This window comes from Neobacillus drentensis NBRC 102427, from assembly GCF_001591445.1.
GTDB classification, from domain to species: domain Bacteria; phylum Bacillota; class Bacilli; order Bacillales; family Cytobacillaceae; genus Neobacillus; species Neobacillus drentensis.
In genome coordinates, this window is the sequence record NZ_BCUX01000022.1 from 1 (window position 1) to 57671 (window position 57671).

The window sequence follows — 57671 nt, forward strand, 5'->3', positions numbered from 1 at the left end:
TCTCTTATCTTTGAACAAAGGCTGATACCTCGAGTGTCAGCCTTTTTTCTTTGTTGTTGAATATTTTCAATTTTACAACATTATCTGTGAACTTATTATGTCATTCAGAGATTATTCAAGTGGTTCTATTCGAGAACATCGATTTCTATAAAAAATTACATATTTATACAGAATCATTTATGGGATCGACAAAAAAACGTTAAGATTATTACATTTTGTATGTAAGGGGTATTACAAAATGGAGCGCTTACATCACTTAGAATGAAGGTGTAGCAAGGATAGTTTGAAAAAAGGAGGAAGCAAGATGAGCAGTATAGTGGAAATGACTTCTCAGCGGGAAACGCAAACCAAATTAAAGCACCCGATCCATGTTACATCGGAAATCGGTACTTTACGGACGGTTATGCTTAAACGACCTGGCAAAGAAGTTGAAAATCTGATACCTGAGTATCTTCAACGACTTTTATTCGATGATATTCCTTATTTACCCATCATTCAAAGAGAGCATGACTACTTTGCCGAAACATTAAAAAACAGAGGCATAGAAGTCCTTTACCTCGAAAAATTAGTGGTTGAAACACTAAGTAATCCAGAAATAAAAAGACAATTTGTTGATGATATTTTACGAGAAAGCAAGGCGAATATCAACGGTGCCAGAGAGGTGTTAAAGGAATATTTACTATCCTTCTCCACGGCCGATATGATTGACAAAGTGATGAGCGGCATTCTCAAAAGGGAAATAGAAGAGAGTAAGAAAACACATCTATATGAATTAATGGAGGATCACTATCCCTTCTATTTAGACCCCATGCCTAACCTCTATTTTACTAGAGACCCGGCAGCAAGTATCGGAAATGGTTTATCGATTAACAGAATGCGCGAACCAGCGCGGCGCCGCGAATCGTTATTCATGGAATACATCTTGAAGCTTCATCCTCGGTTTGCCGGCCATAATGTTCCCGTCTGGCTGGACCGAAACTATGAATTCTCAATTGAAGGCGGAGATGAACTTGTTCTAAGTGATGAAGTAGTCGCGATTGGGGTCTCAGCCCGTACCTCCGCACGTGCAATTGAAAGATTAGCGCTTAACCTATTTAAGAAACAAGATTCTTTTAAAAAAGTGGTGGCTGTCGAGATTCCAAAATGCCGCGCCTTTATGCATTTGGATACGGTGTTTACCATGGTTGATTACGATAAATTCACGATTCACCCTGAAATTCAAAGTCCGCAAGGGAAGATGAATATTTATATATTAGAAAAAGGTTTGGATGATGAGCACGTCAATATCACCCACCGGACGAACCTGCAGGAAACGCTGAAAGAGGTTTTAGATTTGAATGAACTGGTCTTAATTCCTTGCGGCGGCGGTGATGAAATTGCTGCATCCCGCGAACAATGGAATGATGGTTCAAATACCTTAGCGATTTCCCCAGGAGTTGTCGTTACCTATGATCGAAACTATATTTCCAATGATTTATTGCGCCAGCACGGTATGGAGGTTATTGAAATTTTAAGTTCGGAATTATCCCGCGGCCGCGGGGGCCCGCGCTGCATGAGTATGCCAATCGTTCGGGAAGATTTATACAAATAATTTTATAAAAAGGAGAAAGATAACGATGTTACTAACTGCACCTAAATTATATGGAAAAAGCTTTCTATGTGAAAAGGATTTTTCAAAAGAAGAGTTCGTTTATTTAATTGATTTAGCGATGCAATTAAAGGATGAGAAAAAACACGGCATTCCACACCGCCATTTGGAAGGCAAAAACATTGCCCTCTTGTTTGAAAAACCATCTACTCGTACCCGCTGCGCTTTCACGGTTGCCTGTATTGATTTAGGGGCCCACCCGGAATATTTAGGGAAAGATGACATCCAGCTTGGAAAAAAAGAATCGATTGAGGATACGGCGAAAGTATTAGGCCGCATGTTTGACGGGATTGAGTTCCGCGGCTTTGAACATGAAAAGGTTGAAATATTAGCCGAGCACTCCGGTGTTCCGGTCTGGAATGGCTTGACGGAATTATGGCATCCAACACAAACACTTGCTGACTTCTTAACGGTAAAAGAAAACTTTGGACGCTTAGAAGGAATTAAATTCGTTTATGTTGGTGATGGTAGAAATAATGTAGCCAACAGCTTGCTCGTTGGTGGTGCCCTTGTTGGGATGGACGTCCGTATCTGTGCTCCTGAATCGTTATTCCCGGCCCCTGAGATTGTGGAATTGGCACAGGGCCTCGCAGAAAAGTCCGGCGGCCGTGTGACTGTGACGAGCAACGTCGATGAAGGTGTTGCCGGGGCAGACGTGATTTATACAGATGTTTGGGTGTCCATGGGTGAAGAAGATAAGTTCGCTGAAAGGATTGCCCTTCTTACTCCATATAAAGTCACAATGGACATGGTGAGAAAGACTGGCAACAACGAGATGATTTTCCTACATTGCCTGCCTGCTTTCCATGACCTAGAAACAACCTATGGCAAGGATATGTTTGCAAAACACGAAATCCCTGAGATGGAAGTAACCGATGAAGTTTTCCGGAGCGAACATTCAAAGGTATTTGATCAAGCAGAAAACAGAATGCACACCATTAAAGCAGTAATGGCGGCAACACTTGGACATTTAGAGTAAGTGTTATCAGAAGAGAGTTGGGGGAGCGCACGCGCTTGGTGTGTCTTCTCTCTCTACTTGAAATTTGGATTCGCTGATAGAATGGCGGAATTCGCCAATAGAACATCGAGATTCGCTGATAGAACCTAGAAATTCGCCAATAGAACAGCAGAATTCGCTGATAGACTTGCAGAATTCGCTGATAGAACCAGAGAATGCGCCGATAAAGTGATTTTCATCGCTGATAAAAATTCAAAAGGCGATCATTTTTTTCAGAAATCGTCTTAAAAAGCCCTAATGGAGGAATAGCATGAACAATATCTCCGAACTTTTACTACCAGAACTTCAAAAAATAGAAACAGATTTTCATCATTCATTAATGGAACTCATCGAAATTCCAAGTGTCATCAATGAACAAGATAGCGGATATCCATTTGGAAAACAAATTGATTTGGCACTTAAAAAGACCCTTTCGATATGTGAGAAGCTGGGTTTTAGGACGTTTTGTGATCCAAAGGGCTATTACGGTTATGCTGAAATTGGCGACGGCAAGGAAATGATTGGCGTCCTTGGCCATCTCGACGTCGTTCCCGCTGGAAAACTCGATGAATGGAAGACGCCTCCCTTCCAAGCCATCATCAAAGACGGAAAAATGTACGGCCGGGGAACACAGGATGACAAGGGGCCAACACTCGCTGCCCTCTTTGCTGTAAAAGCGTTAATGAATCTCGGGGTTCCGTTTGCCAAAAGAATTCGCATTATCTTCGGCACAGATGAAGAAACATTGTGGCGCTGTATGAATCGCTATTGTGAAATCGAAGAAATCCCAAGCATGGGCTTTAGCCCGGACTCCGTCTTCCCGCTCGTTTATGCCGAAAAGGGCCTTCTCCAGCTGCATTTGGAAGGCAAGAACGAAACAGGTTTACGGTTGAGGTCAGGTAATGCTTTCAACGCGGTGCCTGACACCGCACGTTATTCCGGTGAACAGCAAACTGAATTAATCGCTGCATTAAGTGCGTTGGATTTTGCTTATGAAACAGATGAAGACGGGATTGTCGTCCTCGGCAAAGCGGTCCATGCTCAGGTGGCGGAAAAAGGAATTAATGCCATTAATCGTTTATTAATTGCACTCAAACAAATCGGTTACACATCCAAAACGATCGAATTCGTCAATGATTTAATCCATGAAGATTCGTTTGCTGTGAAGATTTTCGGTGAGTGTGAAGATGAAGCATCCGGTAAATTGAAATTCAATATAGGAAAAATTGAATGTAACGAAGAGGTCGAAAGGTTATCAATCGATATTCGCATCCCTGTGACAGTCGATAAACAAACGATTGTGGACACCCTCTCGCAATTGGCAAAGGAATACGGATTGTCCTACAAAGAATTCGATTACTTAAAATCCATCTATATTCCAAAGGATCATTTTTTAATCAAAACATTAATGAATGTGTACCAAGAGATTACCAATGATTTGATTTCAGAACCGATTTCCTCGGGCGGTGCCACCTATGCACGAGCGATGGAGAATTTTGTTGCGTTCGGTGCTGTTTTTCCACATCAAACGAAAACCGAGCATCAGCCCAATGAACACATTGACTTAGCAGAAATGTTTAAAGCAATGCAGATCTATGCAAAAGCCATCTACGATTTAACCCGCTAGGTATACCCATTATGTAATGGAGGAATTGAAATGAAAAAGTTCAAGATGCCTACAGCGTATACGTTATTATTTTTAATTATTGTTGTTATCGCCGCACTAACCTGGGTGATTCCAGGTGGACATTACGATATGAAGCTTGATAAAGCAACGGAAAAAGAAATTCCTGTTTCAGGAACTTACCAGCAGCTGCCCGGGGATGAACAAACTCCACAAGGAATCTGGGAAGTGTTAAATGCTCCGATTAATGGATTCTTTGATGCAAAAGACATTGCCCTATTTGTGCTTGTTATCGGAGGTTTCCTTGGGGTTGTTATGAAAACAGGGGCGATTGATGCTGGAATTTCGAGGGTCATTCGAAAATTAAAAGGCAAGGAGCAATGGCTGATACCCATTCTTATGACCCTCTTTGCCATTGGCGGTTCAACTTACGGCATGGCGGAAGAAACCATCGCCTTCTATCCTATCCTCATCCCCGTTCTAATTGCAGCAGGCTATGACGCGTTAACGGCTGTTTCGATTATCGCACTTGGGGCTGGAATCGGCTGTTTAGGATCAACGGTTAACCCCTTTGCAACAGGGATTGCCTCTGGATTTGCCGGTATTTCGATTGGTGATGGGATGGGGCTTCGTCTCATCATTCTGGTAGTGACATTGATTGTAACGATTTTATTCGTCATGCGCTACGCAAAAAAAGTGAAAGAAAATCCATCTAAATCACTGATTGCAAATCTAAAAGTGGAAAATGAGAAGCATTTCTTATCACAAAAAACTGGGGAAGTAGAATTTACCGGCCGGCATAAAGCGGTACTTTGGGTGTTTGGCTTGACCTTTATTGTGATGATTTTAGGGGTAATTCCATGGGCTTATAAATTTAATATTACTATTTTTGAAGATTTAACAAAAGCGGTTGCAAAAATACCATTCATAGGTCCTTTATTAGGCGGCATCATGCCACTTGGGGACTGGTGGTTCGGTGAACTAACGATGTTATTCTTAACATCCTCGATCATTATTGCCATTATTTTTAAAATGGGAGAATCAGAGTATACTAGCACGTTTGTTAACGGTGCGAGAGATTTACTAGGCGTTGCTCTCATCATTGGTATTTCTCGCGGGATTACAGTGGTCATGGATGCTGGCGGGATGACCGCAACGGTTCTCCATTGGGGCGAAGGAATACTAGAAAATATGGGTTCAGTCTTGTTCACGAACCTATCCTTTCTATTCTATTTACCACTTTCTTTCCTAGTGCCGTCCACTTCCGGACTTGCGACGTTGTCGATGCCGATTATGGCTCCGTTGGCAGATTTTGCAGGGGTAGGCAGAGATATCATCATAACCGCTTACCAAAGTGCATCCGGGGTCGTGAACCTGCTTACACCAACAAGTGCAGTCATTATGGGGGCATTGGCCATTGCTCGGATTCCATATAGTACCTATCTTAAACATGTTTGGAAATTGGTCGTGTCACTCTCAGTCATTGTTATGGTCATTATGAGCATTGCGACATTAATGAATTAATATTCTGTTCGGCTGATTAGTCTAAATTGATAAGGGGATACCGATATGAAAAAACAAAAAGTAGTGATAGCCTTAGGGGGCAATGCAATTCAATCCGGTGATGCAACAGCAGAGGCACAGCAGCGTGCCTTAGAAAAAACAGCCCGCCAGCTGGTTGATTTTATCGAAAAAGGTATTGATATAATTATTTCGCACGGAAATGGCCCGCAAGTAGGAAACATTTTGCTGCAGCAGGCGGCCGCTGACTCCGTCAAAAATCCTGCCATGCCACTTGATACATGTGGTGCGATGAGCCAGGGCATGATCGGGTACTGGATGCAAAACGCGATGGATAAAGCTCTGAAGGAACGTGGCATCTTTAGAAATGTGGTGACGGTGGTTACTCGTGTCGTCGTCGATCGAAATGATCCTGCTTTCTTAAATCCCACCAAGCCGATTGGTCCTTTTTACAGTAAAGACGAGGCTCAGAAAATGAGCGAGGCTACCGGAACAGTCTTTAAGGAAGATGCAGGCCGCGGCTGGCGCCGGGTTGTTCCCTCGCCAAAGCCAGTCAACATTCAGGAGCATGCAGTGATTAATGCCCTTGTCGAACAAGGAAACATTATCATTTCTGTCGGCGGCGGCGGGATACCTGTCATTGAAACAGAGGAGGGCCTGGTCGGGATCGAAGCAGTTATTGATAAAGACTTCGCTTCTCAAAAGCTTGCCGAACTGGTTGATGCGGACGCTTTAATCATTCTCACAGCAGTCGACAATGTGTATATTGATTTTAATAAATCTACGCAAAAGAAATTAGAGGATGTCACGATTGAAGAATTGAAAGACTATATTAAGGGCGGACATTTTGCCGAAGGGAGCATGCTCCCGAAAGTCGAAGCAGCGATTCAATTCGCGGAGACCAATCCTGAACGGAAAACCATTATTACTTCTTTAGACCTAGCACTTAACGCGATTGAGGGAAAATCTGGCACAGTAGTTACTCTCAAGGGTGCTCCAGTACTTTCCTAATAATGAGTTATGATTTTCAACCCAACCCAATCAGGAAAAAAACCTTTTTGAATTCAGGTTCAAAGAGGTTTTTTTTCTATTTGGTTCTTGTGATGGGGATTTGTTTGGAATTGAAAGGATGGGATTCTGCCGAGTTTGGTATTTATTCCGCCGTTTGGAGCGGGGATTCCGCCAAGTGTCCCAGTTATTCCGCCAAACTGAAGACGGATTCCGCCAACTTCACTATTTATTCCGCCAACCATCAAAAACAGCTAAATTAAGACTGTTCACTTATGTAAAAACTACCTAAATTAAGCTCCCAACCGTAAACCCCTTTTTATATTTAGCAGCTGGCACAACCGGAGCAGCAACTGAAGAAGTACCTGATCGGTCTAAATGATCATGGTCGTGATCATGATGGGCATGCGGGTCTACATAGTTATTATCAAATCGTTGATTAATCTCCAACAACATTGCTTTTACCTGCTGATAATCTGAGTAAGAAACTTCTCGCAACTGATTCAACATCGTGCTTCGTTCCTCATCGGTAAAGCGGAACAGGGCTAAATCAAGATGTTCGACAAAATTATGTAATCCGAATTTTTCAAGATTCAATTCCTGCAATAGTCGATTAAACTCATTATTGGTCGGAGCGAAATCCTTCTCTTCTTTTTCACTTTCAAATTTACTAATCAGTGGAATCAGCTCTACCAACCGAGATAAACGCTGCTCCTCTTCTTCAAAAATATGATGATAATAAAGCCGTTCATGGTCATCAGTGGCATTTTAAATGACCGGATCTAGCATATTCATAAATTTCTCGATGGCATCTTTGGTCGTCGTAAAAATATGATAAAAAATCTTTAATTCCTCTTTCACATCAAGCACCCCCGGATTTCAACTACTTGTCATATTGACGTTTGGCGGCGTTTTTAAAACTGTTTATACAAATAAAAAAGACTAGCCTCAGCTAATCTAGTTCAGCATTATTAAATTTCGAATATAAGAAAAGACCAGCATCTCTGCTGGTCTTTTCTTCCACTATGTAGTGGAGACGGTGGGACGTGCTCTTCCATGCTTTCGTCATGGCACTGACTATATCTTGAACCTGTCTTCTACAGGTCCTCCGGCGTCTTATGCGAAACGGATATTTACCTCTTCAAGGTATGATTTCGCATCCTAGTACTACCACTTAAACATGGCAGCCTATAAGTCGATACACGGCTGTTGGATTACTCCACATACCGCTCGGCATTGCCCTATCACATTGAAGTGACTTAGGTTTCACCGATAAAGCCGAATTTTCACTTATGTGTTACCACATAAGGCGACTAATACTAATCGAACCCACGTCCAAAGATATCGCCACTTAAGCTTCTACGAGTGTAGTCGATATATTGGTGTTTCGCTGATTCATCTGCCTATCGACCGGCGTCCGGTCAGCTAGCCTGGTTGTTCTCTTCCTTCATCCTCAGGCGGTGGAATCCGGCGTAGCCCACTTAGAGTGAGTCCCTTACCCTACTACATGGGCAATAGAGGGAGGAACCGCTATGCAGTATTAAGCTGCGAAAGCGAGGTTGTTGTTAGTTTTGCCAGTTATGGCTTTGACGTTTTAACGAGGCCGATCCCCTCGACTCGCGACCTAAGCTCAAACTACCCCTGTCGAATCCGTAGCGTCCCCATAATAAAAGGAGCTGCAATCTAGTTAAAGATTAAAGCTGCAGACGTTAGGAAGCTCAACAATGTTCTTTGAGCAAATGTTACCGTCGCTCTCTTGGCGACAAACTTATTATAACACACTGTAAGGATTTTTCAATTGTAAGTATCTGTAAAATAATTTCCAATTCAGCAACCAACGAACTAAATTACATCTTCTGACGATCACGGAAGGCCCGTTCGATTTCACGTTTCGCTTCTTTTTGCTTTAAGGATTCACGCTTATCGTAATTCTTCTTACCTTTCGCAAGCCCGATTAGCACTTTACAAAAACCATTTTTCAGATAGAGCTTTAATGGAACAAGAGCGTAGCCAGCCTCTTTTGTTTCTCCGATTAGTTTATTAATTTCGCGCTTATGGAGTAATAGCTTTCGTGTTCGTAATGGGTCATGATTAAAAATGTTGCCTTGTTCATATGGACTGACATGCATCCCGAAAAGAATCGCTTCCCCATTTTGAATTCGTGCATATGCATCCTTAAGATTCACTTTTCCCCCACGAATCGATTTGATTTCCGTCCCCTGCAGAACGATTCCAGCTTCGTAGGTTTCTTCAATAAAATAATCATGGTAAGCCTTTTTGTTTTGTGCACAAACTTTTCCTTCACCTTTTGGCATCTTTTTCACCTCATCTTAAAATTTATTTTAGCAGAATATACAAGCTACTACAATTGAAAGAGAGCCCTAGATTATGGGCTCCCTTAAAGAAGTTATTTATTTTTTCGCTTTGTACTTTTGTATTTTGGCACATTATCATAAAATTTACGTTTCTTCTTCACTTTATTTCCTTGACCGCTGTTGCCTTCGGACTTGGCATCGGAACCTCCGCCTTGACTGCGGCCACTGCCGCCACCTTGACCTCGGCCACCATTGCCGCCTTGTCCTTGACCGCGACCACCGCCGCCGCCTTGCTGTTTATTCCTGCGCGGCTTCTTCGTGTCGCTGCCCGTACTGAAGACTCTTGGCGTCTCCGACCGTTCGCGACGAGGAGTACCCTTCATGCCGACAATTTCAAAATCAATCGCACGCTCTTCTTTATTAACTTTTACAACACGAATGGTAATTTCATCGCCAATTCGGAACACATTCCCTGTCCGCTCGCCAATCATCGCTAGTTGGCGCTCATCATAGCGATAATAATCATCGGTCATATAGCTGACATGGACAAGTCCTTCAATGGTATTTGGCAGTTCCACAAACATACCGAAATTCGTCACAGAGCTGATAATGCCGTCGTACTCAACGCCAATCTTATCTTCCATAAATTCAGCTTTCTTCAAATCATCGGTCTCCCGCTCAGCATCCACCGAACGGCGCTCCATTTTTGAAGAATGATCTGCAATCTCAGGTAAGCGTACATTCCATTTTTCCTGGGTGGTTGAATCAAGCTTTCCTTCGATTAAGTACGTCCGGATTAAGCGATGAACAATGGTATCCGGATAACGCCGAATCGGCGAGGTGAAATGGGTATAGAACTCGGTTGACAAACCAAAATGTCCGAGACTTTCTGGATCATATTTCGCCTGCTGCATTGAGCGAAGCATCACCTTCGAGACCACCATTTCCTCAGGTTTACCTTGCACTTCTTCAATAATTTCTTGAAGGGCTTTCGGATGGACATCATTTGCCGTCCCTTTTACGATGTAGCCAAAGTTGGTGATAAACTCGAAAAACCTCCGCAGTTTATCTTCCTTGGGATCCTCATGGATACGGTAAATAAACGGAACTTCCATCCAGTGAAAGTGCTCGGCTACCGTTTCATTAGCAGCGAGCATAAACTCTTCAATTAATTTCTCAGCTACCGAACGTTCGCGAAGGACAACATCGGTCGGCTTTCCTTCCTCATCGACCAGAATCTTTGATTCCTTAAAATCAAAGTCAATCGCGCCCCGCTTCATCCGTTTGTTTCGTAAGATGGCGGCTAACTCTTCCATCATTTCAAACATGGGCACGAGCGGTTCGTAACGTGTGCGCGTTGCTTCATCATGTTCAGCCAGAATCAGATTCACATCGGAATAGGTCATCCGCTCAGTTGTTTTAATCACAGATTGAAAAATCTCATGCGAAACAACTACGCCCTCCGAGTTAATTTCCATTTCGCAAGATAACACCAGACGGTCCACTTTCGGATTTAAGGAACAAATCCCATTCGATAAACGATGCGGAATCATCGGGATTACCCGGTCGACTAAATACACACTCGTCGCCCGTTCCTCTGCTTCAAGGTCAATCGGCGTGCCTTCTTTTACATAATAGCTCACGTCAGCGATATGGACGCCTAGCTTATAGTTGCCGTTCGCAAGCTTGGTCACGGTTACCGCATCATCCAAGTCTTTCGCATCGGCACCGTCAATCGTGACTATCGTTTCATTCCGAAGGTCACGGCGATTGGTTAATTCACTTTCGTCAATGGTGTCAGGCACCTCGTTCGCCTGTTTTAACACCTCGTCAGGAAAGGCCATTGGTAGGCCGTGCTTATGTATGACAGACAGAATGTCCACGCCTGGGTCGTTTTTGTGGCCGAGAATGGTAATGACTTCGCCCTCTGCACTTTTGCGCCCCTCCGGATAGGTAACTAGTTTAACAACCACCTTATGTCCTTCGACTGCTCCTTTGGAAGCTGCCTTCGGAATAAAAATATCACTCGCAAATTTTTTATCATCAGGAATGACAAAGCCAAAGCTTTTGCTTTCCACATACGTTCCAACAATTTGCTGGACACCGCGTTCAATGATGCGGATAATACTGCCTTCGCGGCGCTGCCCCGTGCTTTCAGAGGAAACACGCGCTAAAACGATATCCCCATGCATGGCCGTATTGGTTTCATTGGGCGGGATAAAGATATCATCCATCCCTGGCTCATCCGGTGCAACAAAGGCAAATCCTTTCGCATGACCGATGAGCTTTCCGCGGATTAAGTTCATTTTTTCCGGAAGTCCGTAACGGTTGCTGCGCGTTCTGACAACTAACCCTTTCTCCTCCATTTGGACAAGTGCTTTCACAAACTCTTTAAAATCGCTTGAATCTTGGATGCCAAAGGCTGTCTCAAGTTCCTGTACGGTTAATGGCTTGTAGGCCTCATCCTTCATATATTGTAGTACCCTATCAATATGTTTTTGTATATTATCTTCCAAACTAATCCTCCTTTATAGGTGCCTTTGTTAATCGTGCCAGTCAAGTTTTTCTAAAAAGGCATAGACATCCTCATGTAATTGTTCCCGTTCTTTATCGAGCGTGATGACATGACCAGACTCCTCATACCATTTTATTTCCTTCACAACTGATTCGATTTCGTTGTAAATAATGTTCGCACTTTCTGTGTTAATCATTTTGTCGTGACGTGCTTGAACGACAAATGTAGGCGCATAGATCATATCCACATTTTCTCGCACATCAGCAATTAACGCCTGTAATTCTCTTAATGTATTCATCGGTGTTTTCTTAAACTCATTCATTTCTATTTCGATTTGCTCGTTTGTTTTTCCTTCACGTTTTTTAAATTCACGAGCATAGTCGAGAATTCCTTCATACATGACCTCTTCACTTTTTATATGCATCGGTGCGCACATCGGTACAATCGCTTTTATAGGTACAGTGTATCCCAATTTTAAAGAAAATACGCCGCCAAGCGACAATCCCGCCACTGCAATTTCTACGTGGCCTTTATTTTTTAAAAAATCATAGCCCTTTAAGACATCCTGCCACCAATCCTCAGGACCTGTGTGAACAAGCTCTTCCGGTGGAACACCATGCCCTTTGTAATGCGGGGCATGACAGGTGTAGCCTTTTTTTTCTAAAAACCGCCCTAACATACGAACATCTGCTGAATTTCCAGTAAAGCCATGTAAGAGGAGAACCGCTCGTTTTCCTCCTTTAAAGGTAAATGGCTTAGGTGTAGCAACTTTCATGATAAAAACTCCCTTAATTCATTTCATTAGTTTAGTTTTAGCAAAGCAAGCATGAACATTCCAGAAAAACGCTTATGTAATCAGGAATTATTTTACCTAAAGCGCCTGAAGCGGAAATCTACAGACTATTTTTATATCAAAACTTTAAAAAACAAAAAACCTGACGCTAAGGCCAGGTTGAGTGTACATATTAGATTTTAAAGTAAGTTACTGCAATAGAAAGCAGAATAAATAATATCGCTAATACAACCGTAATACGATGTAGAATCAAATCAAGTCCTCGAGCTTTTTGCTTACCAAATAGTGATTCAGCACCACCTGAAATGGCACCGGATAATCCAGCGCTTTTACCTGATTGAAGTATAACAACACCAATAAGTCCGATACTTACGATTACTAATAAGATTACAACTAATGTATGCATAAAGGCCACCTCCTGTTAGTCGTACAATTCACAGTATATTAAATTTAGCACATTTTGTCCCTCAAAACAATACGGTTCACAGAAATGTTTAAAAGGCACACATCCAAAAATGTGTGCCTCTATATTCACATGAAAAATTATTTGCTTAGGTTATAGAATGTTTTCTTTCCTAAGTATTGAGCAGTTTCACCTAATTGATCTTCAATACGAAGCAATTGGTTGTATTTTGCCACACGGTCAGTACGAGACGGAGCACCAGTCTTGATTTGACCAGCGTTTGTTGCAACAGCGATGTCAGCAATCGTGTTGTCTTCTGTTTCACCAGAACGGTGAGAGATTACAGCAGTGTAGCCGGCACGTTTCGCCATTTCAATCGCATCAAATGTTTCAGTAAGAGTACCGATTTGGTTAACCTTGATTAGGATGGAGTTACCGATTCCTTTTTCAATACCTTCAGCAAGCTTGCGAGTATTGGTAACGAATAAATCATCACCCACTAATTGAACTTTTTTGCCAAGGCGTTCAGTTAGAAGTTTGTGACCTTCCCAGTCATTTTCATCTAAACCGTCTTCGATCGAAACGATTGGGTATTTAGAAGAAAGTTCTTCGTACCAGTCAACCATTTCTGCAGAAGTCTTGACAACACCTTCACCAGCAAGATGGTATTTTCCGTCTTCCTTGTTGTAGAACTCAGAAGATGCAGCATCCATTGCAAGCATAACTTCTTCACCTGGCTTGTAACCAGCTTTTTCGATTGCTTCCACAATTGTTTTAAGAGCTTCTTCGTTAGATCCTAAGTTTGGAGCAAAACCGCCCTCATCACCAACAGCAGTATTAAGACCTTTGCCTTTAAGTACTGATTTTAATGTATGGAAAATTTCTGCACCCATACGAAGGGCTTCTTTAAAGTTTGGAGCACCAACAGGCATAATCATGAATTCTTGAATATCCACATTGTTATCCGCATGCTCCCCGCCGTTAACGATGTTCATCATTGGCACTGGAAGTTGCTTAGAGTTGAAACCGCCAAGGTATTGGTATAAAGGAATATCTAAGTAATTTGCTGCTGCATGAGCAACGGCCATTGAAACACCAAGAATTGCGTTAGCACCTAGTTTACCCTTGTTTTCTGTGCCATCAAGCTCGATTAAAGCTTGGTCAATTGATACTTGGTCTAGAACGCTGAATTCTTCGCCAACAAGATGTGGCGCGATAATTTCGTTTACATTGTCTACCGCTTTAGTAACACCTTTTCCAAGGTAACGTTCTTTGTCGCCGTCACGTAGTTCAACCGCTTCATATTCACCAGTAGAAGCACCACTTGGAACCATTGCGCGTCCAAATGCACCTGATTCTGTAAATACTTCAACCTCAACTGTAGGATTCCCGCGGGAATCTAGTACTTCACGAGCGTATACGTCTGCAATAAATGGCATGTAAAATCTCTCCTTAAAAATTAAGTTATTTTTGGTTTACTTTATCAATGATTTCCCAGTCATTTCGACTGGCTGTTGAAGACCTAATAAGTCTAACATAGTTGGCGCTAAATCCCCAAGAATCCCACCGTCTCGCAATTGAATTCCTTGTTTTACCACAATTACCGGCACAGGATTTGTTGTGTGTGCGGTCATTGGATCGCCTTCAAGCGTGATTACTTCATCCGCATTTCCGTGGTCAGCGGTAATAATCACTGATCCACCTTTTTCAAGGATTAAATCAACAATTTTTCCTAGACATTCATCGACGGTTTCAATCGCTTTAATCGTTGGCTCAAGCATACCTGAATGACCGACCATGTCTGGATTCGCAAAGTTTAGCAAAATGGCATCAAATTTGTCTGCTTGAATTTCTTTTAAGAGTGCATCCGTTACTTCGTAAGCACTCATTTCAGGCTGAAGATCATACGTTGCAACCTTAGGAGAGTTGATTAAAATCCGCTCTTCGCCGGGGAACTTTTCTTCACGACCGCCACTCATAAAGAACGTAACATGCGGGTACTTTTCTGTTTCAGCAATTCGTAATTGCTTCATGTTGTTTTGAGCTAACACTTCACCAAGTGTGTTATCTAAGTTTGATGGTTTGAAGGCAACATATCCATCAACCGATTCACTGAAGTGTGTTAAGCATACGAAGAATAAATCCTTCGGATGCTTCGGTCCGCGGTCAAAGGAACGGAAGTCATCATTTGTAAACGTATTGGAAATCTGAATCGCCCGGTCCGGACGGAAATTATAGAAAATTACAGCATCGTTATTCTGAATCGTTGCAACCGGTTGTCCATCTTCTTTAGTAATAACAGACGGGATCACGAATTCGTCAAAGATTCCATGAGAATAAGAATCTTCCACCACTTCTAAAGGATTTGTGTAAGTAGGGCCCTCGCCATAGACCATCGAACGGTATGATTTCTCGACACGCTCCCAGCGCTTATCACGGTCCATAGAGTAGTATCTCCCTGAAATTGTTGCAAATTCACCAACACCAATTTCCTTCATTTTATCCAAGGTTTGTTGGATAAATTTAGCAGCTGTTTTCTGACCGACATCACGGCCGTCAAGGAATGCATGTACATATACCTTTTCGACGCCTTCATCCTTTGCCAGCTTCAGTAGGGCAAACATATGTTGAATATGGCTGTGAACACCACCGTCAGACAACAATCCGAATAAATGAAGGGCAGTGCCATTTTTCTTGACGTGCTCCATTGCGCCTGTAAAGGTTTCATTCTTTTCAAATTCACCTTCACGAATCGCAATGTTCACTCGTGTTAAGCTTTGGTAAACAATCCGGCCGGCACCAATATTCAAATGTCCAACCTCTGAGTTACCCATTTGTCCTTCTGGAAGGCCGACTGCCTCACCAGATGCGGTTAAATGAGAATGTGGATACTCGCTCCAAAAACGGTCAAAGTTAGGTTTTTTTGATTGTGCGACCGCATTCCCTTTGGTTTCGCCCCTGCATCCAAAGCCATCAAGGATGATCAGAGCAACTGGAGATTTACTCATAGCTTCCTGCCTCCAGTAGTTGTAAAAAGGATTGTGCTTCAAGACTTGCTCCGCCTACTAAGGCACCATCAATATCTGATTGTGCCATGTATTCTTTAATATTTTCAGGCTTGACACTGCCGCCATACTGAATTCTGACCGCATCCGCAACATCTTGTGAGAATTGTTGTGCGACAACTTGACGAATATGTGCACATACTTCATTCGCATCTGCTGAAGTTGACGATTTACCAGTTCCAATTGCCCAAATTGGTTCGTAGGCGATGACTGTTTGCTTAACTTGTTCATCTGATAAGCCTTTAAGTGCTTTCACTACTTGATCCCCAACTAATTGGTTGGTTTCACCATTTTCACGCTGTTCTAGTGTTTCGCCACAGCAGACAATCGGTGTTAAATTGTATTTAAATGCTGCAAGAGTTTTCTTGTTTACTGATTCATCGGTTTCATTGAACATTTCACGACGTTCTGAGTGTCCGATAATGACATATTGAACAGTAAGGTCAGCCAATGCATTCGGGCTGATTTCACCAGTGAATGCTCCGCTTTCTTCAAAGTGCATATTTTGGGCACCAATTTTTACATTGGTTCCTTCTGTTACTTCGACAAGGCTTTGTAAAAATAAAGCTGGTGCACAGATTACAGAGTCCATCTTTTCTGGCGCTGGTACTAGACCTTTTACTTCCTCAGCGAAGCTTTTTGCTTCTGCAAGTGTCTTGTTCATTTTCCAGTTACCTGCAATGATTGGTTTACGCATACTACTACACGTCCTTCCATGATTAACTAAAACTATTATTTATCGTTCAATGCCATTACTCCAGGCAATGCTTTGCCTTCCATGAACTCAAGGGAAGCGCCGCCTCCTGTGGAGATGTGGCTCATTTTTTCTGCTAGATTGAACTTTTCTACTGCTGCTGCTGAGTCTCCGCCGCCAATGACTGAGTATGTACCTTCTGCTTCGGCAAGTGCTTCCGCAACTGCTTTTGTGCCGTTAGCAAATTTATCGATTTCAAATACGCCCATTGGTCCATTCCAAATCACTAGTTTTGATTTTTGAATGACATCACGATAGATTTCAGCTGTTTTCGGTCCGATATCAAGTGCTTCCCAATCCGCTGGGATTTCTTCAATCGCTACAACCTTAGAATTCGCATCTGCTGAGAAATCATCCGCAACAACTGCATCAACAGGCATGTAGAAATTAACACCTTTTGCTTTCGCTTTTTCAATAAACGATTTTGCTAAATCAATTTTATCAGCTTCAAGTAATGATTTTCCGACTTCATGGCCTTGTGCTTTCACAAAGGTATAAGCAAGTCCGCCGCCAATAATTAAGTTATCAACTAACTCTAACAGGTTTTCAATAACACCAATCTTGTCCTTTACCTTCGCTCCGCCGATAATCGCTGTAAACGGACGTTCTGGATTAGAAAGTGCTTTCCCAAGAACATCTAGTTCTTTCTCCATTAACAGTCCTGAAACCGCTGGCAGAATATGTGCTATTCCTTCAGTTGATGCATGGGCACGGTGTGCGGCACCAAAGGCATCATTTACATACACATCAGCTAGTTCAGCAAACGATTTTGCCAACTCTGGATCATTCTTTTCTTCACCAGGATAGAAGCGAACATTTTCAAGTAGAAGAACATCGCCTTCTGTCATTTCACCAATTAACGCTTTCACAGAATCACCATATGCTTCATCTGCTTTCTTCACGTCTTTTCCAAGCAGCTCAGATAGTCTCACACCGGCTGAAGTTAGGCGCATTTCTTCGACTACTTTTCCTTTTGGACGACCGAAGTGGCTGGCTAGAATGACCTTCGCACCTTGTTCCACTAAGTATTGAATCGTTGGCAATGCGGCACGAATCCGCGTGTCGTCGGTAATTTTTCCATCCTGCATTGGAACGTTAAAATCTACTCGACAAAACACGCGTTTACCTTTTACATCGACATCTTTGAGAGTTTTCTTATTCATAAAGGACCTCCATAAAGTGTTTGCTTTTTAGAAAAATCATCATCTAAAATCAGTAAAAAGGGGAGGGGGGCATATACTCCCCGCTCCCCTTTGGAAAACCTTTGTATTTATCAACTTCTTATGACTGGAAACCAATCATCGTCCGTTCCGCTATTTTAAAGTCCTTTTTCTGCAAGGTAACCAACAAGGTCAACAACGCGGTTAGAGTAACCAACTTCGTTATCGTACCAAGATAATACTTTTACCATGTTGCCTTCAAGAACCATTGTTGATAATGCATCAATAGTTGAAGAAACTTTCGCTCCGTTGTAATCAGTTGAAACTAGTGGAAGGTCGCTGTAAGCTAAAATTCCTTTTAATGGGCCTTCAGCAGCTGTTTTTAATGCTGCGTTAACATCTTCAGCTGTTACATCTTTTTCTAACTCCATTACTAAGTCAACGATTGAAACGTTTGGAGTTGGAACACGCATTGCCATACCGTTTAATTTACCTTTAAGTTCTGGTAAAACAAGAGCAACCGCTTTAGCTGCACCAGTTGAAGTTGGAATCATGTTTTCAGCTGCTGCACGTGCACGACGGTAGTCCTTGTGTGGTAAATCAAGGATTTGTTGGTCATTTGTGTAAGAGTGAATCGTTGTCATCATACCGCGTTTGATTCCAAAAGTATCATTTAATACTTTTGCAAACGGAGCAAGACAGTTAGTTGTACAAGATGCGTTTGAAATAACATGGTGGTTATTTGCATCGTATTTGTCTTCGTTTACACCCATTACGATAGTGATATCTTCGTTAGATGCTGGTGCAGAAATGATAACTTTTTTAGCGCCTGCTTCAAGATGTTTCGCAGCATCTTCACGTTTTGTGAAACGGCCAGTTGATTCAACTACGACGTCAACTCCAAGACCGCCCCAGCCTAATTGTGCAGGATCGCGCTCAGCAAGAACCTTCACTTTTTGTCCGCCAACTACTAGGTATTCACCATCAACTGTAACATCTTCTTGAAGTGTTCCGTGAACAGTGTCATATTTTAAAAGATGTGCAAGCATATTTGCATCGGTTAAGTCATTAATTGCTACGATTTCTACATTGCTATTTCCTAAAGCCGCACGGAATACGTTACGACCAATACGTCCAAATCCATTAATACCAACTTTTACTGACATGATAAATTTCCTCCTTTAAATTGGGTAAGGATGTTTTTTTATTTTAAAAAGGATTTACCCTTTTAATAAACTTCTTGCTGCACCTTCGTCTGTGATTAAAATCGTCGATGCTGGTGCTTGTTTTAAGTAGGCCTTAATAGCCTTTGCCTTGGAGCTTCCACCCGCAACGGCGATGACATTAGGAATGCCAACTAGATCTTCTAACTGCAGGCCAATCGTTAAAACCTTATGAACAATTTCGCCTTGTTCGTTAAAATAATAGCCAAAAGCTTCACCCACAGCCTTACTGCTTTCAAGCATTTTTAGAATCTCGGGGTTGGATTTTCGCCGTTCAGCCATTGTGATAGCATCTCCAATTCCATGGAGAACCATGCTTGCTGATTTAATTAGTTTTAAAACTTCATGAATGCCGGGCTCTTTGATAAGCGATTCATGGATATCGGTACTGACTTGATCAGGGACATAAAACACACGATGTTTGGAACGGGTGTTTCTCGACATAATTGAGCAAATCGTATTCGCCTGATTTTGAACATCCTCACCTACTCCGCCTCTGGCCGGGACAAACAGTAAATCCTTTTGAGTAAGCTCTGGTGAAAGTCTTTCTGCGACAGCAGCCATTGTTGAACCGCCGGTTACAGCAATGATATTTTTTCCGCTGAGAAGCTTTTTCATGCACACTGCACATGCTTTGCCAAGTTCACCTTTGACCATCAGCGATTCATCACTATCGCCGGGCACAATGATAACCTTTTTAATGCCTAGCTTGTGCTTCAGTTCCAACTCCATTACATCAATACCCTTTAATTCACGCATAAAACCTTCCAAGTCTTCTAGCAAATTTTTCCCCTCAGTCGTTAAACTCATCCCCACATTGTTCGTGTAAATTAAGTTTTGCTCCTTTAGGAAATCAACCTCGCCGCGAAGGACTCTTTCGGTATACCCCAGACTTACTGCTAAACTCCGTCTTCCTACTGGCTGCATAAAACCTATGTATCTTAGGATAGAATATCTCTTCTGTAGGACCTGTAGGAGGTCGGGTAATAATCTTTTTTGGATATCGATTAATGACTGCATGAATCTCATGCTCCTTTATTATATGTAGTTGGCCTTAAAATGTCCACCATAGACATATAATGTCCCACTACATCTAAAAAAAATCACCCCTGCTACGTTTTTCATTGTAACAGGTGTGAAAATCTATTTCAACTGTTAAGATTGGCTTTTTTTTCATGCAAACGGTTACGTATGTCAAATTTGTTAATGACACCAAAACCGGCTTCTACTCCATCAATATATACAACCGGAATCATCAACCCGTATTGTTCGGTTAAATCATCACTGGATTCAATATCAATTTCTTGTAAGGTGAAGTCCCAGTCTCTATTTAGTTCTAGAAGTGTGTCCTTTGCTTTGTCACACAGCGGGCAGCTTTTCCTTGTATATAATGTGATTGTCGTTTGCTCCATCATTCTTGTTCCTTTCAGTCAAACCGTTTTCTTTTCGAAGAGGAGGAAATACCTAATTGATCCCGGTATTTGGCAATCGTTCTTCTCGAAACAACCATCCCTTCGTCTCTTTTTAATTGTTCAACAATTTCTTGATCCGAAAGCGGTTTTTGTTTATTCTCTTTTTCTATTAATGTCGCAATTTTCTTCTTTACTTGTGTGGATGAAGTATTTTCGTCCTCTGATATGGTTTGGATCGTACTTGTAAAAAATGTTTTTAATCCAAACGTTCCGATCGGTGTTTGCACATACTTTTCCCGGACGGCTCGGCTAACCGTGGATTCATGGATATCAAGTTCCGCAGCAACTTCCTTCATCGTCATTGGTACTAAATATTGTGACCCTTTTTGAAAAAAAGAAGCCTGTTTTTCAATAATTTTGGCAACAACCCTTGTCAGAGTCTCTTTCCGCTGCTCAATACTTTTTTGGATCCACTGGTAATCCTGAAGTTTATCCTGTAAAAATCGGCTTACCTGCTGATCTTGATCTTTAAATTTATGATAATACTGCTCATTAAGGCTGATCCTTGGCAGTAACTCATCCGACATCCTTACGGTTAACCCGTCGCTCGATTGCTCGACGATGGCATCTGGGATAATATAGGTCGTTGCTTCTTTTCCTAAAATTGCTCCAGGCTTTGGATTTAATGTTTGAATTTCGTCAAAAACTTCTTGTAATTCCTTAAGTGTTACCTTTAGTTCTTTCGCAATCGGTTTCCATTTCTTTTCGGCGAACGGAATGAAATAATCGGCGATGATCTTTTGTGCTAATTCGTTATCAGGATTGAGATAATATATTTGCATCAACAGGCATTCTTGCAGGTTCCTTGCCCCGATACCTGCCGGCTCGAGCGTTTGGATGATTGCCAAGCATTCTTCGACTAAATCTTCGTCTACTCTTAGCCTTTGGGCAATTTCTGTTTGATCACCTAAAAAGTAACCGTTTTCATCTAGATTTTGGATAAGATGACGAATCACCCGTGATTGTTCCGCCGATAAGTTGGTTATTTTTAATTGAGAGAGTATATAATCTTCAAGTGAGAATGGTTTGTCAGCAATTTGATCAATCCAGTCTTTTTCTGCCTTTTGATGTTTACGTCGATTGCGGTCAATGAGCGGATTCATAGGCTTTATATTGCTATTATCAATCTGCAATAGGGGATTTTCAAGTGCCTTGTCTTCTAAAAAAGCAGTTAACTCATGGGCAGAGTACTGCAACAATGCAATCGCCTGCGAAAGCTCCTGCGTCATCGCCAATTTTAAGGTTTGCTGCTGCCATAAACCAGCCTTTAAGTTCATTCGTATCCCCCCTGTTTTCTATTCTACACGATGTGGTGAATTTCGGGAATGAAAAATAAACAACCTATTAATCCTGAAAGTAATTTTTTGTAGTTTACGGGACCTTTTGTAGGCTTTCTAGTTTACGTGCCATTTTGGAGAATTACGTGCCATTTTCGGAGGTTTTCGTGCTATTAACCATTAATTGAAAAGTAAAGTCCTTTTCCCATAAATAAAAACCCCCTGTTTAAAAAAAACAGAGGGTTTTTATGATGCGCTCGGCGAGAATCGAACTCACATTTTAAGCTTCGGAGGCTTACGTGCTATCCGTTGCACCACGAGCGCTAATTTGTTGCGACTTATATATTATATGCCAGTTCCCCTCACATTGCAAGTAAAGAATTGGTTTAAAAAAGACAAGAATGGTTATGCTGAAATATGGAAAGTTGTCGAACAATTTTAAAGAGGTATTGTTTGACCTTTATTGACCATCAGTGTATGATTACTATACATAATACTTTATTCTTTACAATCAAAGGAGGAAGAAAAATGAATTTAATCCCTACAGTTATTGAACAAACAAATCGGGGCGAGCGTGCCTATGACATCTATTCCCGTCTGTTAAAAGACCGGATTATTATGCTTGGCAGTGCAATCGATGACCATGTGGCTAACAGCATTGTCGCACAATTATTATTCCTTGAAGCGGATAACCCTGAAAAAGATATTTCGCTATATATCAACAGCCCGGGCGGAAGCATCACTGCAGGTATGGCGATTTTTGATACCATGCAATTTATCAAACCGAAGGTCCAAACCATCTGTATCGGTATGGCAGCATCTATGGGTGCATTCTTACTTGCTGCAGGAGAAAAGGGCAAGCGTTATGCGCTACCTAATGCTGAAGTTATGATTCACCAGCCACTAGGCGGTGCCCAAGGACAAGCAACTGAAATTGAAATTGCTGCAAAACGTATCCTTTTCCTTCGCGAAAAATTAAATGGAATTTTAGCAGAACGGACTGGACAGTCACTTGAAGTCATCGGTAAAGATACAGATCGCGATAACTTCATGACAGCAGAACGGGCAAAAGAATACGGTCTAATTGACCACATTATCACTCGTAATCTAGTCGAAGACGAGAAGAATAAAAATAAATAATAAAAGCAGAAGCAATCGGCACAAACCGATTGCTTTTTTTGTAACCAAAAAAGGTCGGTTCCAATTGGAGCCGGCCTTTTCTAATCAATGTTCTTTTTGGATAAAATCTGCTAACGCTTCAATCGCAGATGCTTCATCATCGCCATCAGCTACTATATCAATCATGACACCCGAGCCAACGGCAAGGCTCATTAAGCCCATAATGCTTTTTGCATTTACTTTCTTGCCGTCCTTTTCCAGGAAAATATCTGCAGAAAACCGGTTGGCTTCCTGAACAAAAAGAGCTGCCGGTCGTGCTTGAAGACCGGTTTTTAATTTTACTTCCACTTGTTTCACTAACATTACACAATTCCTCCTCATGGTTTTTACTCTATTTTTATTGGATCTTTGTTCATATTATGTTCTTCGGGTAACTCTTCATTCGATACATGTTATCTTTTTCACATGCGATCATTTAAAAAGGTTATAACACGCGAGCATTCGCTACTACCGTGTAATGACATCCCCAGAGCGCAATTTCTCGGCAATCGCATCAATTTTACGCAACCGATGATTAATCCCGGATTTGCTGATGGTGCCTCCGGAAACCATTTCTCCCAATTCCTTAAGGGTGACATCTGTATAATTCAAACGGAGCTCTGCAATTTCCCTCAATTTTTCCGGTAAAATTTGCAACCCGACCGTAGCATTGATGTAACGGATATTTTCAACTTGCCTAATCGAAGCACCGATCGTTTTATTAAGATTGGCGGTTTCACAGTTTACCAGACGATTAACAGAATTCCGCATATCTCGGACAATTCGTACATCTTCGAAGCGAAGAAGGGCGTTATGCGCTCCAACAATATTTAAATACTCGGTGATTTTCTCCGCTTCTTTGAGATAGGTAATATATCCCTTTTTTCGCTCAAGTGTTTTGCTATTTAGTCCAAATGTATTCATTAATTCGCATAAAGAATCATTATGTTCCTTATAAAGCGAAGCAATTTCTAAATGATAAGAAGATGTTTCCGGATTATTGACGGAACCTCCGGCTAAAAATGCACCGCGTAGATAAGAACGCTTACAACATTTCTTCTTTATGAGTTCCGGTGCTATATTATGGATGATCGTAAAACCCTCACCAATAATTTTTGTATCCTCGAGAATTTCCCGTGCCCGCTGTGATAATCGGACAATATAGACGTTGTTCTTTTTCAGACGCATCTTTTTCCGAACAAGCAGCTCGACTTGGACATCATAACTCTTTTTTAATAGTGTATAAATCCTTCGAGCGATCGCGGCATTTTCGGTTTGAATATCAACAACTAACTTACGATTTGAGAATGAAAGGGAACCATTCATCCGGATTAAAGCTGATAGTTCTGCCTGAATACAGCAGGTTTTTATTTCCAAGTTAGTTAATTCTTTTTTCGTTTCCGAAGCGAAAGACATCCCTTCACCCCCTTTTACAAACTCGTACTTTTTTAGTAAGTACTATATTTACGTTTCATAACGCTTTTTGGTTTCAATTAAAAGCAAATTATATAAAATTTTTGCGACCTTTTTTGGATCATGCCTTAGTGCCCCATTTTCCTGGTAAGCGATATCCGCATGAACTACCTCAAGCCCTAATTCAAACAGGCGCGGAAGGTCATATAGAACAGGGTCTGCCAGCTCTTCATTATAGCGGAGCTGAATATCCTGTGGAATCTCTTCATTATTTACAAGAATCGTATTAATAAATGCACAGCTCATATGATCATATAAGGCCGTTACATGGTCACTCGCTGTAAAGCCATGAGTTTCCCCAGCCTGGGTCATCAAATTACAAATGTACACCTTTTTGGCGTGTGACCGGCATAGCTCATCTCCAATTTTCGGGACGAGCAAATTTGGAAGAATACTTGTATATAGGCTTCCTGGCCCAATAATGATTAAATCAGCCTGACGGATCGCTTGAAGGGTTTCTGGTATCGGACGAATATTTTCCGGTGTCATAAACACCTTTTTAATCCTTTTTCCAGAGTAAGGAATTTTTGATTCACCTGAGACAATCGTCCCATCCTCCATTTCAGCATGAAGAACGACACTCTGATTGGCAGCAGGCAGGACCTTGCCGTGAACATTTAAAATCTTGCTCATTTCCTGAATCGCGTGGACAAAGTTTCCCGTGATGGAGGTCATTGCTGCTAAGATTAAATTTCCAAGCGAGTGTCCGGAAAGTTCATTTGACGTTTTAAAGCGATGTTGAAACATTTCTTCAACGAGTGGCTCTACATCCGATAAGGATGCTAACACATTGCGAATGTCCCCGGGAGGAGGGATATGAAGATCCTCGCGCAAGCGCCCTGAGCTGCCGCCGTCATCCGCGACTGTCACAATGGCAGTAATATCCACAGGATACTGTTTTAAGCCACGCAATAAAACTGGTAACCCTGTTCCTCCGCCAATGACGACAATTCGAGGCTGTCCGTAAATGCTCATGTTGTTTTTTCCTTTCTCCTCTCAATGTCACGATGGGAAATGCATGTCTTATAATCATTTTGGAAAAATTTACCGAGATATTCAGCTAATGTAACCGAACGATGCTGGCCGCCTGTACAGCCAATCGCAATCACTAACTGTGCCTTGCCTTCTCTTTTATAATGCGGAAGCATGAAGGAAAGCAGGTCCGTTACCTTTTCCAAAAACTTATGCGTTTCATTCCATTTTAATACATAACTAGAAACATCCTCATCGAGTCCTGTTTTCGGTCTCATATGCTCGATATAATGAGGATTCGGCAAGAAACGCACATCAAACACTAGATCCGCATCAATAGGAATTCCATACTTAAAGCCAAATGACATGACATTGACTGTGAAGATTGATTGTTTATTCGCCGTAAATTCCGTTAATATTTTCTCACGAAGTTCCCGTGGTTTCATCTGGGAAGTGTTGTAAATTAACTGTGCTCTGCCTTTTAATTCTTCCAGAAGCTCGCGTTCAAGCGTGATTCCTTCAAGTGGCAGCCCTGTCGGTGCTAACGGATGCGACCTCCGAGTCTCTTTATATCTGCGCACTAATGTCGCATCATCTGCATCTAGAAATAATATCTGCGGAGTTACCCATGAGGTTTCGGCCAGCTCATCTAATCCTTTAAATAGATGCTCAAAGAATTCTCTGCCACGCAGATCCATAACAAGGGCAACTTTATTCATCTTATTCCCGGACTCCTTCATAAGTTCAAGGAATTTTGGAAGGAGTGTTGGAGGTAAATTATCAACACAGAAGAATCCTAAATCTTCAAAACTCTGAATGGCCACAGTTTTTCCTGCACCAGACATTCCTGTAATAATGACCATTTGGATGTCATTTGCAGCACCGGTACTCATTAATAATTCCTCCTATAAGTTAGCTTGGATCTAATCGATAACTGATTAGTTGAAAGTCTTTTGTATAAGTAAAAGTACCGTAAATGATTCCTTTTCCGTGAATCATGTAATCAAGAATATGATAATCGCCGGCGGCCATTGGCAAATTTTTTAATTGGTCAATCATTTGCCATTCTAGCTTACCTTCCTCGGATTCGTCTAAATCGATACCATCTGAATCTGTTGCTACAAACGAAAACATCATCCACTCGGAAAGAAGCTGGTCGTTTTCCTTCATAATCATTGTAAAAATCCCTTTTAGCTGCGGATTTTTTAAATAGATTCCCGTTTCTTCGCGGTATTCCCTGATGCAAGAGTCTCGAACCGATTCGTCCGGCTCCATTTTCCCACCGGGAGCTACCCACCAGCCGCGTCGTGGTTTTTGCAGCAACAATATTTTTTCGTCTCTGATTAATACACAATTGGTGACACGCTGCACAACATTCACCCTCTTAATAAAGCATACGCTATTTAGTCGTTCACGCGGTTCTTGAGAAAGAGTCGCATTCGATCTTAGGAGCGGTAATGCTAAATATCCTACTATAACTTTAAATTTATTCTTATTATTATACTATTTTTAGGAAACAGTCACAATGAAACAAAGTTGATATTTCTATTAATTATTATTAAGTTTGTTACGATCGTTAACATACTTTTAAAAAAAACACGGACAGGCTTGACCAGCCGAAAAAAATAGCACAGGCTACGGGCCTGTGCATGAAAGGAATATATTTTTAAAGGGGGTCAATTACTGCTTTTATCATACCCTAAAAATATTGCGCTTTTGTTACAGAAGAATTAAAACAGAGTTACGTTTTTGTAAACATCACTTTTTTTCTAATTGCTGCTTTTCTGTTTCAATTCTTCCTTAAGCTCTTCGACAAAATGCTGGGCACTTTGAGCGGCAATACTGCCATCACCAGTTGCCGTTACAATTTGGCGCAGTGTTTTTTCACGAATATCACCCGCTGCATAAATTCCCGGTACCCTCGTCTCCATTCGGTCATTCGTTTCAATATAGCCGTTTTCATTGGTAATGCCAAGGCTCACAAATGGTTTCGATAGCGGCACCATGCCGATATAAATAAACACTCCATCAGCGGGAAGAACTTGTTCTTCGCCATTTTCAGTGGAAACCAATGTCACACTGCCGACTTTACCATCTTTGTCATTAATCGACTTAATCGTGTGATTCCAAATAAAATCTATTTTCTCATTAGCAAACGCACGGTCTTGGAGGATTTTTTGCGCCCGAAGCTCACTTCGGCGATGGACGATTGTTACTTTCGATGCGAAGCGAGTTAAGTAAACACCCTCTTCGACGGCTGAATCGCCTCCACCGATGACATATAGTTCTCTTTCTTTAAAGAAAGCCCCATCACAAACCGCACAATAGGATACACCGCGTCCGCCCAGTTCTTTTTCACCAGGAACGCCAATTTTCTTATACTCAGCACCCGTTGTAATGATAACAGCGTATGCTTTGTATTGTTTTGAACCGGCCACAACAATTTTGTAGTCGCCGTGATCAATGATTTCCTTGATGTCGCCATAGGCGTATTCCGCACCAAACTTCTTGGCATGCTCAAACATTTTCGTTGATAAGTCAGGGCCTAAAATACTTTCAAAGCCAGGATAGTTTTCAACGTCTTCGGTATTGGCCATTTGTCCACCCGGCATACCACGCTCAATCATTAGTGTCGAAAGGTTCGCTCTAGATGTATAAACAGCCGCTGTCATCCCCGCAGGGCCAGCACCGGCGATAATGATGTCATAAATTTTATCTTCAGACATAATACACACTCCCTATATAGAAAAATACGATTAAGTAAGATTATTGTTCCCTTACTTAATCGTATATAACAATCGTTTTATCGTCCACCAATATGCTTAATTTAAATAGTTATTCACTATTTTTACATACTTACCAATGGTCGCTGAGGAAATCCCGTAGCGGTCGGCAATCTCCTGCTGAGAAACTTTTTCACTACGTAGCTTATGCCACATATACTCGACTGCTCCAGCCCAGGCATGTTTATTTTTCAATTGTAGTTTGTCTTTTGAAACCTCGACATATACAGAAAACCACATGAGGTATAAACCAGACTCAATCGTTCCAATCGGTTGATAATTTTCATAAAAAAGCTCCGCAATTTCCTGCGCTTCAGCTGTCCTTGATGGTTTCCCCGAACGAATAAGTGAAATATATTCTTTTTCTAAAGACGTAAATTTGTGATTTTGAAACAGCCGCTTGGAAGTCATGATTTCTTCCTTTTTACTTGAAACGGTTGTTAAGAATAAGGCGAATAAGCGCTCTTCCACATAGTCACTGTCAAGTTTTTGAAAAATAGATCCAGAAAGGTCCTCAAAACCGGTAGCTGGTGCACCTTCTTTATTCCACGGTTCCGAGCCTTCTTTGTCCGGATTAAGCTCCAGCACCTTTTTCCAAATACTTTTTGCAAAGTTTTCATTGCCTGTGTAATAGGCCGAATGTGAAAGCCAATAGTAAAACGGACCATCCCCATCAAAACCGTGCTTATATAGTTTTTTCAGCCATAAATAGGCAAGTTCATATTCTCCCACTAAAGCAAATGAGGCACCAAGCTTAAATTGCTGCTCACTGAGAAGCGGTTGGATTTTCTTCAATATTTCTGTTAACCCAGTAACATTTTTTGTTTGGCCCTGATAATGGGCAAATACCAGCCGATTACATAAGGCATGAAGATTTCCGGGATTTCTCTCAAGTACATCGTCTAAAATCGATTCAGCCTTTTCCGTTTTCCCTAAATAAAAATAAGCGAGCGCCAAGTTATTGTACGCCGACCAGTACTCCGGATAATCCTTGACAACATCTTTAAGAAGTTCAATCGCCTTCGGAAAGTATCCTGACTCAAGCAGGTCACGAGCCTGTTCCTGTTTGACGATTAAGTCATCCTGCTGATAGAGGTCATCGTCCATATCTTCTGCCTCAAATGTTAGCACATCAAGTAAATCCTCTGTATCTTCGCTAAAATCACCATCCGGATCCAGCTGTAAATACAGCTTGGCGTGGTGATAAGCATCTTTAAAAAATCCCATATGGGCATAATTATTCGCCAAAAAGTAATGGCATTCCACCATTTCTTGATCTAGTTCTTCAAGGATGAGGTGCAAGAGCCGGTTGGAATTTTCAAACTCGCCAAGTTCTGTTGACACAATCGCCAACTGGCATATAATCATCGGTTCACCCGGCTCAAGCTGCATCGCTCGCCCAAGATATTTTTTTGCTTTGATAAAATCACGTCGATGGAATGCCTTTAAACCCTTCGTGAAATAATATTCCCCCGTAGGAACAAATGTAAGTAATTTTCCCATATGCGTTCTTGCTTTCGCGTCTTTACCCATGAAGTCCTCCACAATTTTTAACATAACTAATGTAGTATACCACACCTGGGAGTCGTTCGAGAAGGGAACTGGGGTTTTTAAGAGAATGACCTCTTAAAATTAAGGGAATTTGTCGCAGAATTCGTCGGGAATTACATAATTTCACAACAAATGTCGTAAGTTTTCAAAAATTGGTATTAAGTGGTCAAATATATGTAGTAAGTCCCTAAAAATATGTAGTAAGTTCCGGGAAATATGTCATAAATGCTAGGAAATTTGTAATAAGTTCCTCCCTACCTCCTAAAACGCAAGAAACCGGTCGATTTACGACCGGTCCTTGTGTCTTTCTTCTAATGTCCGTAACACTTCTTTGAATGGAAGGCCTTGTTCGACCAATAATACCTGCAAGTGATACAGTAAGTCAGCCGCTTCCCACCTTAACTCCTCGGCGTCACGGTTCTTCGCTGCAATAATCACTTCCGCCGCTTCTTCACCGACTTTTTTCAAAATCTTATCGACGCCTTTTTCAAAAAGATAAGTAGTGTAGGTCCCTTCCGGACGCTCCTGTTCACGGTCGACGATCACTTTTTCAAGCGATTGTAAGATTTGATAGTCCGCTAGGCTGGATGTTCCGGTGTAGCCTCGTTCTGAAAAACAACTGACTGCACCCGTATGGCAGGCCGGACCTTTTGGATAAACAAGCACTAATAATGCATCTTGATCACAGTCATAGTTGATGCTGACAACCGTTTGTGTATTACCGCTTGTTGCCCCTTTATGCCATAATTCCTGACGAGAACGGCTATAAAACCAGGTTTCCCCCGTTTCAATCGTTTTCGCAAGTGATTCCTCGTTCATATAAGCGAGTGTTAATACTTCTTTCGTGCCGGCATCCTGGATAATGGCTGGCACTAAGCCTTTTTCATCAAATCGTACATTCATCGAACCGTCACTCCTTTTTCCCGTAAATAGCTTTTTACTTCATGAATAGATGTCTCTTTATAGTGAAAGATAGACGCAGCCAGGGCCGCATCAGCTTTTCCTGCTAAAAATGCTTCTTCAAAGTGTACTGAATTTCCTGCCCCACCCGATGCGATGACTGGTATCGGAACGGCTTCACTCACTGCCCTTGTCAGTTCTAAGTCAAATCCATTTTTCTCGCCGTCACTGTCCATACTTGTTAATAATATTTCACCGGCACCAAGCTGAGCCGCTTCTACTGCCCATTCGATAACCAGTTTATCAGTAGGCGTTCTGCCGCCATGTGTAAACACACGCCACGTCCCAACCGCTTCATCAAATTTCGCATCGATGGCAACAACGATACACTGCGAACCAAAGTAGCACGCGCCTTCCTTAATTAACCCTGGATTGAGGACTGCGGCCGTATTCAATGACACTTTATCCGCCCCAGCACGAAGAATTCTTTTCATATCTTCCAAAGCATTAATACCCCCGCCTACCGTGAATGGAATCGCCAACTGGGAGGCTACTGCTTTGACAACTTCCTCCATCGTTTTCCTGCCTTCAACAGATGCAGAGATGTCTAGGAAAACTAGCTCGTCAGCGCCCTGTTCATCGTAAAACCGTGCCAATTCAACCGGGTCCCCTGCATCGCGCAGTTGGACAAATTGAATGCCTTTTACCACTCGGCCGTCCTTTACATCAAGGCAGGGAATAATCCGTTTCGTTAATGTCATACATTCTCACCTTCCAATGCCTCTTTTTGCAGGGAATACTATGTAAACTCCTGTGTCATACGCCAGCCAACGCTAATGCTTCCTTCAACGAAAACCGATTTTCGTAAAGTGCTTTCCCAACGATCGCACCTTGAATGCCCTTTGCTGCGATTGCTTTTAAATCGGCCAGACTACTAACCCCGCCTGAGGCAATCACATTTTTTCCAGTTACTTCAGCCATTTCACATACAGCCGCAATATTCGGACCCGCAAGCGTTCCGTCCGTGGCAATATCGGTAAAAATAAACGTCTCTGCACCGGCTTCGGCGAAGCGCTTGCCGAGCTCGACCGCCTTTAGTTCGGAGGTATCCAGCCAGCCATGTGTCGCGACATAGCCATTTTTCGCGTCAATCCCCACGGCAATTTTTCCACCGTATTTCTTAATCATCTCAATCGCAAACTCCGGCTTCGAGACTGCAATACTTCCGATGATGACCCGGTCGACCCCATTTTCAAGATAGTGGACGATATCCTCCTCCGAACGAATGCCGCCGCCAATTTGAATGTTAACCTGTAACTTTTGCGCGGCTTCTATGACAAAACGATCATTGACTCGCTTGCCATCCTTTGCCCCGTCCAGGTCGACCATGTGAATCCACTCGGCGCCATCAGCGGCAAAACTCTTAGCCATATCAAAGGGCGAATTCCCGTAAACCGTTTCTTGATCATAGTCTCCTTGAAGAAGACGGACACAATTGCCTCCCCGCATATCAATTGCGGGATAAATTGTTAGACTCATCGAACTGCCTTCCTTTCCTCCACCATCTGTAAAAAATTATCGAGAAGGGCCATCCCAAGCTTGCTGCTTTTTTCCGGATGAAATTGCATCCCCATTACATTGTCCTTGCCAACTACAGCTGATACTTGTTCGTGGTAATCAGCCTTCGCCAGTAATACATCGCTGTTTGTTGCATCTGCAAAATAGGAATGGACGAAATAGACGTAATCCTCTTCTACATTTTTTAAAAGCGGGGATTCGTTGACGAATTCAAGCCGGTTCCAGCCCATATGTGGAACTTTGTAAGTTTCGCCTTCAGTTGTTCGGCCCGGAAAGCGGCGAACACTTCCCGGTAATAATCCTAACCCTTTCGTTGGACCATTTTCCTCACTTTGCTCAAACAATAGCTGCATTCCAAGACAAATGCCGAGAAGCGGCTTACCGGTAACCACAAATTCCTTGATCGTCTCCACTGGCAAACGCTCCATCGCATCCCGAAAGGAACCAACCCCAGGAAGTATCAATCCATCAGCTTGAAGCAAATCCTTCTTATTGGCGGAAATAAAATAATCAGCGCCTAGTCGCTCAAGTGCTTTACTCACGCTGAACAAATTCCCCATCCCATAATCAACAACGCCAATCATCGAAAACATCCTTTCCTGGTGCATTATCCTGGTGCCTGACACCAATCGTGAATGGTGCCTGACACCACTATTTTTCCTATCTTAGAGCAGCCCTTTGGTCGATGGTACGCCTTTAATGCGCGGGTCGATGGTGGTGGCTTCGTCGAGGGCACGGCCAAGTGCTTTAAAGACGGCTTCGATCATATGGTGTGTATTTTTCCCATAATGAACAATGACATGTAGGTTCATCCGCGCCTCTAAGGCAAGCTTCCATAGAAATTCATGAACAAGCTCGGTGTCGAAGGTACCAACCTTTTGTCCCGGAAATTCTGCCCTCATTTCGAGATGCGGTCGATTGCTGAGGTCGACAACTACCTGTGCTAACGCTTCATCCATCGGCACAAAGGCATTCCCGTAGCGCTTAATGCCGCGCTTGTCCCCCAGGGCTTCACGAAGCGCCTGCCCTAAACAAATCCCGATATCCTCTGTTGTATGGTGGTCATCGACTTCGGTATCCCCATTGGCATTGACAGTCAGATTAAATTGACCATGCTTCGTGAATAAATCAAGCATATGGCTCATGAACGGGACACCCGTTTCAAGATTAGACTGACCTTCACCATCTACTTCTAATCTCAGTTGTATTTGCGTTTCATTTGTATTCCGTTCCACACTTGCAATTCTTTCCATGACCGCGACCCCCTTATGTGATAAAAACTATAACTTTCCGTCATTTTTCAAACGAATTTCCACTGCCCTGGCATGGGCCTCGAGCCCCTCCATCCGGGCAAATTCGGCAATCTTTGCGCCATTCTCAGTTAAAGCCTTTTGACTGTAAATAATTACGCTCGATTTCTTTTGAAAATCATCGACATTGAGCGGACTTGAAAACCGTGCCGTACCATTTGTCGGCAGCACATGATTAGGGCCAGCAAAATAGTCCCCCACCGGTTCAGAGCTATACCGGCCAATAAAGATAGCCCCTGCATGACGAATTTTCCCAAGCAGCTCGATGGCGTTCTCAGTGATAATTTCTAGATGTTCAGGTGCCAATTGGTTTACCGTTTCGACTGCTTCGTCGATATCAGCGGTGACGTAAATAGCACCATAATCGGAAATGGAACGAGCGGCGATATCTTTTCGCGGCAACGTTGATAGCTGCTTTTCAACTTCCACAGACACTGCTTCTGCCAGCGTAATCGATGGAGTCACGAGGACACTGCAGGCACGCGGGTCGTGCTCCGCTTGTGAGAGCAGGTCTGCCGCTAACTCGTCTGCCTTCGCCGTGTCATCTGCCAAAATGGCAATCTCGCTCGGACCGGCAATCATATCAATATCGACATCCCCGAACACCTCTCGTTTTGCGAGTGCCACAAAGATATTTCCCGGACCGGTAATTTTATCAACAGATTGAATCGTTTCAGTTCCATAGGCAAGGGCCGCAATCGCCTGTGCCCCGCCAACTTTATAGATTTCTTCCACACCGGCTTCCTTTGCGGCGACAAGGACTGCTGCTGGCAATAGACCTTGGTCGTCCGGAGGTGAGACCATCACAATCCGTTTCACTCCAGCCACTTTTGCCGGAATAACGTTCATGAGGACGGATGATGGGTAGGCAGCTGTTCCTCCTGGCACATACACTCCAACTGAATCAAGTGGTGTTATTTTTTGACCCAGAACGGTACCATTTTCTTCAGTGGTCATCCAGGATGGCCGAAGCTGCTTTTCATGGAATGTTCGAATATTTTCGGCCGCTTCCTGGACAATCGAGATAAAACGTTCGTCCACCTGCTGGTAGGCAGTCTCAATTTCTTCTTCTGTGACGGAAAAAGAAGATAAGCTGACTCGGTCGAATTTTTCCGTGAATTCTCTTAACGCTTCGTCACCACGAGTGCGAATCTCCGCGATAACTTTTTTGACAACATCCAGCTGTTCTGAAGTCCCAGTTTCAATCGAACGTTTTATCGAAATCAGTTCACTCACTTTAAGTATTTTCATGTTAATCCTCCACTGAAACAACTTTACTAAGTCGTGTGACTAAATCGTCGATCTGATTGTCTTTGATTCGATAGCTGACTGGATTGACAATCAGCCTTGATGTGACGTCGACAATTCTCTCGTACTCGACGAGACCGTTTTCTCTCATCGTCCGTCCGGTGGAAACAATATCGACGATTCGATCGGATAACCCGATAATCGGGGCCAGTTCGATCGAACCATTTAGTTTAATAATCTCGACCTGCTCCCCTTGCTCACGGAAATAAGCCTCGGCTACATTTGGATATTTAGTAGCCACTCTAGGTGCTACATCATTCATTTTCGTACCAGGAAGTCCAGCAACCGCTAGATAGCAGGCGCTGATTCGTAAATCGAGGAGTTCGTAGACATCGCGCTCTTCCTCAAGCAATACATCCTTGCCGGCAATACCGATATCAGCAACCCCATGCTCGACGTATGTTGGAACGTCTGTCGGTTTTGCTAAAATAAACCGCAGTCCTTCATTTTCAACCTCAATAATTAATTTTCGTGAATCATCAAATTCGGGCGGAAGCTGATAACCAGCTTTCCTGAGTAGGTCGGCTGCTTCTTCAAAAATCCGTCCTTTCGGCATCGCAATCGTTAGCACATTATTCATCGGCACGCCCTCCAAGTAAGTAGGTAGTATCCGCAAATTTCTTCGTGTATGCATCAAGATTCTTAACACCATTGATGTCCTGAAGTACGGTCCGCTGACCCTGTTCATGCATTTTTTCAGCTAATTGAAAAGCTTCCTTTCGTCGCTCCTGACTGAAAAAGATACAGGTCACTGTGTTTTCAATATCGTAGCTGCCGAGTGCTTCTAGGAGTCGATCCAGATGAACCGCAAAACCGGTCGCACTTGCATTTTTCCCAAATTTCTCAATTAAGCTGTAACGACCGCCATTCCCGATTGGAAAGCCGACTTTTCCTGCGTATACTTCAAATAAAATACCAGAGTAGTAGCTCATATGGCTGACAATCGTTAAATCAAATTTGACTTGATCCTGTACACCATAGTCATTGAGACAATCCCATAATTCCTTTAGTTGTAAAATAGCTTGTTTGCCTTGTTCATTTTCAATCAAGTCGAGTGCGGTACCGATGATTTCCACTCCACCCCTAAGATCAAGGAATTGCAGCAGTCTTTGCTTATCAATCGATGATAGCGATAGTGAGTTAACATGCTCACGGTAACCGACATAATTTTTTTCATAGAGGAATCTTCTTAACGAATTGGCCCGTTCATCTGTTCCTAGGATTTGTAAAAATAATTCCTGGGCAAAGCCAATATGGCCGATCGATACTTGGAACTCTGATAATCCCGCTTTTTTCAAAGAAGAAATGAGCAAGGAAATGACCTCTCCATCACAAGAAACTGTTTCGTCATTCAAGCATTCGACACCGATTTGCTCGAATTCAGCCGGACGGCCGCCTTCGCGCTGCTGTGCCCGGTAAACGTTAGCGGAATAAGCTAACCGAAGCGGCATGTCATCCTGAAGTAGTTTGGAGGCTGCTACTCTGGCAATCGGTGCAGTCATGTCAGGCCTCAACACCAGCGTATGGCCCTCTTTGTCAAGCAATCTAAACAGTTGGGCATCCTGAATGGCCGATGCGGTCCCAACGGTTTCATAGTATTCAAGTGTAGGTGTTTCAATAAATTGACAGCCCCAAAGTTTAATTGTATCCTCCATCAAGGTCCGGATACGATGTTTCTTTTCATATAACTCTGGCAGCGTGTCTCTCATGCCCAAGGGTTTTTCAAACATAAACAAGCGACTCATCCTGCTCATCCTTTATCGTTAGATTACTTTGTTAGTATATTGAATATTTTCTAATTGCTTTAGTCTGCTAATGTGATAATGAATTAAAGTAATTTTAGTTTACTCTTAGGGAAACATTTCGTCAATCAAAAAATCCGAAACGATCTGGAGGGAATTCCGCTGAACTTGAGGAGGATTCCGCCAACTTTTAAAAAAATTCCGCCAAACGCTAATTGAATTCCGCCAAAACTCAGATAATTTTTGTTAGAGGGATGGACTTCGAATGGATTTCCGCCGAACTTGGGTAGGATTCCGCCAAACTCGGTAGGGATTCCGCCAAACTTAAGGAGGATTCCGCCAACTTGACCAACAATTCCGCCAAATTCTAATTTATTCCGCGAAACGACAATTTTTATAGTAAGTTTACTACAAAAAAAGCCTGGTTGCGAAAACCAGACTAATAAGTTTGCAATATTTTATTTTTTCCGTCCATAAATCTCATCATCAGCCCAGCGCTCGGCTAATTCTTCCTTTGTATAAATAATCCGCATTGGGTTCCCTCCCACAAACGCTCCTGGAGGAACATCCTTATGTACCAGCGTCCCGGCCGAGACAATTGCTCCATCGCCAATCGTTATCCCAGGCAGGATTGTCGAATTGGCACCAATCATTACTTCGCTGCCAATCACAACTGGACCCAACCGGTATTCTTTAATTAAGTATTCATGCGCAAGAATCGTCGTGTTGTATCCGATAACCGTATTTCGGCCGACACTGATTTTCTCCGGAAACATGACATCCAGCATGACCATTAAAGCGAAGGACGTTTGATCGCCCACCTTAAGCCCGAGAAAAACGCGGTACAGCCAGTTCTTCATCCCCAAAAAAGGCGTATAGCGGGCGAGCTGGATGACGATAAAATTTCTGACCACCTTCCAAAAAGGCACAGTCTTGTAGACGTGCCATAAAGAATTCGCCCCTTCAACGGGGTAGCGGGTCGTATTTCTCACTCAATTCACTCCCCGAGAATGGTTAATAAGTCAGCCATGTTCTCTAGAATATAATCTGGTTCGTATTTGGCAATATACTCTCTGCCTTTAATCGACCATGCACAACCGGCCGTTACAGTTCCTGCATTTTTACCAGCTAAAATATCATGGTAATTATCGCCGACCATCATCGTCTCTTCAGGCGATGATTCCAACTGTTCCAATGCTTTAAAGATTGGTTCGGGATCAGGCTTGGTTTTGCTGACATGATCGTAAGTTACAACCACTTCAAAAAATCGTTCAAGGTCCATCAAGCGCAGACCCTTCAGTGTCACATCATGACGTTTCGTCGTGACGATCCCAAGTTTATACCCCTTATCCTTCAATGACTGCACCGTTTCAAAGACACCCGCAAATTCCGTCACCAACTCATCGTGGTTGGCAATGTTAAAGGCACGGTATTCTAAAACCATTTCCTCTACCAGGTCAGGGTTGATACTGCCAAATGCTTCATGCAGCGTAGGTCCGAGAAACGGGAGGACGTCCTCACGCTGGTATTTGCTAGGGTAGTACTTTTCCAGCGTGTGCAGGTACGTCGTAATAATTAACTCATTCGTATCAATTAATGTCCCATCTAAATCAAAGAGAATTGTCGTAATTTTGTTTTTCATAAGTTGATTCCTTTCTTTTCACAAGCCCCGTTCGTTTCCAAATCGTACCGACAATTAAGGTTAACACAATTGCCACCCCAATCCGGATGAGAAACAATGGCACGATTGGAATGCCGAGTGGTAAAAAGATTAATGTGTCCTCAACGACGGCATGGCAGGCCATTAGAAAAATAAACGCCAGCGTAATATCCTTTTTACTGACTCCATCTTCTTTAACCGCCTGAATCATCACACCGGCCCCATAAGCTAAGCCGAACAAAAGTCCTGCCGCCATCGTGGTCGAAGTGTTTTCCTGCATGCCGAGCGTTTTGGTAACGGGCGCCATTGTTTTTGAAAACTTATTTAACCATTGTAAGTCTTTTAAAATTTGAATAACAATCATGAGCGGAATGACAATCATGGCCAGCTGCATGATGCCCAGCCCTGCCTTTTGAATCGCCTCGAGGAGAATCCCCCCCACGCCCGCAGCCGGTTCGGAACTCTGCTCAATAAATCCATATTGAGCGGTCTCTCCGCCGCCATGCCAAACTAGATTAATCACTGCGGCAGAAAGCAAGGCAAGTCCAGGTCTTGTCACGAGAACCACCCACAGCTTAACTCCGGCTTTCATAGCAACGCCCGATTCGATGAATAAATTATGAGAAAATGAAAGCATTACTGCTAATATAAACACTTCTTTTACCGAAAAATCGAGCGTTAAAATCGCTCCAATTGCGGCATACAGGTTGAGAAAATTCCCGAGCACAAGCGGAATGGCTGCATCCCCTGACAAGCCAATCAGCTTCATTAGCGGGGAAATCAGTTTAATGATCCATGGCAGTACGGGTGTATACTGCAGCACCGCCACAATCAGGGTCACAGGAAAGATAACCTTCCCCAAGGTCCATGTGGTCTTGAAGCCAACCAGTAACCCTTTTTTTAATGAATTAAAAAGCATTTCCCCAAACTCTCCTTTTAAAAAAACGATTAAAGATTCTCTTGATCTAAATAACGTCGCTCTGAAATCTGCTTGGTGCGACGATAGATGAGAATAGCTAGTGCACCAAGCACCAATGCAATCGAAATCATTTGCGCCATTCGAAGGCTTCCAATCATTAAACTATCCGTCCGTAAGCCCTCGATAAAAAAGCGGCCCACAGAATACCAAATCACATAAGTTAGGAACAGTTCACCACGCCGGAAATTGACCCGGCGAAGGAAAATTAATAGGAAAAAGCCGGCAAAGTCCCAGAGAGATTCATAAAGGAACGTGGGATGATAATAGGTTCCGTTAATATACATTTGATCAATAATAAATTGAGGTAAATGCAAGTTTTCAAGGAATGACCTTGTTACTTCCCCGCCATGGGCCTCCTGGTTCATGAAATTTCCCCAACGGCCAATCGCCTGTCCGAGAATTATACTTGGTGCGGCAATATCGGCAATTTTCCAAAAGGATATGCCTCGTTTTTTCGCAAATACATAGGCGGTCAAGACGGAGCCAATTAAGGCACCGTGAATGGCGATGCCTCCATTCCATATTTGCGGGATATCTGCCGGATGTTTGACATAATAATTCCATTCAAAAATTACATAATAAATGCGGGCCGAAATAATCGCGATCGGAATGGCCCAGAGCATCAAATCAGCAAATGTGTCTTTATCAAGTCCCCGCTTGTTCCCTTCCCGGATGGCAAGGTACAAGGCAAGTGCCAGGCCTGATCCAATAATTACCCCATACCAATGCACCGAAATAGGCCCAAGTGTAAAGGCAATCGGATTTAGCGGTTGAATAGTTTCGTTCATCTGTCTATCTCCTCTTCCCTTTAAATCTCTTCATGGTCACCGTCTTCAATGACATCTGACAAGCGCTCCGTAAATTGCTGTGCTGCATTAACGCCCATTCTTTTCAGACGGAAATTCATGGATGCTACTTCAATGATAACAGCCAGATTTCGGCCGGGACGAACTGGAATGGTCAACTTTGGAACATCCGTGTCGATAATTTTCATCGTCTCTTCATCTAAACCAAGACGGTCATACTGCTTTTTAGAATCCCAAATTTCTAAATTCATAACGAGCGTGATGCGTTTATTGCTGCGCACTGCACCTGCTCCAAACAAAGTCATCACATTGATAATCCCTAACCCGCGGATTTCTAATAAATGTTCAATTAAATCAGGAGAAGTTCCGACCAAGGTGTCCTGATCTTCCTGACGGATTTCCACGCAATCGTCAGCAACGAGGCGGTGTCCGCGCTTGACCAATTCCAAAGCTGTTTCACTTTTACCTACACCGCTTTTTCCGGTAATTAACACACCAATTCCATACACATCTACTAAGACGCCATGCACAGCCGTGGTTGGTGCCAGCTTGCTTTCTAAGTAATTGGTTAAACGGCTGGAGAAACGGGTGGTTTTCATGCCCACTCGTAGAACGGGGACGGATTCACGCTCTGACGCTTCAATTAGCTCTACTGGTACCTCAATATCTCGGGTGATGATGATCGCCGGAGTGATATCCGTGCATAAACGTTCCATTCGTGAAATTCGTTCATTTTCAGGCAGCATTTCAAAAAAGGAAAGCTCGGTTTTACCTAACAGTTGAATGCGTTCCGCTGGATAAAATTCAAAATATCCGGCCATTTCAATTCCCGGACGGGAGATGTCACTCATTGTTATGGGGCGGTTAATTCCTTCTTCCCCGCTCACCAATTCAAGATTAAATTTCTCGACTATATCTTTCGTACGTACTTTCGGCAAGAAGCTTCCTCCTTAAACGGATTAAGTTTTAATCTAAAAATTCCATTTCCACTTATTTTAGCATTTTTTGATGAATAACCATACTTTCCTGTCTAAAAAATTAGAGTCCCAACAAAAAGGGTGCCCCCTATTAGGTGAACACCCTTAACATTAATCATTTGATTTCTTTGCTGGCTGCAGAAGTGTCTTTTGAATAATCAAATTTACGAGCGACATCAGGATCGCGAAAAAGAAGGCCATCCCAAAACCAGAAATCTCAAAGGCGTCCCCCATTAAATAATCCGTCAACTCAAGTGTAATCGCGTTGATAACAAATAGGAACAAGCCTAACGTTAAAACCGTCACTGGCAAGGTAAACAGAATCAGAAGCGGCCGCACCAATACATTTAATATTGACAATAAAATACTTGCCTGAAGTGCGGAACTAAATCCTGTTAGTTGAAAGCTCTCGTGAAAATAACCGGCCAGTGCCATAAATAAAACCGCATTAATCAAACATCCAATCAGCCATCTCATTTTCAGTTCTCCTAGTTATACTTCTTGCGATTTATGAATCGCGATCGAACCGGTTTTTGTGTCAGCATAGATTTTCACCATTTTTTCCGGATGATTGATGGATTGGAAGCGGAGCGATTTCTGAATCATTTCGCTTTTCTCCTCCAGAACCTGCACCCCGACAAGCTGAACATTAAAACCACCCAGATTGGTCTTAAGCTCCCCATTGACTGGCAGCCCTTCAGGGACGAAGAGGTCAATCCCGCCCGTGGTCGCTTTTGCTTGAATTAATTCCGTCCGATTTCCGGTTAGTTTATAGCTGATATTTCCATTAAAGGATTGGGTTTCTACCTTGATAAAATCCCCTTCGAGGTTGATTCCACCGTTAATAGTTTCCGCTTCAAGATTATCAAATCGACTGCTGATAATCTTAATCTTTCCGTTCGCTGTTTCAACCTCTGCTCTGTTTCCATTGATACGATCAAGGTTTATTTTCCCATTCGCAGTTTTCACCCTTAGGTCAGAAACATCCATCACTTCTCCCGATACAGGACCATTAAACATTCTGATGCGAACGCGCTCATACTGAGATTTTGGCACATAAATAACGGATTCAACTTTCATCCACTTTTGCTGAGTCATAAAACGTAACTTTTGATTTTCAACTGAAAAAATGACATCCCTTAAAAAGTTCTGGCGTGCTTGGTCTGAGTTTTCAACCCTAAATACCTTCGCTTGGCACTCAATTCGTACATCCGGTTGGTCCCATGCAGCGATCTTTATCGAACCATTCGCCACATCAATGTCGATATTCTTCAAATCAACCTCACCTTGGTGAAAAATATGCGAGATTTCGACGGATTGGCCAAAGTTCAAATCAAAATCAAAGTCTTTGATTTTTTTCAATGCGGAATCGACAAAATCAAAAATCTTCTCCTTTGTGGATTGATATTTCGCCTGAAAGGGGTCTTCCTTTTTCGTTTCTTCAAAATTTACGGCAGTCGAGAGTTCATTTACAATTTGCTCTTGCTTCTGCTCCATTGTTTGCTGGGCCTTTTCCAGTTCATCTAGTAGCGTTACTGCCTCGTCAACGGTCAGCTTTCCTTCTTCGACCATTTTTAAGATTCGCTTTTTTTCTTCTTTCATCGTTTTCACCCCGGAATCTGTAATTTTGACTCATTTAATGCTTATTCAGAAACTAATACCTTTACGCCTTTGATAATATTCCAGATGACAACAATTATCCAGATGAGGATAAGGACAACAATACTTATAATCGTAAAAGTAGGCACGCTATCTGGCATATTGGCGAAATCAAAGTAGACGGCAAATACAATTAGCGGTGTTGGAATTAGTGGAATCAAATGCGATAGCAGTGACTTTTTGGCATGTCTTTTTGTCACTTCATCCCCCGTCGCGATGTACACGATTAGTGGAAAGATAAACCCGGCGAAAAAAATACTAAAATAGCACAAGCTTGATAGAACCTTTCTCGTTTCCATTTCTGCGCCCAACTCCTTTATCCTATATTTACGTGTTCGGGATATGGAAAGTTTCGTATTTTTAAAAAAAGTAATGGTCGTCTTGGTTGTTGTTTGAATTAGGTACCTTTTTTTGATTGGGATGGGGCTATAGGGATCGGGGATTCTGTTGAGTTGATCGGGGATTCCGCCAAGCTCTTTATTTATTCCGCCAACTCTCGAACCTTTTCCGCCGATTCCTGCCATGATTCCGCCAACCCCCTTTTTATATTACCTTTTTTTAATTAGGATCCTGCGATCCGAACGAAGTCTATTCCCGTGCTGCTCCTTCATAAGTGGGATTCCGCCAAGCTGACGATTTATTCCGCCAAACTGATCAGGGATTCCGCCAAACTCTTTATTTATTCCGCCAACTCTCGAACCTTTTCCGCCGAATCCTGCGTTGATTCCGCCAACCTCAATATACAACCCTCATTTTCATATAAAAAAGAGCCGAATTCTGCAGGCGCTAACCCACGAATTTCGGCTCTTCTTTCGAATCTATGCTTTTATTGCACTCTTATCTTCAATTTCTTGTTTCATCCGTTGACGTTCGCGCTCAAGGATAGGCTTTAAGTATTTTCCGGTATAAGACTCAGGGACTTCGGCTACTTTTTCTGGGGTTCCTGTGGCGACAATTGTTCCGCCCTTGTCGCCGCCTTCTGGTCCGAGATCGACAATATAATCGGCAGCTTTAATCACGTCGAGGTTATGCTCAATTACCAGAACGGTGTCTCCGTTTTCAACCAAGCGCTGCAGTACAACGAGCAAGCGGGAAATGTCGTCGACATGAAGACCAGTCGTTGGCTCATCAAGAATGTAAAAAGATTTCCCTTGCGAACGGCGATGCAGCTCAGAAGCCAGCTTAACACGCTGGGCTTCCCCACCAGATAATGTGGTCGCCGGCTGACCAAGTTTAATATAGCCAAGTCCGACATCTAAAATCGTTTGCAGCTTGCGGCTGATTTTTGGATGATTCTCGAAAAATTCAACCCCTGCTTCCACGGTCATTTCAAGAATATCAGAAATGTTTTTCCCTTTATATTTCACTTCCAAGGTTTCACGGTTGTAGCGCTTGCCGTGGCAGACTTCACAAGGAACATATACATCCGGTAAAAAATGCATTTCAATTTTAATAATCCCATCGCCGCGGCAGGCCTCACAACGTCCACCCTTTACATTAAAGCTGAAGCGGCCCTTTTTATAACCACGCACCTTCGCTTCGTTTGTGTTCGAAAACACATCACGGACATCATCGAACACGCCGGTATAGGTGGCTGGATTCGAGCGTGGTGTTCGGCCGATTGGCGACTGATCGATATCGATCACTTTCTCTAAATGCTCGATGCCCTTAATGCTTTTATGTTCACCAGGTTTTGTTTTTGCTCGGTGCAGCTGTTGCGATAGTGCTTTATGGAGAATCTCGTTGATCAGGCTACTTTTCCCCGACCCAGATACACCAGTTACAGCAATAAATACACCAAGCGGCAGCTTCACATTGACATTTTTTAAGTTATTTTCAGAAGCACCTTTGATTTCAATATAGCGGCCATCCGGCTTGCGGCGCTCGAGTGGCAGCGGAATAAACTTCTTCCCTGATAGATATTGGCCTGTCAGTGAATTCGGATCTGCCATCACCTCAGCAGGGGTACCGGCCGAAACGATTTCACCACCATGCACACCAGCCCCCGGGCCGATATCAATCAAATAATCGGCAGCAAGCATGGTGTCCTCATCATGTTCAACAACAATCAAGGTGTTGCCGATATCGCGCATGTTTTTCAATGCTCCGATTAAGCGATCATTATCCCGCTGATGCAGTCCGATGGACGGTTCATCCAAGATATATAGGACACCCGTTAAACGCGAGCCAATTTGAGTAGCCAAGCGAATCCGCTGGGCCTCACCGCCGGAGAGTGTTCCTGCCGTCCGGCTCAATGTTAAATAATCCAGACCGACATTCACTAAGAAGCCAAGACGCTCACTGATTTCTTGAAAAATCAGCTTGGAAATCTGCTTTTCTTTTTCTGAAAGCTCTAATTCTGCAAAAAATTGATTAGCCTCGATAATGGAGAGGTCGGTGATATGGGCAATATGGCGTCCATTAATGAGCACAGCCAAGGTTTCTTTTTTCAAACGAAAGCCTTTACAGGTTGGACAGGGCTGGCGGCCCATGTATTTTTCCATTTGCTCGCGGATGTAATCCGAGCTTGTCTCGTTGTAGCGGCGCTCAACATTGCGAATGACGCCTTCAAATTCAATATTCCCCTCACGAATTTGACCAAAATCATTTTCATAGCGGAAATAAATCTTTTCACGCCCGCCGCCATAGAGTACTTTTTCCAAAAGGTGCTCAGGGATATCCTTCACCGGGGTATTCATATCCACCCCGAAATGATTGCATACCGCCTCAAGCAGCTGCGGATAATATTGAGAACTTGTTGGCTCCCACGGTGCAATAGCATGCTCTTTTAAAGTCAAATCACGATTGGGAATGACCAGATCGAGATCGACGACAAGCTTCGAACCCAGCCCATCGCATTCCGGGCAAGCTCCAAAAGGACTATTGAAGGAAAACATCCGCGGCTCCAGTTCTCCAATTGAAAAACCGCAGTGCGGGCAGGCATGATTTTCACTAAATAACAGCTCTTCTTGGCCGATTACGTCAACAATGACCTTCCCGTCGCCCAGTTTCAGCGCGGTCTCGAGTGAATCGGCAATCCTAGCTGAAACGCCTTCCTTGACAACAATCCGGTCGATAATTACCTCGATGGAATGCTTTTTGTTTTTTTCAAGTTCAATATCATCGCCAAGGTCCAGCATTTCCCCATCGACACGGACACGGACAAACCCTTGTTTCTTAATATCCTCGAACACCTTCACATGTGCTCCTTTACGGCCTGAAATAACAGGCGCAAGGATTTGCATTTTGGTCCGCTCAGGGTATTCTAAAATCCGGTCGACCATCTGCTCAATCGTTTGCGAGGAGATTTCTATCCCATGAATCGGACAGGTTGGATGCCCAATTCTCGCAAATAATAACCGTAAATAATCATAGATTTCTGTCACTGTACCAACCGTCGAACGGGGGTTACGGCTGGTTGTTTTTTGATCGATAGAAATGGCTGGTGAGAGCCCCTCAATTAAATCCACATCCGGTTTATCCAATTGGCCAAGAAATTGGCGCGCATAGGCAGACAGGGATTCGACATAGCGCCTTTGCCCTTCTGCATAAATCGTATCAAAGGCAAGCGAGGACTTTCCTGAGCCAGAAAGTCCCGTCAAGACAACAAGCTTATCTCTCGGAATAGTGACATCTATATTTTTCAAATTGTGGGCTCTGGCGCCTTTCACAATCAATTTCTCCATCGCCATCGTTACGTCATCCTTCCGCTTTCAGCTCTAAAATTAAATCACGAAGCTCAGCGGCACGTTCAAAATTAAGCGCCTTGGCCTCGAACTTCATTTCTTTTTCCATCGTCATAATCAATTTCTCTTTTTCCTTCTTCGACATTTTACTGAACGATGCCGATGGTTTGTATTCTTCTTGCTCTTCGGCGGCATGGGTGGCACGAATAACATCACGAATTTCCTTCTGAATTGTCATCGGGGTAACTCCATGCTTGCGATTATACTCTTCCTGGATTGAGCGACGGCGTTTTGTTTCACTGATCGCTAATGCCATCGAGTTTGTGATTTTATCGGCGTACATGATGACATGTCCATGGGCATTTCGGGCAGCACGGCCAATCGTTTGGATTAGCGACCGTTCGGAACGAAGGAAGCCTTCCTTGTCGGCATCGAGAATCGCAATCAGCGAAACCTCAGGTATATCCAAACCTTCCCGGAGCAGGTTAATCCCGATCAGAACGTCATATTTGCCAAGGCGTAATTCGCGGATAATTTCAATCCGTTCGAGCGTCTTAACCTCCGAATGCAAATATTGAACTTTGATCCCGATTTCCTTCAAGTAATCGGTTAAGTCCTCGGACATTTTTTTCGTCAACGTGGTCACAAGAACCCGTTCATTTTTACTAACTCGATCATGGATTTCACCAATCAAGTCATCAATCTGCCCCTCAATTGGGCGGACTTCAAGGGTTGGATCCAAAAGTCCAGTCGGACGGATAATCTGCGATACCATTTCCGGTGTATGCTCAAGCTCATAGGGTCCCGGCGTGGCCGAAACAAAAATGATATTCTCGATATGCTTTTCGAATTCGTCAAACATTAGCGGCCGGTTATCAAGCGCAGAGGGCAGACGGAAGCCATGATCAACAAGCACCTGTTTCCGCGCCTTATCCCCATTAAACATTCCTCTCACTTGCGGCAAGGTAACATGCGACTCGTCAATCACCATCAAAAAGTCCTTTGGAAAATAATCAAGCAAGGTATAGGGCGTTGATCCTGCATCCCTTAAGGTTAAATGGCGTGAGTAATTTTCAATTCCTGAGCAAAAACCCATTTCGCGCATCATTTCCAGGTCATAGCGTGTACGCTGCTCAAGCCTTTGGGCTTCGAGCAGTTTATTATCCTCGCGCAGTTCCTCCAGCCGTACTTCCAGTTCTTTTTCAATATTTTCAATCGCTTTAAGCAGCTTTTCTTCCCTTGTAACGAAGTGGGATGCTGGGAAAATAGCGACATGATCACGTTCGCCGATAATTTCTCCAGTCAGTGCATCGACCTCACGAATCCGTTCGATTTCATCACCAAAAAACTCGACCCGAAGGCAATGTTCATCACGAGAAACAGGGAAAATTTCAACGACATCACCACGGACGCGAAAGGTTCCGCGCTTAAAATCGATATCGTTTCGGTCGTATTGGATATCAACTAACCGGCGCAGCAGTTGATTGCGCTCCACTTCCATTCCTGTTCTAAGTGACAACACCATTTCACTATATTCTTCAGGCGAACCCAAACCGTAAATACAGGATACAGAGGCGATTACAATCACGTCTTTGCGTTCGAATAGGGATGATGTCGCCGAGTGACGCAATTTATCAATTTCATCGTTGATGCTTGCGTCTTTTTCAATGAAAGTATCTGTCGATGGTACATAGGCTTCTGGCTGAAAGTAATCATAATAGCTGACAAAATACTCGACGGCATTGTTTGGGAAAAATTCTTTAAACTCACTGTAGAGTTGTCCAGCCAGTGTTTTGTTGTGAGCAATGACAAGGGTTGGTTTATTTACCTCTTTAATCACGTTTGAAATTGTAAAAGTTTTACCCGTACCTGTCGCACCAAGCAGGGTCTGTTGTTTTTTATTGTTTCTGATTCCTTCAACTAATTGTTTAATCGCCTCGGGCTGATCCCCTTGTGGCGAGTACTTTGAAACTAATTCAAATTGATCCTTCACAATCATTTACCTCCCGAAAAAATCAATCACTTTTCAGCATATGTACCTTGTTAATGGACCGGGATGGTTGCTTTCAAGTGTATCCTCTAAATTCATATTACCATTTTACCACAATCCCCTAGAATCAAACCAACAATATGCGAACGAATATTCGTTTTCTTGGAATTCCAACACAAAAAGCCTGTCATTTTTCTGACAGACCTACAAGACCATTAATTGGATTAACTCTTTTTAATGATTCTCTGCTTCATCTTTGCAGCCATCCAAAAGCCTGCTGTTAACGAAAAAGCATCGACGACGATGAGTAAAAATGTGTTAGTATAGCCTTTATATACAGACGTAGCAATCAGGGCAACGGTTAAAATTAACCCAATGACCCGGTTGTAAGTAACTCGTGTGAAAAGCAAGACGAGCAGCCCCGGAATAATAAGCGCTGATAAATGTCGAATAACGGTTTCCAATGAGCTCACCTCATTTATTAATTGCTGTTAATTCATTCTAGAAATTAATTCACAAAATTGCAACAAAAATGGTAACGGAACATCGTTTCGAAGAACTCAGCTTATTTTTCCATTCTAACATGCATCATACCTTCGTTTTGCTGTGTAAATAAACTAGTCACTACAAATGCAGCAAGAGATAAGAAGATAGGGAGGACCACTGTGTGAAAACCAAAGGCATTTGGATAAAATTGATCGATTATAATATACGAACCCATCCCAATAACCATCGAAGTAATCGCTCCGTATTTGTTGCCCTTACTCCAATACAATCCTAAAATAACCGGCCAGATAAACACTGACTCGAGCCCCCCAAAGGAAAACAGGTTCAGCCAAACGATTAAATCAGGTGGACTTAACGAGAAGAGAATGACCACAATTCCAATAATCGCCGTCACACTGAAACTAACCTTTTTCACTTGGTCGTTCCCTGCATCAGGCTTGATGTAATTTAAATAGACATCTTTGACTAGTGCCGAGCTAACCAGAATTAACAGCGCATCCACTGTTGACATAATTGCAGCCATTGGTGCCGCGAGAACGATTCCAGCAGCGTATGGCGGCAGTACTTTCATCGATAACAATGGCATGACGGTATCGCCAATTTTCACACCTGGCAGAACCGGTCTTGCGAACACGCCAATGAGATGCATCCCCAGCATGATAAAACCGACTACGATCGTTCCAATAATAATCGCATTGTGCATGGCCTTCGAATTTTTATAAGACATCGCTCGGACTGCAATTTGCGGCAGGCCGACAACACCAACCCCAACTAAAATCCAAAAAGAGGAGACAAAGGACGGTGTTAAACTTTGGTCTGCGCCAAACGGACTGATTAGGTCCGGATTTTCAGCCGCTAAGTCTGAGATAATCCTCGGGATTCCTCCACCTGCTTTAATTGTGGCGATGAGCAGGATTAACGTTCCCCCGAACATGACCACACCTTGGATTGTATCTGTTATGGCAACTGCACGAAAGCCGCCGACAATCACAAAGACAAGCACGGAAAAGGCAAAGATTAATAGCGCCGTTGTATAAGGTAGGCCGGTTAAGCTTTCAACCAACCGTGCCCCGCCAATCCATTGCGCGGTCATTGATGAAAACAGAAAGATGATAATACTTGCTGCCGAGAATAAAACGACCGCTTTGCTTTTATAGCGCTCTTTAAGAAAGTCAATCAAGGTGATGGCCTTGTACTGACGGGAGATAATTGCAAATTTCTTCCCTAATACCATTAACGTAAAATAGCCGGTTGCTAATTGGGCCATGGCAAGCAGCACCCAGCCTAGTCCTTTCGTATAAGCGATTCCGGGACCTCCAATAAAGCTGCTGGCGCTGCCATAGGTCGCCACCATCGTCATCGCTAGAATGAATCCGCCCATTTGACGTTCCCCTAGAAAGTACTCCTCCAAGAAAGAATGAGATTTAATAACAAACTTGTTTGACCACATGCCAACAGCAAAGATAATCAATAAGAAAATTAGCAGCGGGGTAATGACGGCCCAGTTCATTTGGTCTCCCCCTCTTCCTCTTCAAAGGAAACATCCTTGAATAAAAATTTGACTGTAAAAATAACGAGGATGATCATAACAATAAAGCCTAAAATACAGCTGTAAAAAAACCAGGCGGGCAACCCAAATATGTACGAATATTGTTCTACTTTTGCCGATCCAAGCCCGTAGGCAAAACCATACCACCAAATAAAATTAATTAAAACAAGAATAATTCCAATCAGGGCTTCCCTGTGCGCAATTTTGAAACGCTTGTCCTGCTGACTTTCCCTTTTTTTCATGTGAATCCTCCTGGGTGAAAACTAACTTCAACATCATCATGTTATTTTAACCAATAATGAAAAAATATCCAATTTAAAACTATCGAAAAAAGAATAGCCGTCGCATCCATCGCTATGTTAATAGGTCTGTTTTACCCTTAGTGATGTGCAGGAAGAAGCCGTAAGAAATAATGCATACCTACCAATCCCAATATTACGATTAGTACTACTTTTCCTTTCGGGAGGTTTTTTGATTTTTTCCAAATTAATTCATATAATGTGATATACCCCATTGTTCCCATCGTTACTCCCATCATAATGGTATTCCACTTTAATGAATCGATTTTCATATTTAGTCCCATAAAAATATTTATGCCAATAACAATGGAGAGTGTGAAGCAAAAAATTGAAAATAATTTGTTCTTCTCTTTTATAAGTGGAATCGATGCCATGATAATCATGCCCTCCGGGACATTATGTAGAATAAATGCCATTAACAATCCATGGTTAATCATATCTCCTGTTTTCAGGCTCGTTCCAAAAGAAATCCCTGTCGGAATGTTATGAATGATTAATGCTATTAATAATAGATACATGGTATCTTGGTGTCTCGAATGATGATTAGAATTATGATGTAAAAAAACTTCCAGCAATACCATTATAAAAATACCGATTGAAATACCTGTAAAAATTCCGATGATCTGAAATTGTCTAAATATATCCGGAAGTAATTCAAATGCAAATAAACCGAGAAGCAAACCTCCACAAAGAATCTGTAAATACAAAGTGTTTCTATTAAATAAACGGAACATGAATTGGATTGAACTTCCTCCAAGAAACATCCCAACAAAAATAAGCCAAGCCACAAACGAGCTTAACTTAATTTCTTCAATCATTCAGTCCCCCCCCCTTTAAAACAATAAAAACAGCAACTCCTAAATGGAAACTGCTGCTTTGTCCTATTATTTATATTGTCCCTTCAGGTTGTTGAGAACCTGAAAAAAGCCGGAGTATCATGAACCTCTGAGAAAATCAAAAATCCAAAAACTCCATGATTTTTCTTAAGTCTAAATACAGTTATAATATATTAGGCAGGAGGTTGATTCGATTGGAAAAAGATAAAAATCAAGATAAAAGTCAATCCATGGATGAGGAAACACTTTTCATCGTTTCACAAACGTTTAAAGCCCTTTCTGATCCCACCAGAATACGGATATTGTATTTATTATTTCAAGGAGAGCATTCGGTTAATGAAATAGCCGAAAAACTTTCGTTGCTTCAATCCACGGTTTCCCATCAACTGAGATTCCTTAAAAATCTTCGTTTAGTTAAATTCAGAAGGGAAGGAACCACTTTATTTTATACCCATGATGACGAACATGTGATGGACATTTTAAGACAAACCATTGAACATGCCCTGCATCACTAATTACAGACTCCATGATGGCTAGGGCAGCCAATTTCCTTTTGTTCTACCTGGATGGTACTATGTTCAATCCCAAAATCGTCATGAAGAATGGACTGTGCCTTCCTAAGAATGGCATCGTGCAGTCCCTCTCCTTCAATGGCAATATGGCAGCTTAACATTGGCATTCCTGATGTAATGGACCAGATGTGTAAGTCATGCACTTCATTAACAAATGGGATAGTTAACAAGGAACTTTTCACCTTTTCCGCGTCTATTTGTAGTGGTGCTCCTTCCATTAATACATGAAACGACTCTTTCGTCACTCTCCATCCGCTTATCAAGACAAGAATGGCTACAATCACACTGGCAATAGGATCCGCTATCCCCCATCCGAAGAAGTAAATCAATAACGCTGCAATAATGGCACCAACAGAGCCTAGCATGTCGCCAATTACATGCAAGAAAGCACTTCTTACATTTAAGTTGTCTTCTTTGTCGCCTTTCATTAAAATCCAGGCAGCAATAATATTCACAAGTAATCCAATGACGGAAATTGAAAGCATTCCCAAGCTTTGTACTTCTGGTGGATTAGTCAAACGGCTGTACGCCTCAACAAAAATATAAAGAGAAATACCGATTAACGCGATTCCGTTTAAAGCAGCCGCGATAATTTCAAACCTTTTATATCCGTAAGTATTAGTTTGCGTTGCTTTCTGTTCTCCCAGTTTAATCGCAAAAAAACTTAAACCCAGAGCAACAGAGTCACTTAGCATATGTCCCGCATCCGAGAGTAGTGCTAAGCTATTTGTTATAATCCCTCCAGCAACTTCAACAAACATAAAAGCTGTAATTAACAGAAATGCGGAAAAAAGTGCCTTCTTGTTTCCTGTATGGTGATGATGATGGCCATGCCCATCACCATGTGAATGTCCATGATGGTGTCCCATTTCTAAACCCCCATTTTATATATGAATATATGCTCATATATATAGTATGATTTATAAACCGCTAATGTTCAATCATTTTTTTGCTTGTTTATCTTTTCCTATTTCTTCTGCTATTATAGAGCATTCACTCCAACAAACAGCAAAAAGCAGAAGAACCCCCTTGAGATTCCTCTGCCTTTGTATTATTTAATATTATGTTTTTTCTTTAAACCTTTAAAGGCTTCCCATTCAGGGAAGTCCGATATCATTTGTCCTTTACTCGGAGAAGTCGTAAACCATTAAGCGTCACAATAAGTGTGGCTCCCATGTCTGCAAATATCGCGATCCATAGGGTTAACCAACCCGGAATCACTAATAACAAGGCTAATAGTTTGATTCCAAGAGAGAAAGTAATATTCTGCTTAATGATATATAAGGCTTTCCTGCTTAGCTTCAACGTAAATGGCAGTTTCCCTAAATCATCTGCCATTAAAGCAATATCTGCCGTTTCGAGAGCTGTATCCGTTCCAGCTCCTCCCATGGCGATCCCAACGGTCGATGCAGCTAAAGCCGGTGCATCATTTACACCGTCACCAACCATGGCCACACGGTCAAATTTGTTTCTTAGTTCTTTAATAAACGCCAATTTATCTTGAGGTAAAAGATCTGCTTGTATATCTGAAACCCCTACCTGCTTACCAATCGCATTGGCGGTCCCTTTGTTATCACCCGTTAACATGATTGTTTTTTCAATACCTAATGAGTGAAGTTTCTGTATTACATCTTTACTGTTCCCTCTCACTTCGTCTGCAACTGCGAGCAGTGCTAATATTTCTGTTGCAGTACCAGCCACCATTACTGTTTTTCCTTTATTTTGCAGGTCAGAAATGGTTGCTTTTAGATTCGATGGAATTCCATTTGGTAAGATCTCATCGAATAAATTAGGACTGCCCACATAGTACATTTTATCGTTGACTCTACCTTTGATTCCTTTACCTGTAATCGAAGAAAAGTCTTCAATCACCAGACCTTGATAAGGTAAGTTTTCCTGCTCTGCTTTCTTCATAATCGCAGAAGCCAAAGGATGCTGAGAACCATTTTCTAAAGCAGCGATAATGGAAAGTAGTTCATTCGAATTCGAATTAGAATTTGGTTGAGGTAGATAATCCGTTACAACAGGTATTCCTTCGGTTAAGGTACCTGTTTTATCAAAGGCAATCGCTTTAATTGCTCCCATTTCCTCTAAATGAATCCCACCTTTGATCAGAACCCCGTTTCGTGCAGCATTACCGATCGCAGTAACTATGGACACCGGAGTGGAAATGACTAGAGCACAAGGACAACCAACCACTAATACTGCAAGACCCTGATAAACCCATTTACTCCAATCCCCATCAAATAAAAGTGGTGGGAGTACGGCTACTAACAGCGATATGAACATAATTACAGGTGTATAATACTTGGCAAAGCGATCGACAAATGCTTGAGATGGAGCCTTTTCTGCTTGAGCCTCCTCAACAAGGTGAATAATTTTTGCAATAGTCGTATCGTCCACATGTTTGGTAACTTTGACTTCAAGCAGTCCTTCTTCATTTAATGTTCCTGCGAACACTTCTTCATCGATGGTTTTCGAAACCGGAACAGATTCACCTGTAATTGCAGCTTGATTTACAGACGATAATCCTTTTACAACTGTTCCATCCATGGCGATTTTCTGGCCCGGTTTTACAATTAAAATATCCCCAATCTGAATATCGTCCACTTCTACTGTAAATTCTTGATTACCTCTTCGGATTAATGCTTCTTTTGGAGCAATATCCATTAAGGAACGAATCGATTGTCTCGCTTTATCCATTGAATAGGATTCCAGAACCTCACTAATCGCAAACAAGATGACAACGGTTGCTCCTTCTCCCCACTCACCGATAATGGCTGCTCCGATAACGGCGATTGTCATCAAGGTTCTCATATCAAATTCTAAACGGAAAAAGTTTTTCAATCCCGTCGTAAATAGGCGATGACCACCCACTAGGATAGCAGCTCCATAAGCTAAAATCGAAGAGATGCTCTCTTCCCCATTTATTTGTGCTGATACCCATCCAATCAGCATGAAAACCAATGAGGCGATAACAGATGAATGTTTTTTCAAAAACGGTTCTTTTTTCTCTTCAAATCTTTGTTTTTCAGGAATGACTTTTATATTTTCAAAAGCCCCTGCTTTCTCTATTTCCGCTATAGTTGTTTCACCATAAACTGTAAGTTTAGAAGCACCGAAATTCACACTTGCATTAGCAACACCATCCAGGTGTTGTACGTTCTTTTCGAACTTAGTGGCACAGCCGGCTCAGGTGAATCCCTGGACACGGTAAACTGTTTTGTCATTTGTTTTTTCCAAAGCGTTACTCATTGTGTTCCACCTCCTTTTGATGCGTAAAAGCAATTTGAATCAGTTGTCTCACATGATCATCATCTAGTGAATAAAAGACTAATTTTCCTTCTTTGCGGTATTTGGCTAATCCCAAATTACGAAGAAGTCGTAAATGATGAGATGCAGTAGCTGTGGTACATCCCACAATGTTGGCAACATCACATACGCATAATTCATCTTCTTTACTTAAGGAATACGCAATCTTAATTCGGGTATCATCGGATAACACTTTAAATATTTGTGAAACGGCCATTGTATTTTGCGCGGAAACTAAATCCTTTACCCGTTTTACTTTATCTTCATCTACGCAGGTTACTTCACATATATCATCATACTTCAATAGTGTGCCTCCTTAATCAAACGCCTATTTGAATATTAGTATATGCAGTTCCATCTGGTTGGTCAAATGTTTATTTGAATGTTTTATCATAAAAAAATTTTTTATCGACAGGAAGGTTGTACCCCTGCAAATAAGCAGTTACAGACAACAAAGTTGATTGGTTCAGCTTTGAATATTTTTAATTTTCCAACTATAAATAAAGCTATTGTATTCTTTATTATTATAGCGTTATAATATGGTAGTCTAATAATACGGTAACGTACTAAAGTGAATTAAAAAAAATAGATAAGGTGGCTGGTCTAAGATGAAACGTTTAATACCTATGATTCTAGTAATAGCAGCACTATTCTCGATTCTTACAGGATGCTCGTCTAAATCAGAAGGAGCAAAGGACAAAACGCTCGTGATTGGGATCGATGATAAGTTTGCTCCGATGGGTTTCCGCGATGAGAATAATAAGATTGTTGGTTTTGATATCGATTACGCAAAGGCAGCAGCGGAAAAGATGGGGAAAAAGGTTAAATTCCAACCAATCGATTGGAGTACGAAGGAAGCTGAACTTAGCAGCGGCAGGATTGACCTCATTTGGAACGGATACACTATTACAGATGAACGTAAACAGAAAGTTCTTTTCACCAAGCCCTATTTAAAAAATGCACAGGTGGTTGTTACATTAGCTGATTCAAAAATTACAAAACTTGATGATTTAACGGGTAAGGTTGTTGGCCTGCAAACATTATCATCTGCATCAGATGCTTTGAATGCAGCACCTATCAAGAAAAAAATTAAGACTGTTACCGAGTTTTCTGATAATGTCCAAGCTCTGACTGATTTAAAAAGCGGCCGTTTGGATGCGGTAGTTATTGATGAAGTGGTTATCGATTATTATATGAAAAAAGAAAAAGAAGCCTTTAAAATTCTCGATGAATCGCTTGCTCCCGAAGAATACGGAATTGGCGTGAAAAAAGGGAATGATGCATTACTTGAAAAGCTGCAAAAAGCACTCGATGATATGAATGAAGATGGCTCCGCTGCAACTATTTCGAAAAAATGGTTTGGCGAAAATAAAGTATTAAACTAATACCGAATATAAGGCAAACAGGATTTCCACGGGGAACCCTGTTTTGCTTTTGGAGGAACCTTCTATGTCTTTTGACTATCTAATTTCCATACTTAAACCAATGCTCGAAGGGGCACAGATGACCGTACTCTTATTTATCATTGCGATTGTGGTTTCGATTCCACTCGGGTTTATTTTAACCCTGTCAGCCGGCAGTCGTTTTAAGCCGCTGTCACTAATCGCCCAAGGCTATATTTATGTGATGCGCGGTACACCGCTCTTGCTTCAACTGTTATTTATTTGCTTCGGGCTGCCAATGATTCCGGTAGTAGGAGAATACTTAGTTTTGGACCGCTTTGTCGCAGCTTGTTTAGGTTTTATTTTGAACTATGCCGCCTATTTTGCGGAAATCTTTCGCGGCGGGCTTCTTGCGATTGATAAAGGTCAATATGAGGCATCGCAAGTGCTCGGCCTAAATAAATGGCAGACGTTGACAAAGGTGATCCTGCCGCAAATGTTCCGAATCGCTCTTCCATCTGTCGCGAACGAATCGGTGACACTGGTTAAGGATACTGCCCTGCTATATGCTGTTGCCGTACCGGAATTATTGCATTTTGCGCAGACAGCTGTAAATCGTGATTTTACCATCGTCCCATTCTTTGTCGCCGGTATCATTTATTTAATCATGACTCTCCTTTTAACGATGGTCTTTAAGTGGCTTGAAAAACGGTTCAAATTTGAATAGAAAGGAGTGGTATCTATGCCTATCATTGAAATAGCTAACTTGAAGAAATCATATGGGAATTTGGATGTCTTAAAACAGATTACCTTTGATGTAAATAAAAATGATGTGGTTGCCGTGATTGGTCCCTCCGGTTCTGGGAAAAGTACGATGCTTCGCAGTTTGGTATATCTTGAAAAAATT

General features: G+C 42.3%; 56 protein-coding genes, 1 tRNA gene, 1 other RNA gene and 1 pseudogene (1 of these 59 running past the window's edge). 10 read left to right on the forward strand and 49 right to left on the reverse strand.

Annotated elements, in window-relative coordinates; translation table 11 throughout:
* Positions 1-322: 322 nt before the first annotated feature.
* The 5 genes from arcA to arcC all read left to right on the forward strand — a co-directional run bounded on the left by arcA (position 323) and on the right by arcC (position 6801).
* Positions 323-1591 carry an arginine deiminase gene (gene arcA, locus BDR01S_RS12165; protein WP_066260368.1) on the forward strand — a complete coding sequence of 423 codons (1269 nt, stop codon included), beginning with the start codon at positions 323-325 and terminating at the stop codon, positions 1589-1591.
* 25 nt (positions 1592-1616) lie between these two features.
* Complete coding sequence (argF, locus tag BDR01S_RS12170) at positions 1617-2627, forward strand: ornithine carbamoyltransferase (protein ID WP_066258716.1); 1011 nt, start codon at positions 1617-1619, stop codon at positions 2625-2627.
* 289 nt (positions 2628-2916) lie between these two features.
* A complete protein-coding gene (locus BDR01S_RS12175; RefSeq protein ID WP_082797406.1) occupies positions 2917-4272 on the forward strand; it encodes a M20 family metallopeptidase in 1356 nt (451 codons plus the stop codon).
* Between the two features lie 30 nt (positions 4273-4302).
* Positions 4303-5793, forward strand: a complete 1491-nt coding sequence (locus tag BDR01S_RS12180; protein ID WP_066258719.1) for a YfcC family protein — start codon at positions 4303-4305, stop codon at positions 5791-5793.
* A gap of 45 nt (positions 5794-5838) precedes the next feature.
* Entirely contained in the window at positions 5839-6801 is a 963-nt protein-coding gene (gene arcC / locus BDR01S_RS12185; RefSeq protein ID WP_066258721.1) for a carbamate kinase, read from the forward strand.
* 59 nt (positions 6802-6860) lie between these two features.
* Here arcC and BDR01S_RS12190 read toward each other — a convergent pair whose 3' ends face one another.
* The 16 genes and pseudogenes from BDR01S_RS12190 to BDR01S_RS12265 form a co-directional block, all read right to left on the reverse strand.
* Entirely contained in the window at positions 6861-7043 is a 183-nt protein-coding gene (locus tag BDR01S_RS12190; protein WP_066258729.1) for a hypothetical protein, read from the reverse strand.
* Between the two features lie 43 nt (positions 7044-7086).
* A pseudogene (locus BDR01S_RS12195) lies at positions 7087-7554 on the reverse strand (IMEF encapsulin system ferritin-like cargo protein); the annotation flags it as partial.
* 564 nt (positions 7555-8118) lie between these two features.
* Positions 8119-8453: a transfer-messenger RNA gene (ssrA, locus tag BDR01S_RS12200) on the reverse strand.
* Between the two features lie 192 nt (positions 8454-8645).
* Complete coding sequence (gene smpB, locus BDR01S_RS12205) at positions 8646-9113, reverse strand: SsrA-binding protein SmpB (RefSeq protein WP_066258732.1); 468 nt, start codon at positions 9111-9113, stop codon at positions 8646-8648.
* A 92-nt stretch (positions 9114-9205) separates the two neighbouring features.
* Entirely contained in the window at positions 9206-11629 is a 2424-nt protein-coding gene (gene rnr / locus BDR01S_RS12210; RefSeq protein ID WP_066258733.1) for a ribonuclease R, read from the reverse strand.
* Positions 11630-11656: 27 nt separating this feature from the next.
* Positions 11657-12403: an alpha/beta hydrolase gene (locus BDR01S_RS12215; RefSeq protein WP_066258736.1), complete on the reverse strand. Its 747-nt coding sequence runs from the start codon at positions 12401-12403 to the stop codon at positions 11657-11659.
* Positions 12404-12593: 190 nt separating this feature from the next.
* A complete protein-coding gene (gene secG, locus BDR01S_RS12220; protein WP_066258737.1) occupies positions 12594-12827 on the reverse strand; it encodes a preprotein translocase subunit SecG in 234 nt (77 codons plus the stop codon).
* Positions 12828-12964: 137 nt separating this feature from the next.
* Positions 12965-14263, reverse strand: a complete 1299-nt coding sequence (gene eno / locus BDR01S_RS12225; RefSeq protein WP_066258739.1) for a phosphopyruvate hydratase — start codon at positions 14261-14263, stop codon at positions 12965-12967.
* Positions 14264-14299: 36 nt separating this feature from the next.
* A complete protein-coding gene (gene gpmI, locus BDR01S_RS12230; protein WP_066258740.1) occupies positions 14300-15832 on the reverse strand; it encodes a 2,3-bisphosphoglycerate-independent phosphoglycerate mutase in 1533 nt (510 codons plus the stop codon).
* Positions 15825-16586: a triose-phosphate isomerase gene (gene tpiA, locus BDR01S_RS12235; RefSeq protein WP_066258742.1), complete on the reverse strand. Its 762-nt coding sequence runs from the start codon at positions 16584-16586 to the stop codon at positions 15825-15827. The genes gpmI and tpiA overlap by 8 nt, the downstream gene beginning before the upstream one ends.
* Positions 16587-16621: 35 nt before the next feature.
* A complete protein-coding gene (locus tag BDR01S_RS12240; RefSeq protein ID WP_066258744.1) occupies positions 16622-17806 on the reverse strand; it encodes a phosphoglycerate kinase in 1185 nt (394 codons plus the stop codon).
* A 155-nt stretch (positions 17807-17961) separates the two neighbouring features.
* Positions 17962-18969, reverse strand: coding sequence for a type I glyceraldehyde-3-phosphate dehydrogenase (gap, locus tag BDR01S_RS12245; protein WP_066258747.1), 1008 nt, complete (start codon positions 18967-18969; stop codon positions 17962-17964).
* Positions 18970-19023: 54 nt separating this feature from the next.
* Positions 19024-20046 (reverse strand): sugar-binding transcriptional regulator, encoded by a 1023-nt coding sequence (locus BDR01S_RS12250; RefSeq protein WP_066258748.1) that lies wholly within the window; start codon positions 20044-20046, stop codon positions 19024-19026.
* Positions 20047-20174: 128 nt separating this feature from the next.
* Entirely contained in the window at positions 20175-20438 is a 264-nt protein-coding gene (locus BDR01S_RS12255) for a glutaredoxin family protein (RefSeq protein ID WP_066258750.1), read from the reverse strand.
* Between the two features lie 14 nt (positions 20439-20452).
* The gene (gene rpoN, locus BDR01S_RS12260; protein ID WP_066258752.1) at positions 20453-21775 is read right to left on the reverse strand and encodes an RNA polymerase factor sigma-54; all 1323 of its coding nucleotides are present in this window, start codon (positions 21773-21775) and stop codon (positions 20453-20455) included.
* A 252-nt stretch (positions 21776-22027) separates the two neighbouring features.
* A tRNA-Arg gene (locus BDR01S_RS12265) sits at positions 22028-22099 on the reverse strand.
* Positions 22100-22303: 204 nt separating this feature from the next.
* Between BDR01S_RS12265 and clpP the strand changes: the two genes are divergently transcribed.
* On the forward strand, positions 22304-22915 hold the full coding sequence (gene clpP / locus BDR01S_RS12270; protein ID WP_066258753.1) for an ATP-dependent Clp endopeptidase proteolytic subunit ClpP: 612 nt from the start codon (positions 22304-22306) through the stop codon (positions 22913-22915).
* Between the two features lie 84 nt (positions 22916-22999).
* On the opposite strand, the gene BDR01S_RS12275 is transcribed toward clpP, so the two are convergent.
* From BDR01S_RS12275 to BDR01S_RS12420, 30 genes are all read right to left on the reverse strand, one after another.
* Entirely contained in the window at positions 23000-23257 is a 258-nt protein-coding gene (locus tag BDR01S_RS12275) for an HPr family phosphocarrier protein (protein ID WP_066258757.1), read from the reverse strand.
* A gap of 144 nt (positions 23258-23401) precedes the next feature.
* Positions 23402-24349, reverse strand: coding sequence for a DNA-binding protein WhiA (whiA, locus tag BDR01S_RS12280; RefSeq protein WP_066258758.1), 948 nt, complete (start codon positions 24347-24349; stop codon positions 23402-23404).
* A 48-nt stretch (positions 24350-24397) separates the two neighbouring features.
* Positions 24398-25381 (reverse strand): gluconeogenesis morphogenetic factor MgfK, encoded by a 984-nt coding sequence (gene mgfK, locus BDR01S_RS12285; RefSeq protein ID WP_066258760.1) that lies wholly within the window; start codon positions 25379-25381, stop codon positions 24398-24400.
* Complete coding sequence (gene rapZ / locus BDR01S_RS12290; protein WP_066258762.1) at positions 25378-26271, reverse strand: RNase adapter RapZ; 894 nt, start codon at positions 26269-26271, stop codon at positions 25378-25380. The genes mgfK and rapZ overlap by 4 nt, the downstream gene beginning before the upstream one ends.
* 19 nt (positions 26272-26290) lie before the next feature.
* Entirely contained in the window at positions 26291-26749 is a 459-nt protein-coding gene (locus BDR01S_RS12295) for an NUDIX hydrolase (protein WP_066258764.1), read from the reverse strand.
* A 398-nt stretch (positions 26750-27147) separates the two neighbouring features.
* The gene (trxB, locus tag BDR01S_RS12300) at positions 27148-28104 is read right to left on the reverse strand and encodes a thioredoxin-disulfide reductase (protein ID WP_066258769.1); all 957 of its coding nucleotides are present in this window, start codon (positions 28102-28104) and stop codon (positions 27148-27150) included.
* Between the two features lie 96 nt (positions 28105-28200).
* The gene (locus tag BDR01S_RS12305) at positions 28201-29694 is read right to left on the reverse strand and encodes a tetratricopeptide repeat protein (protein ID WP_066258770.1); all 1494 of its coding nucleotides are present in this window, start codon (positions 29692-29694) and stop codon (positions 28201-28203) included.
* A 303-nt stretch (positions 29695-29997) separates the two neighbouring features.
* Positions 29998-30615 carry a bifunctional phosphoribosyl-AMP cyclohydrolase/phosphoribosyl-ATP diphosphatase HisIE gene (gene hisIE / locus BDR01S_RS12310; RefSeq protein WP_066258772.1) on the reverse strand — a complete coding sequence of 206 codons (618 nt, stop codon included), beginning with the start codon at positions 30613-30615 and terminating at the stop codon, positions 29998-30000.
* Entirely contained in the window at positions 30612-31373 is a 762-nt protein-coding gene (gene hisF, locus BDR01S_RS12315) for an imidazole glycerol phosphate synthase subunit HisF (protein ID WP_066258774.1), read from the reverse strand. Before hisF ends, hisIE begins: the two co-directional genes overlap by 4 nt.
* A gap of 55 nt (positions 31374-31428) precedes the next feature.
* A complete protein-coding gene (gene hisA, locus BDR01S_RS12320) occupies positions 31429-32151 on the reverse strand; it encodes a 1-(5-phosphoribosyl)-5-[(5-phosphoribosylamino)methylideneamino]imidazole-4-carboxamide isomerase (protein WP_066258776.1) in 723 nt (240 codons plus the stop codon).
* Positions 32148-32774 carry an imidazole glycerol phosphate synthase subunit HisH gene (gene hisH / locus BDR01S_RS12325; RefSeq protein WP_066258778.1) on the reverse strand — a complete coding sequence of 209 codons (627 nt, stop codon included), beginning with the start codon at positions 32772-32774 and terminating at the stop codon, positions 32148-32150. Before hisH ends, hisA begins: the two co-directional genes overlap by 4 nt.
* 81 nt (positions 32775-32855) lie before the next feature.
* Entirely contained in the window at positions 32856-33443 is a 588-nt protein-coding gene (gene hisB / locus BDR01S_RS12330) for an imidazoleglycerol-phosphate dehydratase HisB (RefSeq protein ID WP_066258780.1), read from the reverse strand.
* Positions 33444-33470: 27 nt separating this feature from the next.
* Complete coding sequence (gene hisD, locus BDR01S_RS12335) at positions 33471-34751, reverse strand: histidinol dehydrogenase (RefSeq protein ID WP_066258782.1); 1281 nt, start codon at positions 34749-34751, stop codon at positions 33471-33473.
* A 1-nt stretch (position 34752) separates the two neighbouring features.
* On the reverse strand, positions 34753-35388 hold the full coding sequence (gene hisG, locus BDR01S_RS12340) for an ATP phosphoribosyltransferase (protein WP_066258783.1): 636 nt from the start codon (positions 35386-35388) through the stop codon (positions 34753-34755).
* Positions 35381-36553 carry an ATP phosphoribosyltransferase regulatory subunit gene (locus BDR01S_RS12345; RefSeq protein ID WP_066258784.1) on the reverse strand — a complete coding sequence of 391 codons (1173 nt, stop codon included), beginning with the start codon at positions 36551-36553 and terminating at the stop codon, positions 35381-35383. Before BDR01S_RS12345 ends, hisG begins: the two co-directional genes overlap by 8 nt.
* A 455-nt stretch (positions 36554-37008) precedes the next feature.
* Complete coding sequence (locus BDR01S_RS12350) at positions 37009-37542, reverse strand: acyltransferase (RefSeq protein WP_066258785.1); 534 nt, start codon at positions 37540-37542, stop codon at positions 37009-37011.
* 5 nt (positions 37543-37547) lie between these two features.
* The gene (ppaX, locus tag BDR01S_RS12355; protein ID WP_066258789.1) at positions 37548-38192 is read right to left on the reverse strand and encodes a pyrophosphatase PpaX; all 645 of its coding nucleotides are present in this window, start codon (positions 38190-38192) and stop codon (positions 37548-37550) included.
* Positions 38161-39129, reverse strand: coding sequence for a nucleoside recognition domain-containing protein (locus BDR01S_RS12360; protein WP_066258791.1), 969 nt, complete (start codon positions 39127-39129; stop codon positions 38161-38163). Before BDR01S_RS12360 ends, ppaX begins: the two co-directional genes overlap by 32 nt.
* A 29-nt stretch (positions 39130-39158) precedes the next feature.
* Positions 39159-39977, reverse strand: coding sequence for a prolipoprotein diacylglyceryl transferase (gene lgt / locus BDR01S_RS12365; RefSeq protein ID WP_066258792.1), 819 nt, complete (start codon positions 39975-39977; stop codon positions 39159-39161).
* A 20-nt stretch (positions 39978-39997) separates the two neighbouring features.
* Positions 39998-40933 (reverse strand): HPr(Ser) kinase/phosphatase, encoded by a 936-nt coding sequence (gene hprK, locus BDR01S_RS12370; protein ID WP_066258793.1) that lies wholly within the window; start codon positions 40931-40933, stop codon positions 39998-40000.
* Between the two features lie 150 nt (positions 40934-41083).
* Entirely contained in the window at positions 41084-41449 is a 366-nt protein-coding gene (locus tag BDR01S_RS12375; RefSeq protein ID WP_066258794.1) for a phage holin family protein, read from the reverse strand.
* A gap of 15 nt (positions 41450-41464) precedes the next feature.
* Positions 41465-42574, reverse strand: a complete 1110-nt coding sequence (locus tag BDR01S_RS12380) for a DUF4097 family beta strand repeat-containing protein (protein ID WP_066258798.1) — start codon at positions 42572-42574, stop codon at positions 41465-41467.
* A gap of 41 nt (positions 42575-42615) precedes the next feature.
* Positions 42616-43155, reverse strand: coding sequence for a magnetosome magnetite crystal formation protein family (locus tag BDR01S_RS26265; protein WP_235846553.1), 540 nt, complete (start codon positions 43153-43155; stop codon positions 42616-42618).
* 24 nt (positions 43156-43179) lie between these two features.
* Positions 43180-43377: a hypothetical protein gene (locus BDR01S_RS12390; RefSeq protein ID WP_066258799.1), complete on the reverse strand. Its 198-nt coding sequence runs from the start codon at positions 43375-43377 to the stop codon at positions 43180-43182.
* A gap of 72 nt (positions 43378-43449) precedes the next feature.
* A complete protein-coding gene (uvrA, locus tag BDR01S_RS12395) occupies positions 43450-46323 on the reverse strand; it encodes an excinuclease ABC subunit UvrA (protein WP_066258800.1) in 2874 nt (957 codons plus the stop codon).
* Positions 46324-46330: 7 nt separating this feature from the next.
* Positions 46331-48310, reverse strand: a complete 1980-nt coding sequence (gene uvrB, locus BDR01S_RS12400) for an excinuclease ABC subunit UvrB (RefSeq protein WP_066260374.1) — start codon at positions 48308-48310, stop codon at positions 46331-46333.
* Between the two features lie 221 nt (positions 48311-48531).
* Complete coding sequence (locus BDR01S_RS12405; RefSeq protein ID WP_066258803.1) at positions 48532-48771, reverse strand: CsbA family protein; 240 nt, start codon at positions 48769-48771, stop codon at positions 48532-48534.
* A 101-nt stretch (positions 48772-48872) separates the two neighbouring features.
* Complete coding sequence (panF, locus tag BDR01S_RS12410) at positions 48873-50324, reverse strand: sodium/pantothenate symporter (protein WP_066258805.1); 1452 nt, start codon at positions 50322-50324, stop codon at positions 48873-48875.
* Positions 50321-50605, reverse strand: coding sequence for a YhdT family protein (locus BDR01S_RS12415; protein WP_066258807.1), 285 nt, complete (start codon positions 50603-50605; stop codon positions 50321-50323). The genes panF and BDR01S_RS12415 overlap by 4 nt, the downstream gene beginning before the upstream one ends.
* Before the next feature lie 137 nt (positions 50606-50742).
* The gene (locus BDR01S_RS12420; protein ID WP_066258808.1) at positions 50743-51480 is read right to left on the reverse strand and encodes a ZIP family metal transporter; all 738 of its coding nucleotides are present in this window, start codon (positions 51478-51480) and stop codon (positions 50743-50745) included.
* Positions 51481-51728: 248 nt separating this feature from the next.
* On the opposite strand from BDR01S_RS12420, the gene BDR01S_RS12425 reads away from it, so the two are divergent.
* Positions 51729-52013 (forward strand): ArsR/SmtB family transcription factor, encoded by a 285-nt coding sequence (locus tag BDR01S_RS12425; RefSeq protein WP_066260376.1) that lies wholly within the window; start codon positions 51729-51731, stop codon positions 52011-52013.
* Here the strand turns inward: BDR01S_RS12425 and BDR01S_RS12430 are convergent.
* From BDR01S_RS12430 to BDR01S_RS12440, 3 genes are all read right to left on the reverse strand, one after another.
* On the reverse strand, positions 52010-52939 hold the full coding sequence (locus BDR01S_RS12430) for a cation diffusion facilitator family transporter (RefSeq protein WP_066258809.1): 930 nt from the start codon (positions 52937-52939) through the stop codon (positions 52010-52012). The two genes, BDR01S_RS12425 and BDR01S_RS12430, sit on opposite strands and share 4 nt — an antisense overlap.
* 244 nt (positions 52940-53183) lie before the next feature.
* On the reverse strand, positions 53184-55325 hold the full coding sequence (locus tag BDR01S_RS12435; RefSeq protein WP_082797407.1) for a heavy metal translocating P-type ATPase: 2142 nt from the start codon (positions 55323-55325) through the stop codon (positions 53184-53186).
* Positions 55318-55686, reverse strand: coding sequence for an ArsR/SmtB family transcription factor (locus tag BDR01S_RS12440; protein ID WP_066258810.1), 369 nt, complete (start codon positions 55684-55686; stop codon positions 55318-55320). Before BDR01S_RS12440 ends, BDR01S_RS12435 begins: the two co-directional genes overlap by 8 nt.
* Before the next feature lie 304 nt (positions 55687-55990).
* Here BDR01S_RS12440 and BDR01S_RS12445 point away from each other — a divergent pair, with 304 nt between their 5' ends.
* From BDR01S_RS12445 to BDR01S_RS12455, 3 genes are all read left to right on the forward strand, one after another.
* Positions 55991-56767 (forward strand): amino acid ABC transporter substrate-binding protein, encoded by a 777-nt coding sequence (locus BDR01S_RS12445; protein ID WP_066258811.1) that lies wholly within the window; start codon positions 55991-55993, stop codon positions 56765-56767.
* A gap of 64 nt (positions 56768-56831) precedes the next feature.
* On the forward strand, positions 56832-57491 hold the full coding sequence (locus BDR01S_RS12450) for an amino acid ABC transporter permease (RefSeq protein ID WP_066258813.1): 660 nt from the start codon (positions 56832-56834) through the stop codon (positions 57489-57491).
* A gap of 15 nt (positions 57492-57506) precedes the next feature.
* Positions 57507-57671 carry the 5' end (the start) of an amino acid ABC transporter ATP-binding protein gene (locus BDR01S_RS12455; protein WP_066258815.1) on the forward strand. It continues 582 nt past the right edge of the window, so the window shows 165 of its 747 coding nt (coding positions 1-165); it begins with the start codon at positions 57507-57509; the stop codon falls past the right edge of the window.

What these genes read in the sequence shown, in the direction of transcription:
- arcA (WP_066260368.1), top strand. Translation starts at nt 323, where the DNA reads ATGACTTCTCAGCGGGAAACGCAAACCAAATTAAAGCACCCGATCCAT.
- argF (WP_066258716.1), top strand. Translation starts at nt 1,617, where the DNA reads ATGTTACTAACTGCACCTAAATTATATGGAAAAAGCTTTCTATGTGAA.
- BDR01S_RS12175 (WP_082797406.1), top strand. Translation starts at nt 2,917, where the DNA reads ATGAACAATATCTCCGAACTTTTACTACCAGAACTTCAAAAAATAGAA.
- BDR01S_RS12180 (WP_066258719.1), top strand. Translation starts at nt 4,303, where the DNA reads ATGAAAAAGTTCAAGATGCCTACAGCGTATACGTTATTATTTTTAATT.
- arcC (WP_066258721.1), top strand. Translation starts at nt 5,839, where the DNA reads ATGAAAAAACAAAAAGTAGTGATAGCCTTAGGGGGCAATGCAATTCAA.
- BDR01S_RS12190 (WP_066258729.1), bottom strand. Translation starts at nt 7,043, where the DNA reads ATGGTTGGCGGAATAAATAGTGAAGTTGGCGGAATCCGTCTTCAGTTT.
- smpB (WP_066258732.1), bottom strand. Translation starts at nt 9,113, where the DNA reads ATGCCAAAAGGTGAAGGAAAAGTTTGTGCACAAAACAAAAAGGCTTAC.
- BDR01S_RS12215 (WP_066258736.1), bottom strand. Translation starts at nt 12,403, where the DNA reads ATGAAAGTTGCTACACCTAAGCCATTTACCTTTAAAGGAGGAAAACGA.
- secG (WP_066258737.1), bottom strand. Translation starts at nt 12,827, where the DNA reads ATGCATACATTAGTTGTAATCTTATTAGTAATCGTAAGTATCGGACTT.
- eno (WP_066258739.1), bottom strand. Translation starts at nt 14,263, where the DNA reads ATGCCATTTATTGCAGACGTATACGCTCGTGAAGTACTAGATTCCCGC.
- gpmI (WP_066258740.1), bottom strand. Translation starts at nt 15,832, where the DNA reads ATGAGTAAATCTCCAGTTGCTCTGATCATCCTTGATGGCTTTGGATGC.
- tpiA (WP_066258742.1), bottom strand. Translation starts at nt 16,586, where the DNA reads ATGCGTAAACCAATCATTGCAGGTAACTGGAAAATGAACAAGACACTT.
- BDR01S_RS12240 (WP_066258744.1), bottom strand. Translation starts at nt 17,806, where the DNA reads ATGAATAAGAAAACTCTCAAAGATGTCGATGTAAAAGGTAAACGCGTG.
- gap (WP_066258747.1), bottom strand. Translation starts at nt 18,969, where the DNA reads ATGTCAGTAAAAGTTGGTATTAATGGATTTGGACGTATTGGTCGTAAC.
- BDR01S_RS12250 (WP_066258748.1), bottom strand. Translation starts at nt 20,046, where the DNA reads ATGCAGTCATTAATCGATATCCAAAAAAGATTATTACCCGACCTCCTA.
- BDR01S_RS12255 (WP_066258750.1), bottom strand. Translation starts at nt 20,438, where the DNA reads ATGGAGCAAACGACAATCACATTATATACAAGGAAAAGCTGCCCGCTG.
- rpoN (WP_066258752.1), bottom strand. Translation starts at nt 21,775, where the DNA reads ATGAACTTAAAGGCTGGTTTATGGCAGCAGCAAACCTTAAAATTGGCG.
- clpP (WP_066258753.1), top strand. Translation starts at nt 22,304, where the DNA reads ATGAATTTAATCCCTACAGTTATTGAACAAACAAATCGGGGCGAGCGT.
- BDR01S_RS12275 (WP_066258757.1), bottom strand. Translation starts at nt 23,257, where the DNA reads ATGTTAGTGAAACAAGTGGAAGTAAAATTAAAAACCGGTCTTCAAGCA.
- whiA (WP_066258758.1), bottom strand. Translation starts at nt 24,349, where the DNA reads ATGTCTTTCGCTTCGGAAACGAAAAAAGAATTAACTAACTTGGAAATA.
- mgfK (WP_066258760.1), bottom strand. Translation starts at nt 25,381, where the DNA reads ATGAGCATTTACGGACAGCCTCGAATTGTCGTCATTGGCGGAGGAACA.
- rapZ (WP_066258762.1), bottom strand. Translation starts at nt 26,271, where the DNA reads ATGAGTACCGGTGCTGCAAATGACATCCAAATGGTCATTATTACAGGA.
- trxB (WP_066258769.1), bottom strand. Translation starts at nt 28,104, where the DNA reads ATGTCTGAAGATAAAATTTATGACATCATTATCGCCGGTGCTGGCCCT.
- BDR01S_RS12305 (WP_066258770.1), bottom strand. Translation starts at nt 29,694, where the DNA reads ATGGGTAAAGACGCGAAAGCAAGAACGCATATGGGAAAATTACTTACA.
- hisIE (WP_066258772.1), bottom strand. Translation starts at nt 30,615, where the DNA reads ATGAATGTACGATTTGATGAAAAAGGCTTAGTGCCAGCCATTATCCAG.
- hisF (WP_066258774.1), bottom strand. Translation starts at nt 31,373, where the DNA reads ATGACATTAACGAAACGGATTATTCCCTGCCTTGATGTAAAGGACGGC.
- hisA (WP_066258776.1), bottom strand. Translation starts at nt 32,151, where the DNA reads ATGAGTCTAACAATTTATCCCGCAATTGATATGCGGGGAGGCAATTGT.
- hisH (WP_066258778.1), bottom strand. Translation starts at nt 32,774, where the DNA reads ATGATTGGCGTTGTTGATTATGGGATGGGGAATTTGTTCAGCGTGAGT.
- hisB (WP_066258780.1), bottom strand. Translation starts at nt 33,443, where the DNA reads ATGGAAAGAATTGCAAGTGTGGAACGGAATACAAATGAAACGCAAATA.
- hisD (WP_066258782.1), bottom strand. Translation starts at nt 34,751, where the DNA reads ATGAAAATACTTAAAGTGAGTGAACTGATTTCGATAAAACGTTCGATT.
- hisG (WP_066258783.1), bottom strand. Translation starts at nt 35,388, where the DNA reads ATGAATAATGTGCTAACGATTGCGATGCCGAAAGGACGGATTTTTGAA.
- BDR01S_RS12345 (WP_066258784.1), bottom strand. Translation starts at nt 36,553, where the DNA reads ATGAGTCGCTTGTTTATGTTTGAAAAACCCTTGGGCATGAGAGACACG.
- ppaX (WP_066258789.1), bottom strand. Translation starts at nt 38,192, where the DNA reads ATGAAAAACAAAATTACGACAATTCTCTTTGATTTAGATGGGACATTA.
- BDR01S_RS12360 (WP_066258791.1), bottom strand. Translation starts at nt 39,129, where the DNA reads ATGCTTTTTAATTCATTAAAAAAAGGGTTACTGGTTGGCTTCAAGACC.
- lgt (WP_066258792.1), bottom strand. Translation starts at nt 39,977, where the DNA reads ATGAACGAAACTATTCAACCGCTAAATCCGATTGCCTTTACACTTGGG.
- BDR01S_RS12375 (WP_066258794.1), bottom strand. Translation starts at nt 41,449, where the DNA reads ATGAGATGGCTGATTGGATGTTTGATTAATGCGGTTTTATTTATGGCA.
- BDR01S_RS12380 (WP_066258798.1), bottom strand. Translation starts at nt 42,574, where the DNA reads ATGAAAGAAGAAAAAAAGCGAATCTTAAAAATGGTCGAAGAAGGAAAG.
- BDR01S_RS26265 (WP_235846553.1), bottom strand. Translation starts at nt 43,155, where the DNA reads ATGGCAGGAATCGGCGGAAAAGGTTCGAGAGTTGGCGGAATAAATAAA.
- uvrA (WP_066258800.1), bottom strand. Translation starts at nt 46,323, where the DNA reads ATGGCGATGGAGAAATTGATTGTGAAAGGCGCCAGAGCCCACAATTTG.
- panF (WP_066258805.1), bottom strand. Translation starts at nt 50,324, where the DNA reads ATGAACTGGGCCGTCATTACCCCGCTGCTAATTTTCTTATTGATTATC.
- BDR01S_RS12415 (WP_066258807.1), bottom strand. Translation starts at nt 50,605, where the DNA reads ATGAAAAAAAGGGAAAGTCAGCAGGACAAGCGTTTCAAAATTGCGCAC.
- BDR01S_RS12420 (WP_066258808.1), bottom strand. Translation starts at nt 51,480, where the DNA reads ATGATTGAAGAAATTAAGTTAAGCTCGTTTGTGGCTTGGCTTATTTTT.
- BDR01S_RS12425 (WP_066260376.1), top strand. Translation starts at nt 51,729, where the DNA reads ATGGATGAGGAAACACTTTTCATCGTTTCACAAACGTTTAAAGCCCTT.
- BDR01S_RS12430 (WP_066258809.1), bottom strand. Translation starts at nt 52,939, where the DNA reads ATGGGACACCATCATGGACATTCACATGGTGATGGGCATGGCCATCAT.
- BDR01S_RS12445 (WP_066258811.1), top strand. Translation starts at nt 55,991, where the DNA reads ATGAAACGTTTAATACCTATGATTCTAGTAATAGCAGCACTATTCTCG.
- BDR01S_RS12450 (WP_066258813.1), top strand. Translation starts at nt 56,832, where the DNA reads ATGTCTTTTGACTATCTAATTTCCATACTTAAACCAATGCTCGAAGGG.